55 protein-coding genes, 1 tRNA gene, 1 pseudogene and 1 other annotated feature are annotated in these 56,356 nt (G+C 45.0%); of the genes and pseudogenes, 21 read left to right on the forward strand and 36 right to left on the reverse strand.

The window, feature by feature from the left end; genetic code table 11:
* A pseudogene (locus QUB77_RS13655) lies at nucleotides 1-890 on the forward strand (CopG family transcriptional regulator); the annotation flags it as partial.
* A 48-nt stretch (nucleotides 891-938) separates the two neighbouring features.
* Here QUB77_RS13655 and QUB77_RS13660 read toward each other — a convergent pair.
* On the reverse strand, nucleotides 939-1,859 hold the full coding sequence (locus QUB77_RS13660; protein ID WP_333173619.1) for a class I SAM-dependent methyltransferase: 921 nt from the start codon (nucleotides 1,857-1,859) through the stop codon (nucleotides 939-941).
* Nucleotides 1,860-2,106: 247 nt separating this feature from the next.
* On the opposite strand from QUB77_RS13660, the gene QUB77_RS13665 reads away from it, so the two are divergent.
* Nucleotides 2,107-3,735 (forward strand): FAD-dependent oxidoreductase, encoded by a 1,629-nt coding sequence (locus QUB77_RS13665; RefSeq protein WP_333173621.1) that lies wholly within the window; start codon nucleotides 2,107-2,109, stop codon nucleotides 3,733-3,735.
* A gap of 166 nt (nucleotides 3,736-3,901) precedes the next feature.
* Here the strand turns inward: QUB77_RS13665 and rplL are convergent, their stop codons facing one another.
* From rplL to rplS, 9 genes are all read right to left on the reverse strand, one after another.
* A complete protein-coding gene (gene rplL, locus QUB77_RS13670) occupies nucleotides 3,902-4,291 on the reverse strand; it encodes a 50S ribosomal protein L7/L12 (protein ID WP_333173623.1) in 390 nt (129 codons plus the stop codon).
* A 138-nt stretch (nucleotides 4,292-4,429) separates the two neighbouring features.
* Nucleotides 4,430-5,026 carry a 50S ribosomal protein L10 gene (gene rplJ / locus QUB77_RS13675; protein ID WP_333173624.1) on the reverse strand — a complete coding sequence of 199 codons (597 nt, stop codon included), beginning with the start codon at nucleotides 5,024-5,026 and terminating at the stop codon, nucleotides 4,430-4,432.
* Between the two features lie 29 nt (nucleotides 5,027-5,055).
* Nucleotides 5,056-5,228, reverse strand: a sequence feature (ribosomal protein L10 leader region).
* Nucleotides 5,229-5,338: 110 nt separating this feature from the next.
* Nucleotides 5,339-6,052: a 50S ribosomal protein L1 gene (gene rplA / locus QUB77_RS13680; RefSeq protein ID WP_333173627.1), complete on the reverse strand. Its 714-nt coding sequence runs from the start codon at nucleotides 6,050-6,052 to the stop codon at nucleotides 5,339-5,341.
* Between the two features lie 258 nt (nucleotides 6,053-6,310).
* Complete coding sequence (rplK, locus tag QUB77_RS13685) at nucleotides 6,311-6,736, reverse strand: 50S ribosomal protein L11 (RefSeq protein WP_194061482.1); 426 nt, start codon at nucleotides 6,734-6,736, stop codon at nucleotides 6,311-6,313.
* Nucleotides 6,737-6,739: 3 nt separating this feature from the next.
* A complete protein-coding gene (gene nusG / locus QUB77_RS13690; protein WP_333173630.1) occupies nucleotides 6,740-7,378 on the reverse strand; it encodes a transcription termination/antitermination protein NusG in 639 nt (212 codons plus the stop codon).
* A complete protein-coding gene (gene secE, locus QUB77_RS13695) occupies nucleotides 7,375-7,608 on the reverse strand; it encodes a preprotein translocase subunit SecE (RefSeq protein ID WP_242721255.1) in 234 nt (77 codons plus the stop codon). Before secE ends, nusG begins: the two co-directional genes overlap by 4 nt.
* Nucleotides 7,609-7,752: 144 nt before the next feature.
* Nucleotides 7,753-7,962, reverse strand: coding sequence for a hypothetical protein (locus QUB77_RS13700; RefSeq protein WP_333173633.1), 210 nt, complete (start codon nucleotides 7,960-7,962; stop codon nucleotides 7,753-7,755).
* Nucleotides 7,933-8,005, reverse strand: a tRNA-Trp gene (locus QUB77_RS13705). Before QUB77_RS13705 ends, QUB77_RS13700 begins: the two co-directional genes overlap by 30 nt.
* A gap of 134 nt (nucleotides 8,006-8,139) precedes the next feature.
* The gene (rplS, locus tag QUB77_RS13710; protein WP_333173636.1) at nucleotides 8,140-8,523 is read right to left on the reverse strand and encodes a 50S ribosomal protein L19; all 384 of its coding nucleotides are present in this window, start codon (nucleotides 8,521-8,523) and stop codon (nucleotides 8,140-8,142) included.
* A gap of 67 nt (nucleotides 8,524-8,590) precedes the next feature.
* On the opposite strand from rplS, the gene QUB77_RS13715 reads away from it, so the two are divergent.
* A complete protein-coding gene (locus tag QUB77_RS13715) occupies nucleotides 8,591-9,943 on the forward strand; it encodes an inorganic phosphate transporter (protein ID WP_333173639.1) in 1,353 nt (450 codons plus the stop codon).
* A gap of 52 nt (nucleotides 9,944-9,995) precedes the next feature.
* Here QUB77_RS13715 and QUB77_RS13720 read toward each other — a convergent pair whose 3' ends face one another.
* From QUB77_RS13720 to QUB77_RS13730, 3 genes are all read right to left on the reverse strand, one after another.
* Entirely contained in the window at nucleotides 9,996-10,232 is a 237-nt protein-coding gene (locus QUB77_RS13720) for a hypothetical protein (protein WP_333173641.1), read from the reverse strand.
* A 276-nt stretch (nucleotides 10,233-10,508) separates the two neighbouring features.
* The gene (locus QUB77_RS13725) at nucleotides 10,509-14,615 is read right to left on the reverse strand and encodes a non-ribosomal peptide synthetase (protein ID WP_445251739.1); all 4,107 of its coding nucleotides are present in this window, start codon (nucleotides 14,613-14,615) and stop codon (nucleotides 10,509-10,511) included.
* 118 nt (nucleotides 14,616-14,733) lie between these two features.
* Entirely contained in the window at nucleotides 14,734-19,695 is a 4,962-nt protein-coding gene (locus tag QUB77_RS13730) for an amino acid adenylation domain-containing protein (protein ID WP_333173645.1), read from the reverse strand.
* A gap of 154 nt (nucleotides 19,696-19,849) precedes the next feature.
* Here QUB77_RS13730 and QUB77_RS13735 point away from each other — a divergent pair, with 154 nt between their 5' ends.
* Together QUB77_RS13735 and QUB77_RS13740 are read left to right on the forward strand one after the other, a co-directional pair.
* Nucleotides 19,850-20,959 carry an alpha/beta hydrolase gene (locus QUB77_RS13735; RefSeq protein WP_333173647.1) on the forward strand — a complete coding sequence of 370 codons (1,110 nt, stop codon included), beginning with the start codon at nucleotides 19,850-19,852 and terminating at the stop codon, nucleotides 20,957-20,959.
* A 149-nt stretch (nucleotides 20,960-21,108) separates the two neighbouring features.
* Nucleotides 21,109-21,846, forward strand: coding sequence for a 2-phosphosulfolactate phosphatase (locus tag QUB77_RS13740; protein WP_333173650.1), 738 nt, complete (start codon nucleotides 21,109-21,111; stop codon nucleotides 21,844-21,846).
* Here the strand turns inward: QUB77_RS13740 and QUB77_RS31735 are convergent.
* Nucleotides 21,830-21,916 carry an IS1/IS1595 family N-terminal zinc-binding domain-containing protein gene (locus QUB77_RS31735; RefSeq protein ID WP_445251740.1) on the reverse strand — a complete coding sequence of 29 codons (87 nt, stop codon included), beginning with the start codon at nucleotides 21,914-21,916 and terminating at the stop codon, nucleotides 21,830-21,832. The two genes, QUB77_RS13740 and QUB77_RS31735, sit on opposite strands and share 17 nt — an antisense overlap.
* A gap of 96 nt (nucleotides 21,917-22,012) precedes the next feature.
* Entirely contained in the window at nucleotides 22,013-25,348 is a 3,336-nt protein-coding gene (locus QUB77_RS13745) for a non-ribosomal peptide synthetase (RefSeq protein WP_445251741.1), read from the reverse strand.
* A 536-nt stretch (nucleotides 25,349-25,884) separates the two neighbouring features.
* Between QUB77_RS13745 and QUB77_RS13750 the strand changes: the two genes are divergently transcribed.
* Nucleotides 25,885-27,684 (forward strand): EamA family transporter, encoded by a 1,800-nt coding sequence (locus tag QUB77_RS13750; RefSeq protein WP_333173654.1) that lies wholly within the window; start codon nucleotides 25,885-25,887, stop codon nucleotides 27,682-27,684.
* 292 nt (nucleotides 27,685-27,976) lie between these two features.
* Here the strand turns inward: QUB77_RS13750 and QUB77_RS13755 are convergent, their stop codons facing one another.
* The 5 genes from QUB77_RS13755 to cpeB form a co-directional block, all read right to left on the reverse strand.
* Nucleotides 27,977-29,971, reverse strand: coding sequence for a bifunctional serine/threonine-protein kinase/formylglycine-generating enzyme family protein (locus QUB77_RS13755; protein ID WP_333173656.1), 1,995 nt, complete (start codon nucleotides 29,969-29,971; stop codon nucleotides 27,977-27,979).
* 545 nt (nucleotides 29,972-30,516) lie between these two features.
* Nucleotides 30,517-31,131, reverse strand: coding sequence for a HEAT repeat domain-containing protein (locus QUB77_RS13760; RefSeq protein WP_333173659.1), 615 nt, complete (start codon nucleotides 31,129-31,131; stop codon nucleotides 30,517-30,519).
* A gap of 112 nt (nucleotides 31,132-31,243) precedes the next feature.
* The gene (locus QUB77_RS13765; RefSeq protein ID WP_333173663.1) at nucleotides 31,244-32,536 is read right to left on the reverse strand and encodes a HEAT repeat domain-containing protein; all 1,293 of its coding nucleotides are present in this window, start codon (nucleotides 32,534-32,536) and stop codon (nucleotides 31,244-31,246) included.
* Between the two features lie 171 nt (nucleotides 32,537-32,707).
* The gene (locus QUB77_RS13770) at nucleotides 32,708-33,202 is read right to left on the reverse strand and encodes a bleomycin hydrolase (protein ID WP_333173666.1); all 495 of its coding nucleotides are present in this window, start codon (nucleotides 33,200-33,202) and stop codon (nucleotides 32,708-32,710) included.
* A gap of 79 nt (nucleotides 33,203-33,281) precedes the next feature.
* Nucleotides 33,282-33,836, reverse strand: a complete 555-nt coding sequence (gene cpeB / locus QUB77_RS13775; protein WP_015174916.1) for a C-phycoerythrin subunit beta — start codon at nucleotides 33,834-33,836, stop codon at nucleotides 33,282-33,284.
* 234 nt (nucleotides 33,837-34,070) lie between these two features.
* On the opposite strand from cpeB, the gene QUB77_RS13780 reads away from it, so the two are divergent.
* From QUB77_RS13780 to QUB77_RS13815, 8 genes are all read left to right on the forward strand, one after another.
* Nucleotides 34,071-34,607, forward strand: coding sequence for a phycobiliprotein lyase (locus QUB77_RS13780; RefSeq protein ID WP_333173671.1), 537 nt, complete (start codon nucleotides 34,071-34,073; stop codon nucleotides 34,605-34,607).
* 50 nt (nucleotides 34,608-34,657) lie between these two features.
* Nucleotides 34,658-35,260: a chromophore lyase CpcT/CpeT gene (locus QUB77_RS13785; RefSeq protein WP_333173674.1), complete on the forward strand. Its 603-nt coding sequence runs from the start codon at nucleotides 34,658-34,660 to the stop codon at nucleotides 35,258-35,260.
* Nucleotides 35,261-35,487: 227 nt separating this feature from the next.
* Nucleotides 35,488-36,372: a phycobilisome linker polypeptide gene (locus tag QUB77_RS13790; protein WP_333173676.1), complete on the forward strand. Its 885-nt coding sequence runs from the start codon at nucleotides 35,488-35,490 to the stop codon at nucleotides 36,370-36,372.
* A gap of 111 nt (nucleotides 36,373-36,483) precedes the next feature.
* A complete protein-coding gene (locus QUB77_RS13795; protein ID WP_333173677.1) occupies nucleotides 36,484-37,251 on the forward strand; it encodes a phycobilisome rod-core linker polypeptide in 768 nt (255 codons plus the stop codon).
* A 357-nt stretch (nucleotides 37,252-37,608) separates the two neighbouring features.
* Nucleotides 37,609-37,917, forward strand: a complete 309-nt coding sequence (locus QUB77_RS13800) for a phycobilisome rod-core linker polypeptide (RefSeq protein WP_333173680.1) — start codon at nucleotides 37,609-37,611, stop codon at nucleotides 37,915-37,917.
* 269 nt (nucleotides 37,918-38,186) lie between these two features.
* Nucleotides 38,187-38,255, forward strand: a complete 69-nt coding sequence (locus QUB77_RS13805; protein ID WP_333067242.1) for a phycobilisome linker polypeptide — start codon at nucleotides 38,187-38,189, stop codon at nucleotides 38,253-38,255.
* Between the two features lie 145 nt (nucleotides 38,256-38,400).
* Entirely contained in the window at nucleotides 38,401-38,706 is a 306-nt protein-coding gene (locus QUB77_RS13810; protein WP_333173684.1) for a CpeR family transcriptional regulator, read from the forward strand.
* 104 nt (nucleotides 38,707-38,810) lie between these two features.
* Entirely contained in the window at nucleotides 38,811-39,467 is a 657-nt protein-coding gene (locus tag QUB77_RS13815) for a HEAT repeat domain-containing protein (RefSeq protein ID WP_333173685.1), read from the forward strand.
* A 23-nt stretch (nucleotides 39,468-39,490) separates the two neighbouring features.
* Here the strand turns inward: QUB77_RS13815 and QUB77_RS13820 are convergent, their stop codons facing one another.
* Nucleotides 39,491-40,069 (reverse strand): phycobilisome protein, encoded by a 579-nt coding sequence (locus tag QUB77_RS13820; protein ID WP_333173688.1) that lies wholly within the window; start codon nucleotides 40,067-40,069, stop codon nucleotides 39,491-39,493.
* 245 nt (nucleotides 40,070-40,314) lie between these two features.
* Here QUB77_RS13820 and QUB77_RS13825 point away from each other — a divergent pair, with 245 nt between their 5' ends.
* Entirely contained in the window at nucleotides 40,315-41,049 is a 735-nt protein-coding gene (locus QUB77_RS13825; protein ID WP_333173690.1) for a 15,16-dihydrobiliverdin:ferredoxin oxidoreductase, read from the forward strand.
* A gap of 7 nt (nucleotides 41,050-41,056) precedes the next feature.
* On the forward strand, nucleotides 41,057-41,809 hold the full coding sequence (locus QUB77_RS13830) for a phycoerythrobilin:ferredoxin oxidoreductase (protein ID WP_333173692.1): 753 nt from the start codon (nucleotides 41,057-41,059) through the stop codon (nucleotides 41,807-41,809).
* A 2-nt stretch (nucleotides 41,810-41,811) separates the two neighbouring features.
* On the opposite strand, the gene QUB77_RS13835 is transcribed toward QUB77_RS13830, so the two are convergent.
* Nucleotides 41,812-42,642: a pentapeptide repeat-containing protein gene (locus QUB77_RS13835; RefSeq protein ID WP_333173695.1), complete on the reverse strand. Its 831-nt coding sequence runs from the start codon at nucleotides 42,640-42,642 to the stop codon at nucleotides 41,812-41,814.
* Between the two features lie 218 nt (nucleotides 42,643-42,860).
* On the opposite strand from QUB77_RS13835, the gene QUB77_RS13840 reads away from it, so the two are divergent.
* The 4 genes from QUB77_RS13840 to QUB77_RS13855 all read left to right on the forward strand — a co-directional run bounded on the left by QUB77_RS13840 (nucleotide 42,861) and on the right by QUB77_RS13855 (nucleotide 45,270).
* The gene (locus QUB77_RS13840; protein WP_333173697.1) at nucleotides 42,861-43,469 is read left to right on the forward strand and encodes a phycobiliprotein lyase; all 609 of its coding nucleotides are present in this window, start codon (nucleotides 42,861-42,863) and stop codon (nucleotides 43,467-43,469) included.
* A gap of 158 nt (nucleotides 43,470-43,627) precedes the next feature.
* Entirely contained in the window at nucleotides 43,628-43,894 is a 267-nt protein-coding gene (locus QUB77_RS13845; RefSeq protein WP_333173699.1) for a hypothetical protein, read from the forward strand.
* A gap of 9 nt (nucleotides 43,895-43,903) precedes the next feature.
* Nucleotides 43,904-44,785 carry a HEAT repeat domain-containing protein gene (locus QUB77_RS13850; protein ID WP_333173701.1) on the forward strand — a complete coding sequence of 294 codons (882 nt, stop codon included), beginning with the start codon at nucleotides 43,904-43,906 and terminating at the stop codon, nucleotides 44,783-44,785.
* 8 nt (nucleotides 44,786-44,793) lie between these two features.
* Complete coding sequence (locus QUB77_RS13855) at nucleotides 44,794-45,270, forward strand: DUF2656 domain-containing protein (protein ID WP_333173704.1); 477 nt, start codon at nucleotides 44,794-44,796, stop codon at nucleotides 45,268-45,270.
* Nucleotides 45,271-45,342: 72 nt separating this feature from the next.
* Here the strand turns inward: QUB77_RS13855 and QUB77_RS13860 are convergent, their stop codons facing one another.
* From QUB77_RS13860 to QUB77_RS13885, 6 genes are all read right to left on the reverse strand, one after another.
* Nucleotides 45,343-45,909, reverse strand: a complete 567-nt coding sequence (locus tag QUB77_RS13860; RefSeq protein ID WP_333173706.1) for a hypothetical protein — start codon at nucleotides 45,907-45,909, stop codon at nucleotides 45,343-45,345.
* Nucleotides 45,909-47,294: an ATP-binding protein gene (locus tag QUB77_RS13865; RefSeq protein ID WP_333173709.1), complete on the reverse strand. Its 1,386-nt coding sequence runs from the start codon at nucleotides 47,292-47,294 to the stop codon at nucleotides 45,909-45,911. Before QUB77_RS13865 ends, QUB77_RS13860 begins: the two co-directional genes overlap by 1 nt.
* Before the next feature lie 63 nt (nucleotides 47,295-47,357).
* Nucleotides 47,358-47,660 carry a HAMP domain-containing sensor histidine kinase gene (locus tag QUB77_RS13870; protein WP_333173761.1) on the reverse strand — a complete coding sequence of 101 codons (303 nt, stop codon included), beginning with the start codon at nucleotides 47,658-47,660 and terminating at the stop codon, nucleotides 47,358-47,360.
* A 294-nt stretch (nucleotides 47,661-47,954) separates the two neighbouring features.
* A complete protein-coding gene (locus tag QUB77_RS13875; RefSeq protein ID WP_333173711.1) occupies nucleotides 47,955-48,581 on the reverse strand; it encodes an FMN-binding negative transcriptional regulator in 627 nt (208 codons plus the stop codon).
* Between the two features lie 235 nt (nucleotides 48,582-48,816).
* The gene (locus QUB77_RS13880) at nucleotides 48,817-49,251 is read right to left on the reverse strand and encodes an MAPEG family protein (protein ID WP_333173714.1); all 435 of its coding nucleotides are present in this window, start codon (nucleotides 49,249-49,251) and stop codon (nucleotides 48,817-48,819) included.
* A gap of 9 nt (nucleotides 49,252-49,260) precedes the next feature.
* Nucleotides 49,261-49,683, reverse strand: coding sequence for a DUF6220 domain-containing protein (locus QUB77_RS13885; RefSeq protein WP_333173716.1), 423 nt, complete (start codon nucleotides 49,681-49,683; stop codon nucleotides 49,261-49,263).
* A 184-nt stretch (nucleotides 49,684-49,867) separates the two neighbouring features.
* Here QUB77_RS13885 and QUB77_RS13890 point away from each other — a divergent pair, with 184 nt between their 5' ends.
* On the forward strand, nucleotides 49,868-50,614 hold the full coding sequence (locus QUB77_RS13890) for a LuxR C-terminal-related transcriptional regulator (RefSeq protein ID WP_333173719.1): 747 nt from the start codon (nucleotides 49,868-49,870) through the stop codon (nucleotides 50,612-50,614).
* A 201-nt stretch (nucleotides 50,615-50,815) separates the two neighbouring features.
* Here the strand turns inward: QUB77_RS13890 and QUB77_RS13895 are convergent, their stop codons facing one another.
* From QUB77_RS13895 to ndhD1, 8 genes are all read right to left on the reverse strand, one after another.
* Nucleotides 50,816-51,532, reverse strand: coding sequence for a class I SAM-dependent methyltransferase (locus tag QUB77_RS13895; RefSeq protein ID WP_333173721.1), 717 nt, complete (start codon nucleotides 51,530-51,532; stop codon nucleotides 50,816-50,818).
* 158 nt (nucleotides 51,533-51,690) lie between these two features.
* The gene (locus QUB77_RS13900; protein WP_333173724.1) at nucleotides 51,691-51,900 is read right to left on the reverse strand and encodes a hypothetical protein; all 210 of its coding nucleotides are present in this window, start codon (nucleotides 51,898-51,900) and stop codon (nucleotides 51,691-51,693) included.
* Complete coding sequence (locus tag QUB77_RS13905; protein WP_333173726.1) at nucleotides 51,900-52,214, reverse strand: clan AA aspartic protease; 315 nt, start codon at nucleotides 52,212-52,214, stop codon at nucleotides 51,900-51,902. The genes QUB77_RS13900 and QUB77_RS13905 overlap by 1 nt, the downstream gene beginning before the upstream one ends.
* Before the next feature lie 39 nt (nucleotides 52,215-52,253).
* The gene (locus QUB77_RS13910; protein ID WP_333173730.1) at nucleotides 52,254-52,526 is read right to left on the reverse strand and encodes a hypothetical protein; all 273 of its coding nucleotides are present in this window, start codon (nucleotides 52,524-52,526) and stop codon (nucleotides 52,254-52,256) included.
* Nucleotides 52,527-52,586: 60 nt separating this feature from the next.
* The gene (locus tag QUB77_RS13915; protein WP_333173733.1) at nucleotides 52,587-52,970 is read right to left on the reverse strand and encodes a type II toxin-antitoxin system VapC family toxin; all 384 of its coding nucleotides are present in this window, start codon (nucleotides 52,968-52,970) and stop codon (nucleotides 52,587-52,589) included.
* On the reverse strand, nucleotides 52,967-53,203 hold the full coding sequence (locus tag QUB77_RS13920) for a type II toxin-antitoxin system Phd/YefM family antitoxin (RefSeq protein WP_333032448.1): 237 nt from the start codon (nucleotides 53,201-53,203) through the stop codon (nucleotides 52,967-52,969). The genes QUB77_RS13915 and QUB77_RS13920 overlap by 4 nt, the downstream gene beginning before the upstream one ends.
* 259 nt (nucleotides 53,204-53,462) lie before the next feature.
* Nucleotides 53,463-54,329, reverse strand: coding sequence for a hypothetical protein (locus QUB77_RS13925; RefSeq protein WP_333323048.1), 867 nt, complete (start codon nucleotides 54,327-54,329; stop codon nucleotides 53,463-53,465).
* A 229-nt stretch (nucleotides 54,330-54,558) separates the two neighbouring features.
* Nucleotides 54,559-56,145, reverse strand: coding sequence for a photosynthetic/respiratory NAD(P)H-quinone oxidoreductase subunit D1 (ndhD1, locus tag QUB77_RS13930; RefSeq protein WP_445251738.1), 1,587 nt, complete (start codon nucleotides 56,143-56,145; stop codon nucleotides 54,559-54,561).
* Nucleotides 56,146-56,356 lie beyond the last annotated feature (211 nt).

Raw genomic sequence — 56,356 nt, forward strand, 5'->3', positions numbered from 1 at the left:
TAGCGAAGTCAAGTTACGAAAGTTTACAGCAGCAGTTGAGTGAACGCGAAAGTTCGATCGCTTCTTTGCAGCAGCAAGTCGCTACTGAAAAGCAAAATCTCGAAAGCCAATTGCAGGAAACAGTAGCGAAGTCAAGTTACGAAAGTTTACAGCAGCAGTTGAGTGAACGCGAAAGTTCGATCGCTTCTTTGCAGCAGCAATTGGCCGAAAGAGAACACCGGGAACACGAGTTTCAGCAACAGCTAGGCGAAAAATCCAGTGCTCTGGAATCTTTGCAGCAGCAATTGGCCGAAAGAGAACACCGGGAACACGAGTTTCAGCAACAGCTAGGCGAAAAATCCAGTGCTCTGGAATCTTTGCAGCAGCAATTGGCCCAAAGAGAACACCGGGAACACGAGTTTCAGCAACAGCTAGGCGAAAAATCCAGTGCTCTGGAATCTTTGCAGCAGCAATTGGCCCAAAGAGAACACCGGGAACACGAGTTTCAGCAACAGCTAGGCGAAAAATCCAATGCTGTGGAATCTTTGCAGCAGCAACTAGCCGAAAAATCCAGTGCTCTGGAATCTTTGCAGCAGCAATTCGCCACCGAAAAGCAAAATCTCGAAAGCCAATTCCACGAAACCGTGTCGAAATCGAGTTACGAATCTTTGCAGCACGAGTTAGCAGAAAAGTCAAGTGCGATCGGCGAGTTCCAAGTTAAACTGACCAAGTTGCAATATCTGGAAAATGAATTGAGCCAGAGTGCCGCGATACAGCGAAATTACGACGCTTTGCAGCAACAGTCTCAAGAACAGCTAAGAACCATCAAAGCTTTACGGGAACAGCTAGCTCAAATGCAGGCTGTGGCTGGGATTGGCGAAGCTTATCTCAACAAGTGGCGGCGTCCCTGATTCTAAATCAGCAGAGAAATCGATCGTGCGATCGCGCGATCGATTTTTTCACGGTTTGTACAAATAAAAAGCAGCCTGATCGCCGTCATTATTTTTATTTAATTCCTCAGCTTTTACTTTAAATTCTTTAAGCTCAACAGCGGAAAAATTAGGAACTACTGCATCGCAGAAAAATTGTAACTCCCACGAGTCAAACACAATATCTTTTACTTGAAATCCCACCTCATTTGCTAGTAATTTCATACTTTTCTGACTGTGTAAAAACAAGTGAAGCGGAGCCGCAATTTGACTCCATTTGACACCATATTCTCGCCACGCATAAGTTGAGGTAACAGGAATTCTAATCAAAGCATACCGATCGTGTTTAAGCAACCGCCATATATTTTTTAGAACCTCTTTCGGTTGGAGCATATGCTCAAAAGAATGATGCAGCATAATCAAATCAAACTGATCTTCTAGTTCCGCTAGTTCTTTTTTTATAATCTTGACACCATTTTTATATAAAATATCACCTTCAATCAAAGGATCGAGTCCTGTAAGGTCAGAAAAAGTTTCTTCAGCTAGACGCAGCAGAAGATCTCCGGCACCGCACCCAACATCTAATATTTTCGATTCCAATGTCACATTGACCTTGCTCAGCCAGTCAAAATAATAAGGAACTCCGTATGTTTTTGATAAAACTTCTCCCAATAAGTTTTTGCTCCCCAGGCAATGTTGTGCTCTTTTACGCTTCATAAATTTTAAAAATCCCTTGTATTCTTTAACGTCAGTATTTTGGAAAGAGTAATAGTTAAATGAGTAATACTTTGACAAATCTTGAGGAACGTTAACTATTTGCAAGCAACCACATTCACTGCATTCAAGATACTCAAATTCGTTATTTAAGCCAGGAAATTCTTCTATTGCTCTGACCATATAAATGGTGTTATCTTGAGAAGTTGCGCAAATTTTACAAGTATTCAAACCCATGAGATTCCACCTTATTTGCTGAACTACACCTATAGACCTTTCAAGACTTATGGAGCCACGGTAACGCCACCTTCCCGGCTTTCGCTTTCGTGTAAAAGCGATGCGTAAGTGCCACTCTAGCTTAACCTTAATCTGGAATGTGCTTGGCAAGTCATTCTAGCTCAATCTCAAATATACTGGTTGAAGCCTGCCGCAGCTTTTTTGTGTAATATATAATAATATTAAGAAATATTACAAAAAATAAATTATGACAGGCGATCGCACCCCTTTAGGCAAATCCAATCCAGCAGACACTAAGGGCCGCGTCACAGTAATTGGAGGCGGCATCGGCGGGCTGACAGCAGCAGCCCTGCTAGCCCGCAGAGGATACAAAGTGCTAGTCTTAGACCAGGCGATCGTCCCCGGAGGATGCGCTTCCACCTTCAAACGCAAAGGCTTTACCTTCGATGTCGGCGCCACGCAGGTTGCAGGATTGGAACCCGGAGGCATTCACCACCGAATTTTCTCAGAATTAGACATAGAACTTCCCGCCGCCACACCCTGCGATCCCGCTTGTGCGGTGTTTTTGCCGGGAGAAACCGCACCGATTAGCGTGTGGCGAGATCCGCAAAAGTGGCAACAAGAAAGACAGCGGCAGTTTCCCGGAAGCGAACCTTTTTGGCAATTATTGTCTGCATTGTTCAAAGCTAGCTGGAAGTTTCAAGGGCGCGATCCAGTTTTACCGCCCAGAAACTTATGGGATTTTTGGCAATTAATTCAAGCTGTTCGCCCCGATACTTTAATTACTTTGCCTTTCACTTTTATGACAGTGGGAGATGCTTTGCGGCTTTGCGGGTTGGGAGACAATTTGCGCTTGAAAACTTTTTTGGATTTGCAGTTAAAATTATATTCTCAAGTCGATACCGAAGAAACGGCGCTACTTTACGCCGCTACGGCTTTAGGAGTTTCGCAAGAGCCACAGGGATTGTATCATCTACAAGGAAGTATGCAGGTGTTGAGCGATCGACTTGTAGAGGCGATCGAACGAGACGGCGGCAAAGTTTTGTTGCGGCACACAGTTGAAAGTATTGTCACTGCCAACGGCAAAGCCACCGGTACAGTGATTCGCAATCAAAAAACAGGCGAAGTTTGGACAGAAACTGCCGATCGCATTGTTGCCAACGTGACCGCGCAAAATCTAGTAAAATTGTTGTCAAGCGAGCCGATTCTCGGAAATTTAACAGATAATTTAACAGATAATTTATCCGTTAAATCAGAGACTGCAGAGACAACAAACAAACTCCCCAATCAAATGGCAGGCTACAAATATCGAGTCGATAAATTGCCGCCCGCATCCGGTGCTTTCGTAATATATTTGGGAGTGCATGAAAGCGCAATTCCAGAAAATTGTCCGCCGCACCTTCAGTTTCTCTACGATTACGACGGCGAGATTGGGGAGAATAATTCATTATTTGTTTCAGTCAGTCATCCGGGAGATGGCCGAGCACCGGAGGGAATGGCGACAATTATCGCTTCCTCATTTACTGATACTCGAAGGTGGTGGAATTCGGTTGATTATGAAGGATTGAAGGAAAAATATACCGCAGGGGCGATCGCGCGTTTGAGCGAATATTTCAATTTGACGCCAGAGTCGATCGTACACCAAGAAGCCGCCACACCCCGCACCTTTGCCCGCTACACAGCGAGAGATAGAGGCGTTGTCGGTGGCATTGGGCAGCGAATACCAACCTTCGGGCCCTTCGGATTTGCCAACCGCACACCAATTAAAAACTTGTGGTTAGTGGGCGACTCCACCCATCCCGGAGAAGGCACTGCCGGTGTTTCCTATTCTGCTTTAACAGTAGTGCGACAAATGGAGGCTACCTCTAAAATCTAAGAGGACACGGCAATGCCGTTTCCCTAGCACCAAAAATAATTAATCGCGCGAGAGATGTAACTATCGCGCGATTAAATTTAGGGAATAGTTAACAGTCAACAGTCAACAGTCAACAGTTAACCATCATTCCGGTGTCACCGGAATTGATATCAACTACATTCTCTGACTACTTGATAGAAATCTTTGCGCCCACAGCTTCAAGCTGTTTCTTCAATTCTTCAGCAGCTTCCTTAGCAATAGCTTCCTTAACTGGCTTCGGTGCGGCTTCTACCATGTCTTTCGCTTCCTTCAGACCCAGACCGGTAATTGCGCGGACTTCCTTCAGAATTGCGATTTTCTTGTCAGCAGGAACTTCTTCAAGAATCACGCTGAACTCAGTTTGTACTTCATCGGGTTCAGCAGCGGCAGCAGCAGGGCCGCCCATCATCATCATGCCGCCGACAGGAGCAGCAGCGCTGACGCCGAAAGCTTCTTCAATTTGCTTGACCAATTCAGAAGCTTCGAGCAAAGTCAGAGACTTAAGTTTTTCCAAGATTTCGTCAGTTGCAGTAGACATTCGTTAAACTCCTAGTTCGATTGTAGATTTGGGATTTGGGATTTGAGATTTGCTCATTCATCATTAGTTTTTCGTCTCCTGTCTTCTATCTATTGCTAAATACTAATGACTGAGGACTAATGACTAATTACTAATGACTTACACAGATGCGCTTTCTGCTTCTGCTTCTGGTTGCGCTTCTGCTTGTGCTTCTGCTGCTACTTCTGCTGAACCGCCGTCTTTTTCAGCATAAGCTTTAAGACCGCGAGCGATCGAAGTAGGAACTTGATTGATACCCACAGCCAACTTGGTTGCGACACCGTTGATAGCGCCAGCAATTTGAGCCATGAGTTGTTCTTTCGACGGCAGATCAGCTAATGCTTTAACATCAGCTTCTTTCAGTACCCGTCCTTCCATTACGCCGCCGCGAAGTTCTGTCTTCTTAGAGACTTTTTGGAATTCTTGGTAAGCTTTAATCGCGCCGCCAATATCTTCTTGCACGAACAGAAACGCCGACGTACCTGTCAGCAATTCTTGTATCGGCTGCCAGGTTTCGTTGCCTTCAACAGCAATTCGCATCAGCGTGTTTTTTGCCACTTGGCAACTGCTTCCTTTCGGACGCAAACGCCGACGCAAATCTGTAATTTCAGCAACACTTAAGCCCCTGTAGTCGATCGCGATTACCAGTTGAGATTCGCTCAAGGTTTGCTTGAGGTCTGCAATAATCTCATTTTTTACTGCTAAACTTTTGCCCATACTTATTTCACCTCCTTTTAGGATCGAAAACTGCCCACCAAAAACCCCGACCTTATAGCCGGGGCAGAGAATTAAAAATTAACAAGTCAGAATTAAAAATAGAAAATTTCTAATCTTTGAGTCTTGAGTTTTTATTTCTTCAGCCTCGGCAGGAAATTAAGCGGTCGGCACCTGCGGTCTTCAGCTTATTGATTTTTGATTAGGCTATCACCAGAAGGCAGACATTAGCAGAGGTCTGGAGTAAGTCTTGTGAGAGATTTACACAGACAGCCGAAGCTGTCTTTTACCTTCTGCGTTCTGCTTTATTCTGTACTAGGCAGCGTCAATTTTCGTATCGCGCAGGGCACTGATATCGACTTCGATCGACGGGCCCATTGTTGCGGATACGTACAAACTGCGCCAGTAGCGGCCTTTAGCACCAGAAGGACGGTTGCGGTCAACAGTTTCTTGCAAAGCATGAAGGTTGACGAGCAAATCTTCCGCTGAGAAAGCTGCCTTGCCAAACATAACATGAACGATGCCAGTTCGATCGGCACGGAATTCTAGTTTACCACCTTTAAACTCGTTGATCGCCTGAGCAATGTCAGTCGTCACCGTGCCACCTTTCGGAGAAGGCATCAAACCGCGCGGGCCCAACAACCGGCCCAATTTTGCCACCAACGGCATCACGTCTGGGGTAGCAATCAGGCAATCGAAGTCCATCATGCCCTTCTGAATTTCATCGATCAACTCTTCAGAACCCGCAATATCAGCGCCGGCATTCAAAGCTTCTTTAACTTTTTCGCCCTTAGCAATCACCGCAACTCTGACTACTTGACCAGTTCCTTTTGGCAGCGATACAGTTGTCCGCAACTGTTGGTCAGTATATTTCGGGTCAATTCCCAAACGGATGTGAGCTTCAGCAGCTTCGCCAAACTTAGCGGTTGCTGTTTCTTTCAAAAGTTGCAGAGCTTCCAGCGGTAGATAAGGTCTGTCTTCAACTTTCTTTTGAAGTTCTTGCAGTCTTCGCGATACTTTCTTTGCCATTGTTATCTCCTGGGGTCAGTCGATTTTAGATTTTGGATTTTAGATTTTAGATTGAACTGTTTAGCTCATTCGTAATCTCAAACATTTGCGATTCCTAGCGAAGCTTTGCTTCTCCCCCTGAATCGCTCGATTTTGGATTTTGGATTTGGGATTTTAGATTGAAGATTTTACATTCACAATCAGGAATTTTGGATTAGCAATTTGGAACTTGGACTAGGAAAAATCTTCCTTCTTCCTTCTTCCTTCTTCCTTCTTCCTTCAATCGGCGATCGCCACGCCCATATTTTTAGCCGTTCCTGCCACAATTTTCATAGCAGCCTCAACATCATTAGCATTGAGGTCAGGCATTTTCGTTTCAGCGATTTCTCGTAACTGAGCCTGTGTAATTTTCCCTACTTGCTTGCGGTTAGGTTCTCCCGAACCCTTAGCAATGCCAGCCGCTTTTTGAATCAAAACCGACGCCGGCGGGGTTTTGAGAATAAACGTAAAACTGCGGTCTTCAAAAACCGAAATTTCTACCGGAACCACCAGACCCGCTTGGTCTGCGGTTCTAGCATTGTACTCCTTGCAAAACATCATAATATTGACGCCGTGCTGACCCAGGGCTGGGCCGATCGGAGGAGCTGGGTTGGCTTTTCCCGCCGTAATCGCCAACTTAATTACTGCAACAACTTTCTTTGCCATTAGTTAGTTCTGTTTCTGAACCTGATTGAACTCCAATTCTACAGGCGTATCGCGCCCAAAAATCGAGAGTAAAACTTTGAGCTTATTTCGTTCCGGGCTAACTTCAATCACATCACCTTCAAAATCCTTAAATGGCCCGGAAAGTACCACAACGTGGTCTCCAGTAGACATCGATATTTTGACAACTGGTTCTGATTCCTGAGCGTTTCTAAAGATCCGTTCTACTTCCGAATGACTCAGAGGTAGCGGTTTGACGTGACCCCTGCCGCGCCCGTAGCGGCGTTTCTGCTCTGCCCCGACAAAATTAATTACATTCGGGGTATTCTTGATCACCTGCCACGTATCCTCGTCCATAAACATACGGATGAGTACGTAGCCGGGAAAGATTTTTTCATCTGACTGCCGCCTGGAACCGTCTTTGCCGACTTTGATTGCCGGAGTTTGCGGAATTTCTACTTGAACGATGCGATCGGCAACATCCAAAGTTTGAATCCGCTGCTGCAAGTTTGCCTTCACCCGCTTTTCGCAGCCAGAGGCGACTTGAACAGCATACCAGCGAGCATCAATCTCCGGCACATCTGGCGATGCTGCCTGTCCCGTCGCTTCTGTGGAATACTCAGATTCTTCTGATGCAAAAGTCATGGCCCAAACACCTTTCCCGCGCCCCAGTTAAAGAAGTTATCCACCAAATAGATCAGGCTTGCTGAGAGGATTACCATCAAAAGCACGGCCAAAGACTCGCTGATTAGCTGCTGCCTGCTAGGCCAAACCACTTTGTCGAGTTCTTCTCTAGTTTCCTTAAAAAAACCCGCAGGGTTAAACCCAGACGCCGTTATTTCTTGAGTTTCTTGAGCTTCGTCTTTTTTCGCCACGATTTAATCCCCCTTGCGATTTTAGATTTTAGATTTTAGATAGTGTGAATGGCCCGCGATTCTCAGATTTTTTGACACTAACCACTTACGCTCAAGTCCAAAATCTCAAATCCAAAGCCACGACTTTTTTACAAGCCCAACCAATCAACGGCGTAAATGCCGATCGCCGAAACCGATGATCGAGAAGCCACACCGAGCATTTGTTGATGGCATTTTTTGCGAACCGCCCACAAAAACTAATTCTACCCGAAAGTTTTGGGTTTTGACTGTTGCCAGCCAATAATCCGGGCGCTTTCGGGCAGAATTTAAAGTTTGGTGATTCAGCGCGCCCTGGAGGACTTGAACCCCCGACATCAGGTTTTGGAGACCTGCGTTCTACCAACTGAACTAAGAGCGCACAGGTGAGGTTTCCGAAATTCGCTTAACCTCTAGATTTCTATTTTAACACAGTGCGCTCCTAAATGGGAAACTTTTTTTTGATTTTTTTCAATTTCCCATAAACCATGAACCAAGGGGAAGCTGGGTGCATTCCTACAGGGAGCGATCGAACCGCTGTTTGACACGAGTAGCTTTGCCCACCCGATCGCGCAGGTAGTAAAGTTTTGCTCTGCGGACTTTCCCGCGGCGCATCACTTGGATCGAGGCGATGCGGGGCGAGTGAATCAAAAACACCCGTTCCACTCCGACGCCCTGAAACACGCGACGGACGGTGATTGTTTCATTAATCCCGCCGTTACGCATGGCAATCACAGTCCCTTCGTAGGGCTGAACCCGTTCTTTGTTACCCTCTTTAATTTTCACGCCGACTCGCACTGTGTCGCCCACGTAAATTTCGGGAACTTGTTTATTGAGTTCTTGCTTGACTCTATTTATTTCTTCCGTTTCGATAGAACGGATTATTTCTGCGCCTTTCATCGGATTTACCAAAACTCACAATCCCTTATCATATATCGAAATGCCCGTTTTATGTCAAAAAATTTCTATGTTAGATACCTCTGGGGTCGTATTTCTGCAACTAGGGGCAATGGCCGCACTCGCCTTCTACGTCGCCGCCAACTTGGGGGCCAACGATGTCGCTAACTCGATGGGGACATCCGTAGGCTCGAAAGCGCTAACGCTGCGGCAGGCAATAATTGTTGCAGGCATACTGGAGTTTTCCGGCGCAGTGCTGTTTGGCCAAGGAGTTTCCGAAACTTTGGCAACAGGAGTTGTGAATGCACAAGTGTTCGCTGACAAACCGCAAGTATTTTTAATCGGGATGGTGTCAGTGCTCATAGCTTGCGGGATATGGCTGCAAATCGCTACCAGTCGAGGTTTGCCAGTTTCTTCATCCCATGCAGTGGTGGGCGCGATCGCGGGTTTTAGCTGTGTTGCAGCCGGAATTAATGCAGTTGATTGGCGAACCATCGGCACCATCTCCCTAACTTGGCTGGCGACACCTGTTGCCAGCGGTGCTTTAGCCGCACTATTTTACAGTGTGGTGAAATATTCGATTCTCGATCGGCCAGATCCTCTATCTCAAATGCGCGAGTGGATACCTTGGCTGAGTGCAGCAATGCTGAGCGTATTTGGCATCATTGTACTGCCGTCTGTGGTGGATGTTGCTTTGGTGCAGACAGGGGCGATCGACTTCGCGCGCGATCGATTTGGCTGGAACCTGCCAATTCACGATATTGTCATTGGCATCGCGGCAATAGCTGCGATCGGCCTGACACTCAATAGCTGGAAAAAATTAGAATCAGTTGAAAACCCAGAAGGCAGAGAGGAGAAGACAGAAGGAATAAGTACAAACTCCTCCCCCACTCCGACACTCCGTCACTCTCTCATCGAGCAACAAATGGCGAGATTTCAAGTCTTGAGCGCCTGTTTTGTAGCATTTTCCCACGGTTCCAACGACGTAGGAAATGCAGTTGCTCCCCTAGCTGCGATCGCCTACATCCGGCGCACAGGTTCCTTTCCCTCAGAAGATTTCAGCGTTCCCCTGTGGATTTTAGTCGTCGGAGGCGCAGGAATAGTCATCGGTTTAACCATCTGGGGCAAAAATGTAATTGCCACAGTCGGCGAAAAGATCATCGAACTCCAACCAAGCGGCGGATTTTGCGCGGAATTAGCCACAGCCACCACAGTCTTGCTAGCATCTCGCTTCGGTTTGCCAGTTTCCACATCCCACGCTTTAGTCGGTGCAGTCGTCGGAGTCGGGCTGATCAAAGCTTGGAAAACAGTACGCTTGCAAACTTTGCTGTCAATTGGTTCGGCTTGGGTGGTGACAATTCCGATCGCAGCAGGTTTGGGTGCTATCATCTTCAGCATCGCGCAATCCATTGGGCAATTTTAGATTTTAGATTTTAGATTGAGGCATTTCAGAACAGTCAACAGTCAACTGTTAACTAATCCTTCTGATTGCCTCGGTTGGGATAAACTCTCGAAGGCAAAAGTTTCCAACCCGCAGCATCCGCACCCCAGTTGCGAAAAATCTTCACAGACGCGAAAATGTTAGCGAAACGCCAATTATAGCAACGCTTCCAGTCAGGAGGCCACTGGGCGGTTTCGTCGGCTGCTTGCAAAGCTCGGACTTCAGCTTCGAGTGCTGCGGCGTGGCGCTGCATGATAATTTCAAGTTGCAAAAAGTGTTCTTCGGGCGATCGCAATTTTTTTACATCCTAACTACAAGGGTGATAAGCTGTTCTGCATTTAAATTGTATGTTAAAGAACAATCAAACTCTTGTGGGGTGGGCGTCTCGCCCGCCCTGAATATACAATTTAAATGCGCGACAGCTTAGACATCTCCAGAAAAGCAAGCTTTGAACAGGCAAGATGCCTGTTCCACAAGAATTATTAGAGATGTCTAATAGTAATTTCCCACATCAAACCCGGTTTCGACGCACAAGCCAAACGGCCGCTCAATCACTTAATTCCTTCTCCAAGCAATGCTTTAGCTGTTGAGCCAGCACCTCGACGCAGGGTTTTCTCAGCATAGTAAGATGATTCCCAGGAACTCTAATCACCTCTACTTTTTGGGTCGTTAATTCACTCCAGCCAAGAGTCGTATCTTGATTACTCATGCTTAGCTGTTCCCTCGATCTAAACAGAGTAATTCGCTGCGGATAAATTTTCGGTACATAGCTGAGAGTTGCTTGACTGTTAGCCTGAAATACAGTAAACATTGAGGGGATTGCCAGCTCGCGCCAGCTCCGTTCTTTTGACTCCTGAGATAGGATGCTAACCATAACGGCCTGTTTCCAATTCCAGCGATGCAAAAAATTAGCTGCCAAATTAAGCATCTTATTTAATTTCGGAAATTTTGCTGCAATACCGCCACTTTGAACATTTTCTGCAGCAGCCACCAAGCGAAAATAATCTACTACAAAAGGCCAGATAGAGCGCGAAACAGTAGTCAGAATAAACTTGCAACCGTCCCAAAAAGAAGGTTTGTTAGCAGAAACCGGCGCTAAAGTATCCAGCACAGCAAGTAAAGCCACTTCATCCCCCGCTGCGAGCAACTGTTGAGCCATCTCAAAAGCAACCAAACCTCCAAAAGACCAGCCTCCTAAAAAATAAGGCCCTTTTGGTTGAACGGTACGCAAGGCTGCGATGTAATCAGCCGCCATGTCTTCAATGCTAGTTAACGGAGAACTTTCGCCGTCAATCCCCTTTGGTTGCAGCCCATAAAACGGTTGATTTTCTCCTAGCCCAAAGGCTAACTCGCAATAAGGAAAAACGACGCCAAAGATGGGATGGACGCAGAAGAACGGGGGATTTTTACCGCGAGACTTAATTGCAACTAAAGGCGACCATTCCAGAGAATTTGTTTCTGAAGATAGCGAATCTGCTAAACCTTCAATTGTCGGATTTAAAAAAAGAGCAGACAGCGGCAACTCGCGCTCAAATTGCTGGTTAATCTCATTGATGAGGCGGATTGCCAGCAGGGAATCTCCACCCAAATCGAAGAAGTTATCGCGAATGCCAACGCACTCTGCGTTGAGGATTGTGGCCCAAATTTGGGCGAGGGTTGACTCGGTTGGTGTGCGAGGTGCAATGCAGCTTTTATCTATTGGATTGCTAGCTAGAGTTCCCGGTGCAGGTAGGCGCAGGCGGTCAATTTTGCCATTGGGAGTTAGGGGCAGAAAATCCATCGCCACAAAAGCATTGGGAATCATGTAATTGGGCAGTTGTTGTTTGAGGAAATTGCGTATTTCCCCGGGATTAAGCGTCTGATTTTGGTTGGGGACGACATAAGCAACTAGGCGTTTGTTGCCCGACAAATCATCCACAGCAACCGCCGCTGTTTCTTTGACTGCTGGATGCTGAACCAGCAGCGCTTCAATTTCTCCCAATTCTATGCGATAACCGCGAATTTTTACCTGTTCGTCAGTGCGGCCTAAAAACTCAATATTGCCGTCGGGAAAATAGCGAGCTAAGTCACCAGTTTTATAAATTTGTTCTCCTGCTTTCTGGCTAAAGGGATTAGCAATAAATCGCTGGGCGGTTAATTCGGGGCGGTTCAGGTAGCCTCGCGCCAATCCGCTGCCGCCGATGTACAATTCACCGGCAATTCCAACGGGTACAGGCTGTAAATTTTTATCTAAAATATAGAGTTGAGTGTTAGCTATTGGGCGGCCGATGGGCGGTTTTTTGCGTGAAGCGAAGCTATCCCGCAGGGAATCGCCAATTTCGGCACAACTTGACCAGACTGTCGCTTCTGTTGGGCCGTAAGCGTTAAAAAATCTGCGCCTGGAAGCCCAGCGTTTAACAATATCCGGGGAACAGGATTCGCCAGCACAGATGATTGTTTGCAGTGCGGGAAGTTCGGCGTTTGGAAGGACAGCTAGCAGCGAGGGCGGGAGGGTAGCGTGGGTAATAGCATTGTCCTGCAAAAATTGGATTAATGTTTGTCCGGGCAACAAAGATTCTTTCTTGGCACAGTAAAGTGTTGCTCCGGTTCCTAATGCCATGACAATTTCAAATATTGAGGCATCAAAACTCAGGGAGGCGAATTGCAAAATGCGGTGATTTGAGTTTAAGTTAAAAGCTTCTATTTGAGCTAGGGCTAAGTTGTAGAGTCCCCGATGTTCGATTAAAACGCCTTTCGGTTTTCCGGTTGAACCAGATGTGTAAATGACGTAGGCTAGGTTTTCTGGTAGGATATTTGTAGTTGGGTTTTCTGGGCTTTGTCGGGCGATAATTTCTCTGTAGGAGTCCAAACTCACTACTGAAAAAACTCCGTAATTTTCCGGCTGCGTCAAGTTTTTTGCTAAGTGCTGCTGAGTTACCAAAATCGACACCTGAGCATCTTCTAACATGAAGTTAAGCCGCTCTTGAGGATAAGTTGGATCTAAAGGCAGGTAGGCTGCGCCTGCTTTGATAATGCCTAGCAATCCGACGATCGCCTCTAAGGAACGTTCTACACAAAGGCCGACTAAAACTTCTGGTGCTGCGCCCAATTGCTGCAAGTAACGTGCAAGTTGGTTGGCTCGGCTGTTGAGTTGGCGGTAGGTTAACTGCTGGTTTTCAAAGACGGCGGCGACAGCATCGGGCGCGAGCGCGACTCGCTCTTCAAATAGCTGATGGAAACACTGGTTTTGCGGATAATCTCTCTGAGTGTCATTCCAATCGATTAATAATTGCTGGTATTCTGGCGCTGTCAGCAAAGCCAAGTCGCTGAGGTGCTGTTTGGGATTGGCAACAATGGCTTCGAGCAGCGTTTGGAAATGTCCCGCCATGCGCGCAATTGTGCCGCTATCAAATAAGTCTGTGCTGTAGACAAATTGCCCTTGAATACTTCCTGCATTTTCCCACAAGTGGCACTCTAAATCGAGCTTGGCGGTTCCGGCGTCAAAGTCGATCGCCTCTCCAGCGATTCCCGGCAATTCTAGCGCTGCTACAGGAGTGTTTTGCAGGCTGAAACTAACTTGAAATAGGGGGTTGCGGCTCAACTCGCGATCGGGGTGCATTTCCTCAACCAACTTCTCGAAGGGCAAATCTTGGTGAGCGTAGGCTGCCATTGCGACGTTTTTTACCCGATGCAATAGTTCCCGAAAAGTTGGGTTTCCTGATAAATCTGTACGCAGCACCAAACTGTTGACAAAAAAACCGATTAATGCTTCTATTTCGCTCAGGTTGCGATTGGCGATCGGCGTTCCTACTGCTATATCTACTTGTCCTGTATAGCGGTACAGCAAAGTTTGAAAAGCGGCTAATAAAGTGATAAATAAAGTCGCGCTTTCTTGCTGGCTAAATGACTTTAGCGCCTCGCTCAAAGCAGGTGATAGCATTATAAATTGTTTGGCACCCCGGTAGGATGGAACGGCTGGTCTTTGCCTGTCTGTTGGTAGATTGAGTGCGGTAATTCCGTTTAACTGCTGCCGCCAATAAGCTAACTGCGTTTCTAATACTTCGCCCTGCAACCATTGGTGCTGCCATTCTGCAAAGTCGGCGTACTGCACGGGCAGTGCTGGTAAGTGCGAGATCCCATTTTTTACAAATGCTGTGTAGAGGGTTCCCAGCTCTCGAATTAGCACTCCAATCGACCAACCATCAGCCACAATATGATGTAAATTCAGCAACAATATATGTTCTGTTTCACTGAGTTGTAACAGCGTTACTTTAAATAACGGCCCGGCGGCTAAATCGAAAGGGCATTGCGCTGCATCGGTTGCAAGTTGCAGCGCTGCGGTTTCCTGTTGATTTGGCGAAAGATTTTGTAAGTCGATTGTGGGGATAGATACGGTTAAAATAGGAGCAATAACTTGTACGAGTTCCCCTTCCAAAAGCGTAAAAGTAGTGCGTAAAGTTTCATGCCGCTGCACAATTTCATTGAAGGTTTGCTCTAAAGAGCTTAAGTTGAGCGAACCAGTTAAGCGGAGCGCTGTTGAAACATTATAGAAAGGATTACCCGGTGCTAATTGATTGAGGAACCAAAGCCGCTGCTGAGCAAACGATGCGGGAAATACAAAAACTTCGGTTTCTTGCTGCATATTTATCGAAATTGCATCCTGTTCCACAGCCATCCTTTTCATTTACTTTCTCGATTCAACATCTTGCCCAAGCCAAAAACCCTCTTCAAATTATCAGCGTTTATCAGCGTTAATCTGCCCTTCATCTGCGGTTGCTCTATCAATCAAAAAATTATGCAATAGGTCCATTAAAAGATGATAGCTTCCGCCGCCGACTATCGCGCGAAATCGGCACCAAAGCAGGAACTTCACTTTTAGCATTCTTATCTTTTAAACTTTCCACAATCTTAGATAATTCTGCAATTGTCGGCGCTTCAAAAACGCGGCGCAAAGGCAACTCAACCCCGAAAGCATCTCGCACTCTAGAAACAAGCTGAGTCGCCAGCAGCGAATGGCCTCCCAATTCAAAAAAATTGTCCCGGATACCCACTCGCTTAATCCCCAAAACCTCAGCCCAAATTTTCACTAAAACTTCCTCAATAGAAGTCTGAGGCGCAACATAACCGCCAGCCCATTCTAACTTAATCGGCTCCGGTGCAGGCAAAGCGACGCGATCGACCTTTCCGTTAGCCGTCACAGGTAGCGACTCCAGCACCACAAAAGCCGACGGAACCATATATTCCGGCAGTTTTTCTGCTAGAAAAGCCTGCAACTGCGGCACTAATTTCCGCGCTGCTTTAGCTTGTAAAGGATTGTTAGCATAAGAGCGCCAAGGACGCAAGTTATCCCTTCGGGTTTCTCCCACAAAATCTCTAATTTCGCCCCGTGCAAACACTACATCGTAGCGCCCTTGACCGTCGGAATTAGACCAACTAATATTAACATTATACGGAACTTCCAAAGCATACCAAGCTTCGGGATCGACTCCTAAATCATCGACTTTTTCCACCGCTTTCTGCAACTGACCTGCTGTGGGAAATTTATCCACAACAGACAGCAATTCTGCCGCCTTAACTGCTGCCGTTACCCGCGCATTAGGCACATTAGCAATTCTTAAAACATCGAGTTGATTTTGCAATAATATTTGTTGCACCTTGGTAACAGTCAGATTCTGATTTTTATCCAACCAATCCAGCCGTTTCGCTCCCCCCAACTCCCCTTGTGCCGGGGATTGGGGGGGTTCTGTTTCCGACGCAATATGCAAAATAGCATTGTACCGAAAATCAGTTAACTCATTGTGATAACTACCGCGAATTAATTGAATCTCTACGCCGCCAATCTGCGGAAAGCGGTGCTTTAATGCGCTAAAAAAATCGGGATCGATAACTAACTCTGTTTCTTGAAAAATTTGCATTTGTACTCGCTGCTGCAACTGTTCGCCCGCGAGAGAAGGTTCGGATTGATACAGTTGTACCGAAGCGTGAAAAGCTGCCAGCAACGGCAAGCTGCGGACATCTCCGATGAATATAAAGCCGCCGGGGGCAGTTGCTTTCACCGCACCTTCTAACACCTGCACGAGATAGTCGATAGTCGGGAAATATTGCACGACTGAGTTGAGAATTACTGCGTCAAAAGCTGCTGTCTCTACTCCTTCAAAGTCTGTCGCCATTTTCTGAAGCAGCGTTACATTAGCTAACTGTTGATTTGCCAAGTGCTGCTGAATATAGTTGAGCGAAATAGGTGAAAAGTCGGTGCCGCAATATTGAGTGCAGCGAGGCGCAATTTGGAACAGCAACAAACCTGTGCCGCAGCCAATTTCTAACACTCGGCTAGGCTGCAAAGCTAAAATTTGGGCGGCTTGATTGTTCGCCCAGTCGCGTATCTGTTCTGCTGGGATTGGCTGATTAGTATAACTGCTATTCCAGCCGACAATATTAAATGTTGGATCTGAGTCAACAGCAGGTTGATTGTAAGTTTCATTGTAGAGCATTTGCCACTGCAAAACCTGTTCGTCCTGCAATTGCATTATTTGGTTTTTTTCGCTGGCACTGCTATATTCAGGATTCAGGGCAATATAAGCTACTAAACGTTTATCTCCCTGTCCATCTTCCGAAGCTATTGCTACAGTTTGCTGCACGGCCGGATGTTGAGTTAATACGGTCTCGATTTCTCCTAATTCGATGCGGAAACCGCGAATTTTTACTTGTTCGTCAAGGCGTCCCAAAAATTCAAGGTTGCGATCGCCTCTGTAGCGCACTAAGTCGCCGGTTTTGTAAATTCGCTCTCCTGAATTTGCTTTAAACTCAGATGTTGCACCATTATCGAGAACAGGCAAGATGCCTGTTCCACAAGAGATGAATTTTTTTGTGGAACAGGCATCTTGCCTGTTCCTAAACAAGTCATTGAGAATGGTGTCTGAATTAGGTTTAAAAGGGTTGACAATAAAGCGTTCTGCGGTTAAATCTGGGCGGTTGAGGTAGCCGCGAGCGAGTCCGTTTCCGCCGATGTACAATTCGCCAACAACCCCCATTGGTACGGGCTGCAAATATTTGTCTAATATGTAGACTTGAGTGTTAGCAATGGGGCGGCCAATTGTCGGGGCGATGTCTGTTTGCTCTGTTGCAGGAATATAACCGGAAGTTGTGACGACGGTGTTTTCGGTTGGGCCGTAATTATTTACTAGCTTAAATGGATGGGATTTTAAAGGATGTTGTTGCAGTTTTTCGCCGCCTGCGAGCAAGATTCGCAACGCTGTTGTTTGAGGCCAATCTAATAGCAAAACTTTCTCGGCTAAAGGTGTTGGCAAAAAGCTAATGGTGATGGCTTTTGATACTAACCAGTTTTGCAGTTTTTCAGGGTCTCGCCTGATGTCATCTTCTGGAAAGTAGATGCTAGATCCGGCGGCGAGATAAGGCCAAATTTCCCACCCGCAAGCATCAAAGCCGATCGCTGCTATTTGCGTTGCCCGATCGCCCGCTGACACCCCAAACTCTCTTTGATGCCAAAAAACGAGATTTAACAAGCTTCCGTGCTCAATTTCCACTCCTTTCGGCTTTCCCGTGGAACCGGAGGTGTAAATCGCGTAAACCAGATTTTCGGCTGTGGCTGCGCTGGTTGGATTGTCGGCGATTTCTTGGGAAATCATCTCCCAGTCTGTGTCTAAACAAACTATCTGTAAATTGGGCGATTCCCTGCGGGATAGCTTCGCTTCACGCAAATTCTCTACCCATTGCTGCTGAGTTAACACAACAGATAATTGAGCGTCTTTTACCATAAAGCTCGATCGCTCAGCAGGATAGCTCGGATCTAAAATTAAGTAAGCTCCTCCCGCTTTCAGGATACCCAACATCCCCACGATCAGATCGAGCGATCGCCCGCAGCAAAGCCCGACTAAAACTTCCGCCCCAACCCCCATTTTTTGCAGATAACGTGCTAGTTGGTTGCTGCGGAGATTGAGCTGCTGGTAGGTGACTTGCTCCTCTCCAAATACCAGCGCCACCGCATCCGGTGTCCGATCGGCCTGCATTTCAAATAGCTGATGGATGCACAAATCTTGCGGATAATCCGCCTGAGTATTGTTGCATTCAACTAACAAACGATCGCGCTCTTGGGCGCTCAAATATTGCAAGTTGGCAATTCGCTGTTCGGGATTTGTCACAATGCTTTCTAACAGAGTTTGAAAATGGCCGATCAGGCGCGCAATCGTAGCTTCATCAAATAAATCGGCGCTGTAAATAACCATGCCGCTGATGCCTTCCGAGCTATCAACCCACAGCTTATTGCTGGGCGATTGGTTGCTTCCCGAGCTGTTGGGCGATCGCTCCCACAAATGAAACTCCAAATCAAACCGCGCTGTACCCACATCTAACTGCTGCGGGCTGAGTGTTAATTCTGGCAATTCTAACCGATTCCCCGGCGCGTTTTGCAGCGCAAACGCCACCTGAAATAAGGGATTTTGGTTCAAGGCGCGATCGGGGTGCAGTTCTTCTACTAACTTCTCAAACGGCAAATCTTGGTGAGCGTAAGCTCCTAATGCTACCTCTTTGACTCGGTTTAAAAGTTCCCGAAAAGTTGGATTTCCCGACAAATCTGTACGCAACACCAAACTGTTGACAAAAAACCCGATTAATGCTTCAATTTCACTGCGGTTGCGATTGGCGATCGGCGAACCTACAACAATATCTTCTTGCTGCGCGTAATGGTAAAGCAACGTTTTAAAAGCTGCCAGCATTGTCATAAACAGCGTCACTCCTTCGCGCTGGCTCAACGTTTCTAAAGCCTCGCTCAGTTGTTTTGGCAGTTGCAAAAATTGCCTTTTGCCTCGGTAACTTTGAATTGCTGGCCTGGGGCGATCCGCAGGCAAATTTAGCATAGAAATGCCGTTTAACTGCTGTCGCCAGTAAGCAAGCTGCGTTTCTAAAACTTCCCCTTGCAGCCATTCGCGCTGCCATTTTGCAAAATCAGCATACTGGATCGACAAAGCCGGTAAAGGCGAAGGTTTTTCCCTAGCAAATGCCGTGTAAAGTGCGCCTAATTCCTGAATAAGCACTCCGATAGACCAACCATCGGAGACAATGTGGTGCATATTCAGCATTAGTAAATATTCGGCATCATCTAACTGCAATAATGTAACTCGCAGCAACAAGTCATTGGACAAACTGAAAGAGCGTTGAGCTTCCTGGGTCGTGAGCCTGTTTGCTTCAGTTTGTCGAGATTCCTTTGGCAAATTTCGCAAGTCCACTACATTAATCGGGAGGTGGAAAGCGGCAGCTATTCTCTGAACGGGTTGCCCCGAAACTACTGCTAAAGTCGTGCGTAAAGCTTCGTGGCGGCGCACAATTTCATTGAAGGTTTGTTGCAGCGCCGAAAAATTGAGCGAACCTGTCAAACGCAAGGCTGCGGGAACATTATAGAAGGGATTGTTCGGTACTAATTGGTCGAGAAACCACAAGCGCTGTTGTGCAAAGGAAAGCGGTAGATTTCCGTCCCGCCCCATAGGAACAATCTGTGTAGGAGTGAAACTCGAAGTACGATTAGCTGCTTTTAAAAATGAAATTATTTCGGCTTTTCTCTGAGAAATTTCAGCGCGCAGTTCTGGTGTAATAATTCCTTCGGGAGCGTTGCAGCGCAGGCGAGAGTCCTCAACAAAAATATTAATATCTAGACTGCGAAGGTAAGATAAAAACTCAACTAACTCCACCGTGACAGAATCTCTGGCATTTGGCGATGAACTCGCTATTTTTGGATCGGGCATTTTGAGTCATCCTGTCATTACTTGGGCAAATCAATCAAAGAAATTCCACCAGCGCACAAGTTAAGAGCTTAACTTATCGCTTGCTTACTGTGGCCTAACCTGAGTATGATTCTGTTTGAATCCGCAACCAAAATCCTACCCAAGGTTTCAGCTTATGCCGTTCATGCCCTTCAATTTCCTGTTTCTATGGCTGGTGGGACTGCTGTCCGTCGGCGTACTCGGCGGAGGTATATACATTATTTATGAATGGTACATCGGCGAACTTGTAGGGATTTCCTACTTAGTCAGCGGAGTCTTGATGCTTCTTTGGTCTGTTGGCGGCCGCTTTATCAGTTTGCCGCTGTTCCGCCGACCGGGTACTGACGAACCCAAGCCGACGCGGACGGGTTCGGTTCAGCGAGTAGAGAGGCCTGATGGCACTATTTTACAAGTAGAATTCTACGGCCCAGAGGACGGACAACCGATTATCCTCTCACATGGTTGGGGGCCGAACAGTATGGTTTGGTATTACGCGAAACGGCAACTAACCGATCGCTTCCGAGTGATTGTTTGGGATCTTCCAGGTTTGGGAAAATCCACTCGACCAAAAAACAGCGACTACTCCCTAGAAAAATTTGCCCGCGATCTCGAAGCCGTCATTGCCATAGCAGGAACTAAACCTGTTATCCTACTCGGACACAGCATGGGCGGCATGATTGCTCTAACATTCAGTCGGCTTTTTCCAGAACTTCTCGGTAGTCGAGTAGCTGGTTTAATTCTGGTAGATACGACTTATACTAATCCCGTCAAAACAGCTATTTTTAGCGGTTTATTACGCGCTTTGCAAAAGCCGCTGCTCCAACCTATGCTATATCTCACCATAGCTTTGGAACCCATTATGTGGGGAATGACTTGGCTGAGCTATCTCAATGGTTCACTGCACATCAGTGTAGAATTATCGGGATTTAAAGGCACTGAAACACGCGGTCAATTAGAATTCTCAGCTTTCTTATCAGCCTTGGGTTCTCCCGGCGTTCTCGCTCGGGGCACACTGGGAATGCTCAAATTTGATGAAACAAAAACTTTGCCATCAATTGACATTCCAGTGTTGGTGATCTGCGGCGATTCAGATATTGCCACTACCCCCCCAGCTAGCCTGCGAATGAAAGCAGAATTACCTCAAGCAGAGCTAGTTACTATACAGAAAGGAGGACACATGGCATTAATGGAGCATAACCAACAGTTTGCAGATGCTGTGAGGGCATTCTGCACTGAAATTTCGTGACTAAAAATGTGACTTAAAATCCTGGGTAGTGGTGCACAAGTAAGGTTTTTCGTTTTCTCAATCCTTATGCAGGCAGGGTTATATCGACTTGCATCATTGCTTTTGCAGGACTACCCTCAGATGTTGGTCAATACAAGGGAAAATCAGCAATGTTTTATGAGCAATCAGAATTCGACGTTCGTTGTGAATGGGGAATGCAAGGAGTTGAAAAGCTTTCTCCAATCAGCGACGTTGTTATTATTATAGATGTGATGTCTTTTTCAACATGTGTAGACATAGCGGTACATAATGGTGCAATAATATTTCCTTATCGTTGGAAAGATGATACTGCTGTTGAATACGCGAGGTTGAAAAATGCTCAACTAGCTAGCTTCAAGCGCCGATTCTCTGGTCAATTCTCCCTTTCTCCTTCCTCACTTGTTGGTATAGCTGCCAATACTAAGCTCGTTCTACCATCTCCCAATGGCTCAACATTAACGCTTGCAAGTATGGGCAAGCATACTCTGGCGGGGTGTCTGCGAAATTGTTTGGCTGTGGCTGAATATACTGCTCAACTCGGCGGTTCTGTTGCGGTGATTCCTGCAGGTGAAAGGTGGGAGGACGGAACTCTCCGCCCCGCTATTGAAGACTTAATAGGTGCTGGAGCAATTATAAGTTATCTAAAAGGAACTAAGTCTCCGGAAGCACGAGCTGCGCTATCAGTCTTTAAGGATGTTCAACATTGCCTTGATTCTGCGCTATTTAGCTGCTCTTCTGGTAAAGAACTTACCGAGCGTGGTTTTAGTGAGGATGTAAAACTTGTAGCTAAATTCAACTGTAGCAACGCTGTCCCGAAACTTCTAGACGGAGCTTATTTAAATCAAAGCATCATTAATCTCGACCTTTAAAATTTTGTTTTCCGGAGTGAGTGCGACCATTTTTCAATATGTATTCAGAGTTGCACTTAGGACAATTCATAAGCTCAAATTTAAGGTAGTTGAAATAGTGAAATTATAACACATTTTCCTTGCTATGCAGGACTACCAAATCCTGTAGGTTCTGGCTGTGGCGGGCTTAAAATTCCACATCTTCTCGCTCACTTTCGTCTGTTCTGGGAGTATCCAAACCTTTCGCAGCCCAGCGCATTGTTTCAATGTATTTTGCCAGACTCGCCACAGTCGGAGCCTCAAACAAATTGCTGACCGGTAACTCGACTTGCAAAGCGTCTCGGATGCGAGAAATCAACTGAGTTGCTAGCAGCGAATGCCCGCCTAGCTCAAAGAAATTATCGTAGATACTAACTTGCTGTTTTCCCAAAACTTTAGCCCAAATTTTTCCCAGCATTTCTTCGATATCAGTCCGAGGCGCTACATAATTTTCTGTTATATCCTCGCTGTCTGTATCTAGATCGGGCAAGGCGCGGCGGTCTACTTTGCCATTAGGCGTCAGTGGCATATTCTCCAACACTGCATAAGTTGCAGGAACCATATATCCTGGTAACTTTTCTTTCAAAAATTGGCGCAAGTCACTTGATTTGAGATTTTGAGTTTCTGATTTTTCATTAATGCCGTCAGGAATAACATAAGCTACCAAATGTTTATCGCCGGGGATGTCTTCCCTGACAATTACTACTGCTTCGCGCACTTGTGGATGCTGGCACAAAGCCGCTTCAATTTCTCCCAACTCGATGCGGTAGCCGCGAATTTTTACTTGGTCGTCAACGCGGCCTAAAAACTCGATGTTGCCGTCAACCCGATAGCGACCTAAATCACCTGTTTTATAAAGCCTAGAACCAGATTTATTGCTAAAAGGATTGGGAATGAATGCAGCAGCAGTTAAATCAGGCTGGTTGAGGTAGCCTTTCGCCAGTCCGTCACCGCCGACGTACAATTGACCTATAACACCGATCGCCACGGGCTGCAAATCCGCATCGAGGAGATAAATTTGCGTGTTGGCGATCGGGCGGCCGATGGGGATAGATGTTGCGGTTTCGGGTACGTCTTGCACGCAATAATAAGCCGAAAATGTGGTATTTTCTGTAGGGCCGTAAACGTGAATTAATTGAGTAGTTTGCGGCTGTTGGAGAACTTTTTTAACCCATCTCATATCGACCGCTTCTCCGCCAAATAGCAAGCAGCGCAGCGAATTAAAAGCTTGCGGTAAAACTCTAGCAATTTGTTGAAATAAGGCAGTTGTTAAAAACAAAACTGTGATTCCTTGTTGGCGCATTTCTAAGGCTAAATCGTGAGGCGAAAGGGTAATATTTGTGCTAATTCCCACGACTTGAGCGCCGTTAAGCAAGGCTCCCCAAATCTCGAATGTGGCTGCATCGAATGAAGCGTTTGATGCTTGGGCAATTTTATCGGTAGGCTCTATTTTTATGTAGTTGGTGTTGAGTACCAGCCGATTTACTGCTTTGTGGGTGACAGCAACTCCCTTGGGTTTTCCTGTGGAACCCGATGTGTAAATAACGTAAGCTAGGTTGTCTGCTGTTGCGGTGTTGGCGGGATTTTCGGCGCTTTCTTTGGCTATGTCTTCCCAATCGCGATCGCACTTAATCACTGTATTCGAGAAGTCTCGGAAATTCTCAATCAATTTATCCTGAATTAGCAAGACTTTAACTCGACCATCTTCCAGCATCAAGTTTAGCCGATCGCGCGGATAGCTCGGATCTAACGGTAGGTAAGCCCCTCCCGCTTTCAGTACAGCCAACATCCCGACAATTAGGTCGATCGATCGTTCTGCACACAGCCCCACTAAAACCTCCGCCCCCACGCCCAGTTTTTGTAGGTAGCGCGCCAGTTTGTTGCTGCGAATGTTAAGTTCTCTGTAAGTCAGGTGCTGGCCCTCGAAAGTTAGGGCGACATCCTCCAGATGCTGCTGGGCCCGCTCTTCAAATAACTGATGAATGCACTTATTTTGAGGATAATCTGTCCGAGTATCGTTCCATTCTCTGAATAATTGATTCACTTCATCCTCGCTCAATAAAGGTAAATTAGCGATTCCTTGTTCTGGATTAGCAACAATGCTTTCCAGCAGCGTTTTAAAATGCCTCAGCATTCGGGCGATCGTAACTTCATCAAATAAATCCGTATTGTACACAGCTACGCCTCTGAGGCCTTCCGAATCTTCCCACTCTTCGCCGTACCTGCTCCTAAACTTATCCGCAGCTTCCCACAAATGCAGCTCTAAATCAAAGCGCGTTGTTTGAGTCTCCAAAGGAAAAGAACTCAACTTTAATTCTGGCAATTCTAGCTCGTCCAGTGGCGCATTTTGCAACCCGAATACCACCTGAAACAGCGGGTGGCGATTCAACGATCGCTCTGGGTGCAATTCCTCGACGAGCTTCTCAAAAGGCAAATCTTGGTGAGCGTAAGCTCCCAGGGTTACTTCCCGCACCCGGCCCAAAAAATCTCGAAATGTCGGGTTTCCAGAGCAGTCTGTTCGCAGCACTAAAGTATTGACAAAAAAACCGATTAATGCTTCTATTTCGCTGCGGTTGCGATTGGCGATCGGCGAACCGACAACAATATCTTCTTGTTGCGAGTAACGGTAAAGCAAAGTTTGAAATGCAGCGAGCACTGTCATAAATAAAGTCGCTCCTTCTCGCTGGGAGAGCACTAAAAGTGCGTCCTTCAAGTTTTTTGGCAGTTCTAAATATTGAGTTTTTCCACGATAATTTTGCCTAGCTGGTGCCGGGCGATCTGTGGGCAAATTTAACACAGAAATCCCGTGCAATTGCTGCCGCCAATAAGCTAGCTGAGTTTCTAATACTTCACCTTGCAGCCATTCGCGCTGCCACTCGGCAAAGTCGGCATATTGAAGTGATAATTCTGGCAGGGGAGATGGCTGTTGATTTATCAAAGCTGTATAGATAGCCTCCAGTTCTCGAATTAGCACACCGATAGACCAATCATCGGAGGCTATGTGGTGCATATTTAGCAAGAGAATATGCTCGGTTTCTGTCAGCCGCAGGATGGTTACTCGCATCAGCGGCCCGGTGGATAAATTGAAAGGGCGAAGAGATTCGGATGCAGTGAGTTTATGTGCTTCTGTTTCCCGTAGTTCTGGTGGCAAATGTTGCAGGTTTAAAAGTTTTAAATGAGTCTTGAAAGCCGGAGAGATTATCTGCACGGGTTGCCCTGATACTGCGGCCAAAGTGGTTCGCAAAGTTTCGTGGCGCTGCACTATTTCGTTGAAGGTTTGCTCTAAGGCTGTTAAGTTGAGGGAACCAGTTAAGCGCAGTGCTGTTACTACATTGTAGAAAGGGTTTTCCGGTGCGAATTGGTCGAGAAACCACAAGCGCTGCTGGGCAAATGAGGCGGGAAAGACAAAGACTTCGCCTTCTGAGGAAATATTCAGTTTTTCTATATCCTTTGTAAAGGAATTGTCATAAATTTCGGATGCCATATCTGTTGCTCTTGGGGGATGAGATGTGTTAATTTTTGGATGGCGCGGGGGTGGCTTTTTCAGGGTGCGATCGCCTCTTAAAACTTTCGCGAGCAAAAGATCGGAACTGTTAAAATCATAAACCTGGGTGCGGGAGTGCGGGAGAAAGGCGGGCAAAAGAAACCGGATTTCTGGCCGCAGCATCAAGTTATCCATTGAGGGGCTAGGAGTGCGACCCCCCAAACATTTAGTCGCGGAACGGGCTCTTAGGCTTGTGATTCGGGTGCAATCGGGTGAGTTAGATGCGAGAATTACCGGGAGCAATCCGTGGAGAGGTCATGCTGTAGTATGATTTCTAATTGCACAAAGTGTTCTTGGGACGATTCCGTGCCGGATAGCTTTGCTTCACGCAATTTTCTCACATTTGTAGCTTAGCGACTACTATTGATTCAACAGTGTCCGCAATCTTTTAGAGCCACTCACTAGAACTTGCGACCTGATTTGGCAAAATACTTAAGAACACAGAACGTGCAGTTTAAATTAGAGGTTATAGGCTAATGGCGCAGCGGAACGTATACTCGTCAAAGGGCGAGCCAGAGGATGCACAATCAGCAGAAGAAGTCCTCCACTCAGTAATGCAAGAACTGGACGCTTTGCATCAAAATGTCAAAGGCCAGTTAAATCAAGACATTACTCGGCTGCAAACTGAAAAAAATCACCTGATTGAAGATATTGAAGACCTCCGGGAGCAATATCGCAAATTGCAGTCTCAGCAAATGGAATCTCTGTCTGGGCGATACATTCAGCAGCAGCAATTGTGGCTGAAGCAGTTGGCTCAAGTTTTGGCTCACAATTTGCAGGATTTGTTGGTGCAGCGGTTCAACGAACTCAGCGCTAATGCGGGAAATTCTCTCAGCAGCCCTATTCCCAGTGGCGAGTTCCCGATACCCCTGCCGCCGAGCAACTACGACGAACGAGCCTCGCAGTTGCTGGCGGCGCTGGATGAAAGGATCGATCGCAGTTTCCAGATGCTGGAACAAGATTTAACCAGTTACGAAAGCGAGCTTTCTGTGCGGCTCAACAACATGAAAACCCTGGAACTGCAAGGGGAAGAGCTGTTACAAAATCTCGTAAACCGCATCAGGGAAGAACTCGAATCAGAAGAAGAATATCTTGAGAATCCTTTCGATGCTCAAGATTCCTATGTCGAGGAATCAACTAATTCAGTTAATTCAGTTAATTCAGTTAATTCTGTCCGCCCACAACTTAAGCAGCCGCCAACACCTGTGGAAACGCCGCGAGAACCGGTTCGGCAGCCTTCTTCAGCGCCACCGACGGCACCCGCTAAAGTAGCTTCTCAAGTGCAGACAGGTTTGGTGCTGGCTTTGTCTTCGGCGGTGGTATTGTCGCTGTTTAATGTTTGTTTGAGAATTCTGATTAAAAGCAAAAATCCTCGGATGGTTTTTGGGTTGTTTGAATTTCCGGGGGTGGTGACTCCAGGTTTTGGAAATTCTTTGTTGATTTTGTTGATGCGGCTGATCGTGGTGATGGCTTTGATGCCGATATTGGCGACATTTCTGTATCCTTCTGTGTGGAAAGATATTAGGCGGTTGTTCCAGTCGGGCGATCGAGCTTTGTGGAGTAAGGTTTTAGGAAGCGCATTTTTTCTGTTTTTGTCTCAGGTTTTGATTTATTTGGCGATCGGCAATATTCCGGCGGGGATTGCGATTACGATTTTCTTTATTTATCCGATCGTCACCGTACTAGGTTCTTGGATCTTGTTTGGTTCTCGCCCCAGCACAGTCGGCTTTTTGGCGATAGTCGGGATTACCGCAGGTCTGATTTTAGCTGGGTGGCCGAGTTTTGCGGCCCCAGCTCCCGGCGGCGGCAATGTCGGGGTGGGAGTCACGGCTGCACTCGCTTCTGGGATTACCTTTGCAGGTTACGTATTGCTGACGCAAATGGCTGCGGGCAAGTTGCACCCAATTCCTTTTAGTTTAGTTAATTTCGCCGCGATTTTTGTATTTTCCTCCCTGAGTTTGTGGGTGCCGCTGTCGGAAAATTTTTCTCCTAAAATCGACCAAAATGTTTGGCCTGGTTTGATTATGGGAGGCGTTGTTTTAGGGGTGCTGACGCTGTTTAGCTATCTTTTGAATAATTTTGCCATCCGCTTTGCCGGGGCCGCCTTAGCGTCAGTAATTGGCACTTTGGGGCCGGCGATGACCGCACTCTTCGGTTTTCTAATTATCAATGAGAAGTTGCAGCCTGTGGCAATTCTGGGCATGGCTGTAGTGACTTTGAGCGTGGCTGCTATGAGTGTGGAACGCATAATGGCTCCTCAAAAGAAGGCTAGTTAATATCAATTCCGGTTGCACCGTCCGTGATTGTTGACTGTTGACTGTTGACGGGCGGGTCGAAAAACTGAATGATTGAGTGTTAACTGTTGACTCGATTTTATTATTCCGATGCAACCGGAAACGATATAAGGCAATAATTTGGGCCGTCGTCCATTCCCAAACCCGGTTTCTTCAAGAAACCGGGTTTCTCCATTCCGAGACAAGATCCATAGGCTTATTGCATAAATCTTTGATTGATAGGGAAACCGTAGAGGCATTTCTAGATAGGAGAAGGAATGCCTACAATTAAAGTTTAAACAACAGAAAGAACCACTCGAAAACCCACAATACTAGCCTTGCAATCCGGCTGATATCTGAGGCGGCACGCGCTGCGACAATTCGGAGGATGATCGTTCCAAGAACCCCCCCGCAACAACCTCAGCGAAGAGTCCCCGTCAGACTCCCAAACGCTACCATCAGCAGGCGCACCGTTATAATTATTGTGCCAAGAATCCGCGCACCATTCCCAAACATTTCCGTGGAAATCGTACAATCCGAAAGCATTAGGTTTAAAACTGCCCACATCTGTCGTTTGAAAGCGATAAACTCCTTTCGGCCCGTCAGCGTAATGAGAATTTCCGTTGTAATTTGCTAACTCGCTGGTAATCGTTTCCCCAAAGTGAAACGGCCCCGTAGTTTTCCCCCGGCAAGCATATTCCCATTGGGCTTCGCTAGGTAAGCGATAATTCTTACCAGTTTTGCGAGAAAGTCGATCGCAAAACTCCACAGCCTCGTACCAAGATACATTTTCTACAGGTCGATTTGCACCTTTAAAACGGGCAGCATCGGGATTGAGAAATATTTTAATTTCCGGCAGCGCTGCAACTGCTGTCCACTGGGCCTGAGTGACTGGAAATTTGCTAATATAGAAAGAGCCTAAAGTTACTGGGTGCTGCGGTTTTTCGTCGCTGTCTCCCCGATCGTTTGGAGAACCCATGAGGAAAGTACCGCCAGGAACTGATACCATTTCCAGCACTGTACTGCTACCGAGACGTTCTTCAAAAAAACGCGCTTTGCCGCTGTTTACATTAGTTTGCTTCCCGCGCTTGTCTACTGTCACCACCTGAAATTCAAAAGTGCTTTTGACAGCGGCAATTCTCTGCGATGCCTTGTTCGGAGGCGGATTGGTGTTGGATTTTTCCCTGGGATTGACAGAGATATTACTATTGATTTCCCCGCTTTGATTGAGCGGGAGATTGATAGCAAGTTGTCCTCCTTTTGTGAAAAAAGAATTTATAGCAAGTTGTCCTCCATTGACACAATGGGGTTGGGGAGGTAAAGAATAGAGATTTAAAGCTTTGATTACTTCATCAGCCGATTGATATCTATTTTTGAGATAATCTTGAATTAATTTATCTAAAATGTTTGCCAACTCGCTGCTGATTTTTGTGCCGGGAGGCAACCGTTCTCTCCACATCCAGCCGCCGTTGATCGGGTCATAAAGGTGATCGGCACCGTCAACTTTTGGCAAACATTGAGTTAGCAGTCTCAGGCAAGTTATGCCCAAACTGTACAAATCGCTTCCGGGGAAAACTTGACCGCGCATTTGTTCTATCGGCGAATATCCGGGCGTTCCTACCGTCGTGCCTACTTTGCTCATCAGCGAGCCCGTCACTTGCTTGGAAATGCCGAAATCTATCAAAACCAACTCTCCCCGCCCTCCCCTTCGGAAAGGTGAATTCCGAAAATTTCCCGATTTTGGCAGGGAGGAGCTAACAGAGGTGCGACGCCGCATGATATTCTCAAGTTTGATGTCTCGGTGAATGACATTGCGATCGTGCACAAATTTCAAAATCGGCAGTACATCTGCCAACAACTGCCAAATTTTTTCTTCGCTAAAAACACCCTGCTGAGTTAATTCTGCTAGTAAAGTTTGCCCCTCAATCAACTCTTGTACTAAATAAAGTCGCTTGTCTTGTTCAAAATAAGCAATTAATCGAGGAATTTGGGGATGTTCACCGAGTTCGTAAAGTCGTTTCGCTTCTTGCTTAAACAATTCGGCGGCTTTTTCAAGTGCTGAGGTTCCTTGAAATTGGGGTACAAACTGCTTGATTACACAGGGATCGTCCATGCGATCCGTATCTACCGCTTCATAAGTTCTGCCAAATCCCCCTTCGCCCAACAGTCGAATCACGCGGTAGCGGTTTCTAAACAGAGGCGTGAGGCCTTGCGATCCGCAACTTTGACAGAATTTAGAATTGTCGGGATTGAAAGGATGAGCACACGTGGGATTAGAACAGTAGAACATATCTGGGAAGAAATGATCCGATTAAGATTATGATATATCTTTTCTGGTTCCTCATCGAGTAATAAAAACTTGTAAGCTGTTCGGTATTTAAATTTAAGTAAGCTTTCGGACGAGTCCGATTGCCGCCCCACAAGAGTTATCAGAAATGATTTCCAGGCAAAATATCCTAGCCGGATCGCCTAATTTTCGCTAACCTAAATCAGGGCCATTTGGTCGTAAGGATAGCATATTATATGACTAAATTGGCGTTGCTGAATTATAGGTATGAATTCAAGATTTCCCAATTGTTATAAGGCAAGTATGGTGAGTTTTGTAACATCAAGCGAAAAGTTGATTCATACGCCAGAATCAGCAACGCCACTATCAAATCACTGACCGGATGATTTTTGATTTATGCGAACTCGTGTGTCAGAAGCTCGAAACTCGATTGCAAGAACAGTCACAACAGTTAAAAAAGCTCGACTGATTGCGTCAACTCTAACCGCGTTCGCTTTGCCTGCAAGTGCTGTGTGCGATCGAGAGTAGTGCTAAAAATCTCACTAAATCTAACTATCTGCACGCTTGTAATTCATCACCAAATCCAACCGCGATAAAGAACTTGTCGCTGATTCCCGCACATAAGAATCCACCGATTCATCATTGGCAAATGTGGTGAGAACTTCTACACAACGCCGATCGCCCACAGAAGCAAGAGCATTCACGATCGCCACCTGTACCGCCACATTATCCGTTGTTTTGAGCGACTCCACCAAAATCTCAAAAGCAGAGGAACCCATCTGCCCCAAGGCCATCACTGAAGCAATATTAACCACAGGATTCGGATCGTCGATCGCCTTTTTCAATCCCTGCAAGCCCGCTTCAGGAAACGGCAAATCTGGATAATTAACCGCAATTTGTGCCAATACCTTCGCCGCACTCCCTCGCACAGTCACATTATCACTGTTTAACAATGCCTCAACCACAGATGGCACAGCCTCTTCACCAATCACGCCCAAGGCTTTTACCGCCGCCCGACGATAGGTGACATCTTCTTCATCTAAAATGCCCACCAATCGAGAAATTGTATTTTCATCGCGGGAATCAGCAATTTCAAACATTGCCCGATCGCGCAGATGAGGATTCGGGTGTTTTAGTTGTTCAAACAAAGCATCTGTTGTCATGGTTTTTGGGGTTTTAGGTATTGTATTTTAAGCTTAATTAAGATATTACATTTCTCAGGTAGGGACACTGCACTGCCGTGTCCGGTAGCTGTAGTGACACGGCAGTGCCTCCCTACAGCTCTAACTCGGATGTGACAGAAGTATGAGCATCTACTTTAGCTCGAACCAACCAATCTTGATCGGCCGCAGCAATTTCATAACCGCTGACATCACCAAGTTTTTCTAGTGCCATTAATGCAGCATACTTCAAATCCCAGATTTTAGTTTCCAGACAGGCTTTCAATTCTGGAATAGCACGTTGTTCTCCCAGTTCTCCCAGGGCGATCGCCGCCGCTGCACGGGATTTCTGAAACTGGGGTTGCGGGTGATGCAAAGCTTCCAATAACAAATCGTAGGCTGGAGAATGTTTTAACCAACCGAACAATTTTACCACATGAAAATGCGCTCCATAGTCATTATTTGCTTCTTCAGCAAAGGTAGCAAACAGGGCGGCTGGTGCCTCCTCTGAGTAATTTTCAAGTATCGTTTTAGCTGCTAAATAGCAACGTCCAAAATCTGTTTCGTATAATTGGCGAATTAAAAACGGTAAGTCGGGCAATTTTTCATAACTATGCACTAGATCTAAATCTGCTGGATAATCTCTTAATGTTTGTTCCAAATGGGGTTTAATGGTAGCAAAAGTCAGGAATTTGTCAGCAATTCCTGCTTCTGCTAACATCCTAATTCCTCTGAGCCTAAAGACTAAAGATACCGGGCATCTGGCAATATTTGGAATTGCATCGTAGTAACGCGCATCTATCAAATCCTGAATAGATAATCGGCGCCCAAGGACATTTTTGTGTTGCAACATCGCGACAACTTTTCCCATTTGAGAAAAGTCTCTGGTTAAGCGACAAATTGCGGCGATCGCAGCACTAGCAGTCGGCGGGTCAATATCATCGACAAATCTGCGAATTCTGGCTACGGCTGGCTGATAATCTAACTTAGTTAAGGTGTGGATAATTACCCGGTAGGTTTGTCCCGGTTTCTCCAGCAATTGGGCAACTTCTGCTAAAATATCGGGATCTTGAGTGCCAATTTCGCCGATCGCCCAAACCGCATTTTCCACCGTGTAGCAGTCATCATCCGCCAGACAGGTGCGAATCACCGGCAATGCTTGCACCGCTTGCAGTCTTCCTAATGTTTCCACCGATTTGCGGCGCACAATCCGGTTTTCCAGCACCGGATCGGTTTGTTGTACTGCTCGCATCAGTGCTGCGATCGATCGATCACTTGAGAAATTGATCAAGTGGGAAGCAGCTATGTAGCGGGAATCCTCTTCGCCGATTTCTGCTTGGGGCGTATCTAAAAGCGCGATCGCCTGGTCTTCCGTTAAATTAAAAAAACTAAAAAAGCGTTTATCCATAAAATTAGCAGTCTGCAATAACTATAATATGATATGCCTATTAAAACACAATAACAAGCCTAGGAATTCTTTACCCTTACCTCACCAAAATCGGTAAAGCAACGAGCCAAGAGTTCCTAGACTTGTCGGGTAGAAACTACCCTGTCACGACATGACAAACCTGTCAGTTAATTAGGACAGGGAGTTGATCGCGTAGTCAAGAAGAGCATTGTACTCAGTCAAAGCTTGAGCAGACAAATCGCGAGGAGCGCAACCGCGGTTACGAGCAAAGCTCAATGCTTCAACGTAAGGAGCAGTAGGCAAGCCCAAAGCGCGATAAACTTCGCGTTGACCAGCAATACCCCATTCGTCCAGAGGGCCTGTGCCACCAACAACTAAGCAATATTGAACCAAGCGCAGGTAGTGCTTGATGTCACGATGGCATTTTGCTTTGAAAGTATCGGTGGAGTTAGCTTGACCGGATTCGTTCAAGTAAGGATACTTTTTGATGCAAGCATCATAAGCTTCTTTAGCAACTGCGTCGAGGTTGTTGCCTAGTTTTTCTGCAGCTTCTAAACGAGCAGCAGAGCGTTGGATAGAACCTTGAACTGATTCTAAATCTGAGGTGCTAGGGAAGCGGCCTGCTGCATCAGCAGAGGCAATAGCTGTGGTGAGAACTGATTTCATTTCCTAAAACTCCTAAAGTGATTTTGACGACAGTGAGCGTAGTTTCAATTTTGCTGAGCGAATTGCGATTAGCAACTGACTAGCTCAGTGCAGAAATGATGCGATCGAAGTAGCTGGAAGCTTCAGCAACGAGGCTAGCACAACGATCTTCTACTACAGGACTGCCCATTTTGCGGAGCTTAGCACCAGCAAATTTTTCGCTGGGATTGTCTTGGATGTGAGCAGCCGCTTGAGCCTTCATGATTTGAACGGCACGCACGGTGGAGGTGGTGGGCACGCCCAAAGCTGCGTAGGTTTCTTTCAAACCATTCAAGCAACGGTCATCAAGAACTGAAGCATCACCAGCCAACAAAGCATAGGTGACATAGCGCAGGATGATTTCTGCATCGCGCAAGCAAGCAGCCATGCGGCGGTTAGGATAGCAGTTACCACCAGCTTGAATCAAGCCTTGGTTTTCGCAGATCATACCGGCAACAGCATCAGAAACCATGCAGCTAGCGTTGCTGGCGATCGCGTTTACAGCGTCCAAGCGTCGGTTGCCGCTGGCAACGAAAGCTCTCAGAGCACTAATATCACCGACGGTAGAGGTGCTGGCATCGGCTGAAACTACAGCTCTTGAAAAAGCGTCAAGCATTGAGTTCTCCTTAACTTAGAAAAATTATTTCTGAACTTGAGTTGGTCAACTTGGTGACTAACTTAATGGTTTTGAATATATCTCTGGGGTGTTGCCTCTGTCTCATTCCTGAGAAACAAAGTAACAATTTGTTACTTTTGTGGCTAAAAGCACTTTTTTTCGTGGACAGCGGCCCAAAAAGTGGAGTTCTGAAGACAAGAATATTTTGGCTCTTGCCCCTGTACAATGTTTTCCATGAACAATATTAAGCAGTTTGTTGAAAATTCTCTAGGGCGGTGGCGCTCCCAGCGCAGCGCCCATCATTTGACTTTCAGACACTTTGAAGCTGTGCAGTCAGTCATTGATATCGTTGCTATCTCACCGGGCGATCGGGCAGTGATGGAACTCTGTCAATTGTATAATGTTGACTCATCCCAAGCAGTAATGCCTTTTCAAATGAGTTGGGAGGGTGAGTCAGATTGGGATGAGAATTCTGAGGTTAAGGGGAGTTGTATTCTGGTCCCAATCCCAGATCCAAATATACCTAATCGGGGTAAGTTATTACGAGATCAAGGTTATGCTGAAACTATTGCCGCCGCAGGTGACTATCACATCACAGAGGATGGAACTTTTGTGCTGTTGACTAGCTACGAACACGCCGCAGCAGAAGAAAAAATTTGGTTTGCTAATCCTAATTTACGGTTTCGTGTTTCCCTAATTAAAACCAGTGGAGGAAGTGGGGTAGTAACAGCGTCATTTTCCTCAGAAATTCGTTCGCTTTCAGGGAATTAGTGAATTGCTAATTGCTATTAATAAACTTTCTTCTACCTTCTTCTTAGCTTATGAATTCCGTTAAAAGCAATGATTTAATCACTTTAGCTCAATGGATGGCTGGGGATTTTAGTAACTCTCAACAATCCTTTAATAACCCACAAAAATTTGCCCATATTCGGATATTTTTTCGTCCCTTACCCTTTGAATTTTTCAATGCGATTGGCTTTTACTCTGAACAAGTTTACGATCACGATCTGTGGACTCCCTATCGTCAGGGAGTTCATCGCTTAATTGACCAGGAAGATCAGATTTATATTGAAAATTATAGCCTCCAAGACCCCATACAGTACGCCGGAGCCGCACGAGAGTTAAGCATTCTCAAAACTATTAAACCAGATAGTCTGCAACGACGCTATCACTGTTCCATGATTTTTAAACGAGAGGGCGAAATGTTTCGAGGCCGTGTGGAACCTGGAAACCTTTGTCTCATCGAAAAAAGAGGTTGTTCCACCTACCTAGTCAGTGATGTCGAGATTACAGAAACAACTTGGAGTAGCCTCGATCGAGGTCTGGACGTAAATACCCATCAACAGGTTTGGGGGTCGGCTTTTGGCTCTCTACAGTTTGAAAAGCGTCAAAGTTTTGCCACTGAGTTACCTCACATCTTATAACTTATCGGCTTAATAATTTCAAGTCACACTCACCATATATTACATTTTTTTATTTCGTACTACAGAATAAATATTGCAATAAAAGACTCCGAACCCAGCTTTCAACCTCTTTGTGTAGTACAACTAAGCTCCCCCGATCAAATTTTATGTTAAGTTATGTAAAGTTTTTTAATATAACGTCTAAGTATGGTAGTTTCTCATGTAATACAATCGTGGAGATTTTTTAAATGGTTTTTGGACCTGCATCTCGACTTGGAGTCAGTTTATTTGAAGAAACACCTCGTTTAGAACTAATTCCAGGACGTTCACAAGAAGAAGTAGAAACCATTATTAATGCCGTTTATCGGCAAGTTTTGGGTAATGCTTACGTCATGGAAAGTGAACGAGCGACGATTCCTGAATCCCAATTCAAAAGTGGTGAATTCAGTGTGCGCGAATTTGTCCGCGCTTTGGCAAAATCAGACGCTTACCGCTCTCGCTTTTTTGATACTTGTCCTCGCTATCGGTTTATTGAACTCAATTTCAAACATCTTCTAGGTCGGGCCCCTGATGGCTTAGAAGAAATGAGAGAACATAGCACCATTCTAGATACAGAAGGCTTCGAGGCAGAAATTGATTCTTACCTCGACAGTGATGAATACCAAAATGCCTATGGGGAAAATATCGTTCCCTATTACCGAGGCTACAAAACCCAGCCAGGACAAAATATGGTTGGGTTTACTCATATGTTTGCTCTGTTGCGGGGAGCTTCCAGTAGCGACCTCAAGGGCAGTCTTTCTGGAAAAACCCCTGTCCTGAATAAATTCGTGATTCAGCAAACCCCTCTACCCATAGTTCCCCCTTCAGGTGGTGCAGTTGGAGATGGTTGGGCATTCCAAGAGTCTGGTATCAATTCACGTACTCGTGCTGGATTAGGCGCCTCAGCAGAAGGCAAAGTTTATCGCATTACTGTGACTGGATATCGTTCTTCAGCAACGACTGTGATGAACCGAGTCTCTAAATTTCGCTCTAGCAATCAAGCCTATCTCGTACCATTTGATAGGCTCTCGCAAGAATATCAACGCATTCACAAACAAGGCGGCGTAATTTCCAGCATTACTGCTGTCAATTAACAACCGCTCAAACTTCTGCCTTAACGACTTGGGGAATTATCTCCCTGAGCGTGTCTTTCACAATGCCTAATTCCATGTTTTCAAGCGTTATTTATTCTTAGGAGAAACTCAATGAGTGTCGTTTTAGATGCGCCAGTAGAACTTTGGCCGACCAGTAGCTCCGATGATAAACAGGCAATAATTCGCGCTGTTTACAAGCAAGTATTAGGCAATCCCCATATCATGGAAAGTGAACGCCTGACGATTGCAGAATCCAAGTTGTGCGATGGCACGATAACGGTACGAGAATTTGTCCGCGCTGTGGCTAAATCTGACTTTTATCGCAGTCGGTATTTTGAATCCTGCGCTCCTTACCGCTTTGTCGAGCTAAACTTCAAACATTTGTTGGGTCGCGCTCCTTTAGCTCAAGAGGAACTTTCTGAGCATATTTGTCGGTGTACGCAAGAAGGCTACGAGGCCGAAATTGATTCTTATCTCGATAGTCCAGAATATCAGGAAAAATTTGGCGAGAATACAGTCCCTTATTATCAAGGGGCAAAAAGTCAAGTCGGACAAAAGCAAGTCGGCTACAATCGCACCCTTTCCCTGTATCAAGGTTATGCAGGAGTTGATAGTGCTTTTACCGCTTCTCGCTTAGTAGATTTTGTGGCTGGTAATAGCGGTAACAAGATTACTTTGCCAACAACAGGCGGTCGGATCAGTGCTTACAAAGATGCGACAGAAAAGACATTTAAGATTTTAGTCAAGGGGTCTAAATTTGATAGTCCTCGCCGACTAAGTAACACTGAATATCTTGTATCCGGTGGGAATATGACTCCGCAAATTCAGCGCATTCATCGTGCAGGTGGCAAAATTGTCAGCATCACAGAAGTTGCTTGAGGCATAGAGTGATTAGCGGGTAGAGAAGTAGTAAAAAATTACTTCTCTATCTCTCTCTGAAACAATCGCGATTTTTATCTTATCACCCTCGCAATTATGAAAGCGATAACGATAGAAAGAGATAGTTTTTCTATGCCTAATAACAGATGTGTTTGCCTTAGTCAAGCTATTTCAGCCAACAGTAACTTTTTTTTACACTCTCAATCAAAATTTAATTAACGTTAGGACAAAAAAATGTTCAGTTTAACAGCCGCTTTCATAAGTGACACAGTAGAACTGCTATCCAATGCAACGGAAGACGATTTACAAGTCGTTATTCGTGCTGCTTAGCGACAGGTGTTAGGAAATGCTCACCTGATGGAAAGTCAGCGTCTCACCAGGGCTGAATCTTTGCTCCGCAATGGTGAGATTACGGTGCGTGAACTGGTCAGACAAGTGGCAAAATCCGACCTGTATCCCTCTCTATTTTTTAACACCAATTCTGCCTACAGGTTCATCGAGTTAAACTGCAAGCATTTAATTGTCGAGCTTCTTCAGAACAGGCGGAAATTTCTGCTCACGTCCAAATTTGTAACGGTCAAGGCTAGGATGCCGAAATCGATTCTTATATCGATAGTGACGAGTATACCTAGAACTTGGGCGAGAATATTGTGCCTTATCCTCTGAGCATTAGTAGCCAAACTGGTATCAAGAATGTCTGGTTTAATCGGATGCTTTCTTTGCTGGGAGGATCAGCTACTAGCGATATAGCAGTAATCAAGCTCAATTAATTGCTACGGTTGCGAGCAACCTGCCTCATAAAATCCAATTTTCTAGCGTTGCTACCAGTGGAGCATCTAGCACAACTGGTAAACGTTTTCGGATTACTGCTGCTAAGTCTGGTGGTGCTAAGGTCAGAGTGAGCAAGATTCCGCTATGAAGCCAGCTATGCTCAAATGTCTAAGCAAATTAAAAATATTCATAAAATGGGAGGCAAAATTCTCAGTATTACTGAAGTTGGCTAAATTGATATAGACTTCACCTTTGTATTCATTTGAGTTTGGTATCTCCTGCTTTCTGTACAGCGAGTTTATTATTCGCTCTTTTTCTTCTATGTAACACTTGAAAATAAAAATAAATTACTCAGTTTTCAAGCTGAGGATCTGAAAGATGCTACCCCCAATAGCTTGTAAAAAAATTCAGGCTTGGATTAGAAGTCGTCACCTAATTTTTTCCGGTCAATTGCTAATTTTTGAAACTTTAGACTATCCAGCCGTTGAGCGATTTGAGGAATGTGTTAACAGTCTAGGAGGGTGCTTAATTTCTGTTGAACCAGCCAAACGACTTTGGATGGGAAACCATCGGCAAGTGATTCTTTATCAGGCTAAAGCCAGTTTGCATACACCTCATCATGAACTGCGACAGTATTGGTTCAAGTACGGCTGTTTTCAGACTCGATTCGATCAAAGAGCTTAGCTATAACAAGCGCCAAGATTGTTAATTATTAAAATATCTTTGGTTATTTGCATAATTAGGAACTTTTTGGTTAAAATGGAGAAAAATTATACTTTGTTGTGATTATGGATCTTCATGAAATCGAAACGTCTCTGAACAATCCTGATTTTCAGTATCGACTCAAGGCCGTCGCGGCTCTCAAGGATTATCAACCAGAGATTGCCGTTCCCTTGCTCAAGGGCAAACTCGATGACCCGGAATTCTTAGTACGTTCCTTTGTCAGCAGGGCCTTTGGGACACAACAAACCGCTGAATCCTTCGCCTCATTGCTCCAAATCATGAAATTTGATAATACGCCGAATGTGCGAGCTGAGGCTGCTAATTCTCTTTCGCTTTTTGGTCGATGTGCTGCATCTCATTTAGTCTTGACTTTTTTTCAGGATGACCACTGGTTAGTGCGTCGTAGTATTCTGGCAGTTTTGGTTGATATGGAGTGCGAAAGCGAACTCTTTGAGGTCTGTATGGAAGCTTTAGCTGGCGAAGATATGACCACCCAGGAAGCGGCTGTGGATGCACTTGGTACATTAGCCGGAACTAATCAGGAACAGGCTGCACTTTCTCAGTTATTAATGCTGGCTAATTCTGAGTATGAACGTATGCGTCAGCACGTCGCATCTGCTTTGCAGCATTTTGACGATTCGCAGGCTAAGGAAATTTTAGGTCAACTTCGGCAAGACTCAAATCATCGAGTTGTTGCTACTGCTTTAGAAAATCAGCTTTAGACAATAAATATTAAGGAAGTTGATTAAGCTTGACTAAAAGTTTTTAACCCACTGATTAAATGGTCAAAAGAGAGGCTCAATAAATCCCGGTCTTCGGAATTAAAATGCTGCAAGCTAACTTTTTTCAACTGTTCTAGTCCACAGAGCATCGCCGAAACAGGAACCCGCAATTCTTGATACAGTAGTTCCATGTTTTTGAGTCCTTCTGGGCTAGTAAATTGAGGGCGATTACCTGCAATTCCATAGGTGATACAGCGTAGGAACTGCCAAAAATCTCGCCAACAGGCTTCAGCACGTTCGGGAGGATAAAGGTCATTACCAGGCTCAGTGATATCGGGAAAGTCCGCTAATACCTTTTTCCTCGCCTCAGCAACAATATCAGGAGCTTGGTCTCGCAATAATCTGGCTTTTTCTAGCATTAAAGAGAGATGAGGATGAAGATTTTCAATGCGTTCTAAATCCTCATCTGTGAGATATCGACTTTGATTGTCAGCATCTTGAAAAATGGCAATTACTTCCTCTGAATATAAGTTTTTCCAAGTGGCAAAACTGACAATTCTGGCTTGGGGAATTAATTGCTTGGCTCTTTCACTTAATTGCATATTTATTAAATTACACTCACTTAATTTACTAGGATAGACTAAAATTATGAGCGACTTGGTTAAGATTTATTACAAAGGGAGCAGTTTAATGATGGTTGGCGCAGGGTTTTTCTGGGAAATCCTGAGCGCACCACAGATTTTTGTAACGAAATATTACTTTGTTTGTCAAAAACAGAGACAAGATTTAAGGTAATCCCTTATGATCTTGTTTTGAGGGAAAGATTGAAGGAGCTAGATTTTAATCTATGTTTAAGCCGTTTCAGGAATTCTTAGAAAAAGAACTGTTTGGACGTTTTGCTCTAGAGAGTCGTCCCATTCCCTCTGGGTTGGAATCGGTGGTGAGTGAAAGAGGCAAAAATCCCGCCACGATTCAAAGTTGGTGCTATCAATGTCCCGAATTGCGAAAGATTCGTTACACCTACATTGATGCTGGAGAAACGGCACAAATTTTCAATAGTGTCATTTATCCGAATTATAATTACGATCTGCCTTTGCTGGGAATTGATTTTTTAGCCTTTGGACAGAAAAAAATCTTGGTTGTCTTAGATTTTCAACCTTTATTCCGCGATCGAGCCTATATAGACAAATATATCGGGCCCATGAGCGCACTTAAGGAGAAATACAAAGATTTAACACAAGACTTAGAAATGAAGTTTTACGATGCGAACCAGTATTTTTCTAAGAACTTGCTATTTGCTAAAACTGATGCAGAAACGGTTGTAACTCGTTTATTTCCAGCCTATCAAGAATATGTCCAGTTGTATTGGCAAATGCTAGAGCAAGCTTCCCCGCTTAACAGTCCCGAAGAGATGCAGCGGATTGTGAAGGCACAAAAAGATTACGATCAGTATAGTGCAGAACGTGATCCAGCATCAGGGCTATTCGGCAGCTATTTTGGGCATGAATGGTCAGAGCGATTTCTGTACGAATTTTTGTTTGAAGATGCTGTTCCCTTAGCAGTTCCAGCGGGAGTAAGATAAGTTAAAAATGACTCTTTATCAGCCTTTTTTAGATTACGCTCTCCCAGTTCTAAAAGCACGACTTGACTTGGCGCCCTATCCCATTCCCGCAGGTTTTGAGCACAAGGAAGCTATAACTGGGAAGGGGAAAAAAGAGCAGTTGGTTGTGACGACAAGTCATGCTTTTAAGTCCTCAAAATTACGCCAAATTCGGGCGGCTCATGTTGAGGGTGGTGATGCTCTCCAGGTACTTAATTTTGTGATTTTCCCCCAGTTAAATTATGACTTGCCCTTTTTTGGGGCGGACTTAGTAACCTTGCCGGGGGGACATTTAATTGCTTTGGATATGCAGCCTCTTTTTCACGATGTTGCTTATCAGAAGAAATACTCAGAGCCAATTTTGCCGATTTTTAACAGCTATCAAAAGGAGTTGCCTTGGGGAGGAGATTTTCCTGACGAGGCAAAACCTTTCTTTTCTCCTGCTTTTCTTTGGACTCGTCCCAAGGAAACAGAGGCTGTGCAAACTACGGTCTTTGAAGCTTTTAAGGATTATCTTCAAGCTTATCTCGATTTGGTTGAGCAAGCGCAACCTGTCACAGATAGTCAGCGACTTGGAGAGATTCTTGAGGCACAGCGACGTTATATTAATTATCGTGCTGCAAAAGATCCGGCGAGGGGGATGTTTACGCGCTTCTATGGTGAGGAGTGGACTGAGGAATATATTCACGGTTTTCTGTTCGATTTAGAACGCCACCTTCTTGAAGTTCCACAATCAGTTTAAATTTATCTTACCTGAGAGCCAAGACTCTGAGCGGTATTGTTACGAGTAAAAGCATTCCAAGTTCCTAATTCTTTGCGATCGCGACTACAAAGCATGGCTTTCATCTCTTGGGTCAGTCCTTGTGCTAGGGTAAAATCTGCCCCAGCGATACTCTTTAACTGCTCTAAATTGGCCCCGGTTAAGTCAGCCCCTCGTAAATCCGCTCCTTGTAATTCGACTCCAATTAAGATAGCATTTCGCAAATAAGCACCAGTCAGAAAGGCATTCTGAAGACTCGCCCCACTTAAGGCGGCTCCCTCTAAATTTGCCCCAGTTAAATCGGCTCCGCTGAGATAAGCACCTCGCAGATTGCAGCCGCGTAAATCTGCGCCTCTGAGGTAAGCTGTATTTAGAAAAGCTCCACTGAGATTGGCTTGGGGACCAATTGCTCCTGAATTTTTGTAATTAAATCCTTCTGGCCAAAGGGTATGAGCATCATATTGAGCTAATTTTAATTTAGCCTCTTGTAGCTGGGCATCGACTAAATTACAGCCCTGTAACTCTGCACGAAAAAGATAGCTTTCTTGTAAATTCGCTCGACTCAAATTGGCATCTCTGAGATTGGCCCTTCGTAAATCAACTCCTTGGAGATTTGCCCCTTGCAAATTGGTTTGACTAAGGTTTGCCCCTATCAAGTTTGCTCCACTGAAATCAATACCAACTAAATCCATCTGGCTGAGGTTTATTCCCGCAAGGTTGCTTTGAGCTAGACTTTTCCCTTGCTGAATGGTTGCCAAGATTTCTGTTGCAGAAAGGGGTTCGGAGAGGAAAGATGAGTGTTGACGAGGTGACATTATGTTTTTCTGAAAATTTATTGATCGAGTTGCTCAAAATTGTCCCGTGTCATTTATCCTAGAATTTGAAGGATTCCAGACTGACGTTTGTTTATTTTTCTTAACCAAAATCAGCTCTGATTCCCAGTTCGGCTAAGCTCAGGTCAAAGCCTAAATTCCCGTTTTTCAATGAGATTTGTCTCAATCCCTCTGATTCCTCTCGCTAAGTTGACACAGAAATGCTGCTAACACCACCTATGACTATGATGGATTTCTTTCGCAAGAGTGAGGGCGTTTGGTTTACTCAGCGAACAGTCCATAATTTTGATACTGCTGCGGCTGATGAGTCGGGAGAATCCAATGTCATCATTGAAGTTTTGTCAATAGATGATCCCAGACTTTTAGATGTTTGTCAACAGCAGAATGTCGATCCCGCTTTAGTTAGTGGGGGATGCAGTTTTATGTGGCAGGACAATTTAGATGATACAGTTCCGAACCAAAACTATGCTGCTATTCTTTTAGATGTGCCTAATCCTACTAATCCGAGAACAGGCAAGTTTCTGCGAAATCGAGGCTATGTTGAAGGTATTCCGGTCATCGGTGTTTACCATTTTGCGGATGATGGGGTATTGACTATTGAGACGGAATATGAGACTAATCAAGGACAGGAACGCTGTTGGTTTATTAACGATCATTTTCGGGTACGGGTGATGACTGTGCAGATGGTAAATGGGGTTAAACAAATGGCATACTGTTCTGAGCGTCGTTGTATCTCTCACTCGGCTTTAGAAGAGATGATTGAACAAAATCGCTTGAGATTTTCTGGGGTGGGTGTGCTGTCACCTTAAAGCACAAATATCCAGTCTCTTGCAATCGCAGCTACACACAGTCAAAATCTACTGGTGATTGAAATTGCGGTAACATAAACAAAAAATATCCCGACGACTGCAATCGCATCTACACACAAAGTTCGCAGACGCGGACTAATTATTGAACTCTCAAAACTATGTCTGAAAACGAAGAATTGAATCCATCCGATCGTGAGGAAACTGTTGCCGCTTCACCAGAGACTAATGTTGAAGAATTGGCCGAAGTAATTGCTGAATTTGAGGCATATCGGGAACGTTTGGTTAATGAAACAATGACGGCGGCACAAAAGGCAAAATTACCTCCGAAGGCGGCGATGGCTAAAATTGAGCCGGAACTTGCTAAGATTGATGCGGGACTGGAGAGTCTTCGCGCTCAATTGGCGGCTCTAACTACTAATAATTAGGTGATAATTATGGTCAATTTTAATGCTCAAGCTGAGGCAGATCCAATTCTCTTGGCTCACGATGAAACTGATGCTTTTCTTCGGGAAGTTACTGAACAAATAGATTTAGATACTTTCGATGCTAATGATTCCAATCTGTTGAAGCGGTTGGTTGAATGTTTGGGCGATACGCGGGGGATGACTCGACTGCGTTTCGCGGAAACTTTGGCGGAAATTGGCGAAGCGGCGACTCCTTTTTTATTAGATGCTTTGGCAAATCATGTTAATCCGGTTGTGCGGCGTGCTGCTGCTAAAACTCTGACTTTGATTGCGGATCCGACTGCGGTTCCTTATTTAATTCATGCTTTGTTGAATGATGAGGATACGGTGGTTAAGGGTTCATCAATTGGGGCGTTGGCGAGGATTGGGGAGCCGTCTGTGCAGGCTTTGTTGGATATTTTAGGGTCAACTGATTTGCCTGAGAGTACGATCGGTCATGCGGCTTGGGCGTTGGCTTTTATTGGGGCGGGGGCGAAGGAGTATTTGTATCGGGCGATCGCGTCTGATTCGCCTGTGGTGCGCGGTGCGGTGGTGGGTGCGATCGCGAAAGTTGCCCAGGAAGAACCGAAGGATGAATTATTCGAGATTTTGGTTAAGTCTCTAACGGATGTTGATGTTGATGTGCGCTGTGAGGCGGCGGCGGCTTTAGGAAATCTGGCTTATAAACCGGCAATTCCTAATCTGATTGAGTTGCTGGATAATGGTGATGGGGAAACTCGTAGGGCGGCGGCTTTGTCTTTGATGAAAGTGGGCGATCGGGCTGCGATTGAACCGCTACAAGCTGCTTTGGAAAAGGAGTCTGAAGCGGCGATTCAAGGTGTGATTAAGTTGGCAATTTCTCAAATTAAGTAACTAAAAGTATGACTAAATCTGGAACGGGGCGGATGTTGCTTTCTCATAATTTTGATATGCCGGAGGGTGTTTTTCTCACTTTAAGTAGGGAAGAATTTACTCTGGTATTTGCTGAGGGTTTAAGTCAATATCCTGAGATTAAGTGCCGTCAATTAAATCATGCTCATTGGATGGTAGAAGTTTTATTTTCTACTGATGCTTTTTCTCCGCCTCAAGTGGGAGAATTTTGTACTCAAAGTTTGGTGGATAAGCGGATGAGTCAGGGGAAAACTGATGATTTTTTTCCTGATATTTTGATTTTAGCGGGATTGAAGAAGACTCCTCCTTTGAGTAGCGATGCTGATGCGTTGCAACCGGGAGAATGGGGGGTGGATGTGGTGGAAACTCAGTCGGCTGAGAGTTTTTTGATGGCGATGGGGTGGGAGGAGAAAACGGCGGGGAAAAGTATTGAGGATGTTTTTAAGGTTGAAAGGAGAAAGGGGTGAAGGGTTACAGGTTGTTGGAAAAGTAAGAGCTAAGTCCCAAAAGACTGATTGTGATGTTGGCCAGGATATTATCTATTTCCCTCCGATCAAAAAATTGAATTGAAGGTAATTTGGGGAACTGATTTTCAGCATATTTTCTGGACAGTCATGGTTATCAGTTATTGCCTCCCGTGTTGGTTTCTTAGGAATATTGATATTTCTGATAGCGACAAATCGATAGACATAACCATCAAGGAATTTTTTTGCAGACCAAAATTCTTTGCCAATTTTCTGACAATACGCGACAAAACACTGTGCACCTTTAAGTTGCTGAATAATTTTCCATTCTGGGCTTGTTGTAGTTTTGGCCTTCATCTCAATACAGAGGATAACTTTTTTCTTACCAGTATCAGCAATGATCACAAAATCTGCACGTCTGCATTCACCTTTTGAACCACAAAATATCGCTTCAGGTGATGTAAAATCATCTACTTTAATGATAATAACTTGATCGTCATTGGGCATTCCACGAATTGTCACAAAGCAGTTGGGGAGAGCGGGTTCTCTGAGTGTCACTTCCTTTTTGCCATAGCTATCTTCTACCAATGGCACTGTAGCACTTTCTTTAATCATCTCTTTGAGGATAGCAATATCAGACATTAATCCTTACCCCAGACAATCGCTTCCTGAATCCGGTTCATAGTCTCAATAGTTGTATCAAAACTGCGAGCTTCAATACCCATTTCTGGATCAATATCTGCTGGTGTCAGGGTTTGACATAGAGTTTTTCTTTTCTTTCCTTCTAAAAGGGTTGGTGCTTCTTCTGCAATATAAACTTTAATTTTTTCAGCCGATATCAGTTCCACTTCGCGATAACCTTCTTCTTCAGCAATTCGCTTCAGATGAGGTTGATCGTGGTTAAGCATAATCAAAGTATTCAGTTCTTTAATAATGTAATCGCTATGGGTAGTTATAAACACTTTAATACCTAGATTAACCAGTCTGGCTAATAGCCGTGCGACGCGGCGCTGATTTTCAGGATGTAGATTCAATTCTGGTTCATCTACCATCAATAAATCGCCAATCTGAGCCTCATGTTTCAGGTAAAAACCGATATCTAATAGAGAACGCACAGCACTAGAACTTTGAGCCATAGAAACCTTAACCCGTTTACCCTTCGGCACATAATAAAGCTGGTCACTACGGTTAACAGTGTACTCTCCACCGAGGATGTCAGCAAAATCTGTCAATACATCGGGATGGTTTTCAGCAAGGAAACTGGTTTTTTTAACAATGCTTTCAAGTTTTCTGATAAAATCTACATTTGTCTCTATCGGCAGAGCATAATTCGGATCAACCTTTAAGAAAAGGTTCATTGGATTGATATTATTGTTGGCTTGACCCATTTCGTCAAGCAAGCGATTACGGGCAAAATTCAACTCTTTGCGAAAAATAGCTGTACCAGTTCGTTCTGCACTAGCGATAAAAGGATGAGGAATAATTTCATGAAAAATAACGTCTTTTAATGCATCAGTAATGATACGCTTAATTATCTGCTTGGGAAATTTTACCTTGTCTTTTTCAACGATCAGAGCGATAACTAATTCTGTACTTTCTTCAATTTTGAGCATCGAAAATATGTCGTCATTTACCGATCCTATTGTTCTCTCAAATCGGTAGGCCAATCTAATATTTTTTATATCTATACTTACCTGAAACTCTGTGTATTTAAATTGTTCAGCCGGTGCTGCAAAAATCTCAGGCAATCGCTGTGTATAATCATGACAACCTTTAGCAACAATCTGCTTAACCTGCTTGATATATTCTTGTAGATCCAGGCGAATTACTCCGTCATTAAGAAGTTGCTCAATTTTATCGTCTTTGAGTTCGATAAAAAATCTCTGTTTCCAAGTATACAAAAAGCCAAATAGTGCATAAGTAGCGTAGGTTTTACCGGTATTATTGCCACCACAAATAATTGTTAGGTCGCCCAGGGTGAATTTGGCTTCCTTTAAAACACCAAGATTTTTGACTTTGACTTCCATAAATATTTAGCTAAAATGACAACTTACGATTTCATTTTACAGTATTAGAAGCATTAATTATACCTAAAATTTACCCATCGTCAACTCCTGCTGCTGAACAGGAATACAAATCTCAAACTCTGTCCCTTTTTCTGGCGTGGAAAAACAGCTAAGCGTCCCACCATGTTTTTCAGTAATAATCTGATAACTAATCGCCATTCCCATTCCGGTTCCCTTCCCTACAGGCTTTGTTGTAAAAAATGGATTGAATATCTGTGTTTGAATTGCTTCTGGAATTCCATTGCCATTATCGGCGATCGCAATTTTAACCCATTGCGAATCTACCACCGAGGTACAGATTGTAATACAACAGGGGTGCCTCCCGATCGACTAATTTTCGCAACCCTCTCACCGCCGATATTTCTCGTCGCCGTCCCCAATCGACTTATACAAATCTCTAGATTTCTCAAAAAAAGGGCCGGGTCGAGCGACATCCGTAGTATTTAGTATCAAGTTAAATACTCTAGAATTATCTGCCTAATGTTCGGTACTTCCCGCCTAAGACCAAGGATTGAACCCCACAGCAGGTGGGTCTAAAACATCATTAAAATTAGTCAAAGCTAAATGTTTAATTTTCCCTTCATCCTAAATTTAAGCAGCAGCAATTGTGCGATCCACAGTCTAATTCGATTCCAGGTTCTGTTTCATCTCGACACCCACGGCACGAGCGGCCGGATCTAAACTCTGTAGGAGTGTGTTTGACACAGTTTCGCGATCGACTTGGCTGCGGTTTTGACTGAGCTTGTACTTTCCTTCCAGTCGAGTTACAGTCATCTCAAATCCTACAATACCATCCATCATCCCTTCACGGAATTGATTCGATAAACCGTCCCAATGCGATTGGTAGTCAACCTCGTAGGTGTCTATCATCTGATTTATCATCTTGTTCATGGCTTTTGGTGAGTCCTTGAGCCTGATGATGTTGGGAACACCATACGCATGAACAGCAATATAGTTCCATGTTGGTACGCTCTCGTGTTTTTCATACTGTGTAGGGGAAATGTAAGCGTGCGGCCCGGTAAAGATAGCCAATGACTCAGCAGATCCGAAGGCTTGCCATTGAGGATTTTGCTTCGAGAGATGACCGCTCAATTTTACGACCTCCCCTTGCATTGTGATGACGAGAGGAATATGTGAAGCACAAGGTACAGCGTCTATGCTAGATACCAATGTTGCAAAACTATGGGTTCTCATGAAAGCCACCAGTTTATCAATATTGTCTTCTTGAAAAGCAGTTGGTCTATACATGGAAATTTAATCTAGATCTCAATTTCTCGTCCATTATACTACTCGCACAGAGTTGAAGAGCGATCGACCTATTGGTAATTTTAAAGTATTGGGTATTGCGATCGCGAGCTAACGACTCGGTTCAGTGGCATACCGCCCCGCAATACCCGAACACACACGCAGAAATAGGGCGGGCTTTCCGCTGCACGCTCATTGTTCGCCGACTGTTGATAACTTCTAGCTCATTTGAGCGAGGTTAATGAATTGTGCCAAAGTGGATAATGGCTGCGCGGATCGCGATGAACCACACCGCGAGCGTGGAAAATAGGTAGAGGTAGAACCGAAGTATGATGAGATTGAATGTGCAATGAACAGCACTATGCAATGTACGAAACACAACGAAGACCCAGGCGGCGTTCACATACACTGTATCCACCTGCTTTGTGATGAATAGGTATAGGACAAGCGCATAGAAAAGTACCGGAATCTCGAACAGGTTTTTTAGATTATCCGATGGATTGGATACGCTTGGTGGCGAGATTTGTGCCAGTGCGCCCGGTACAGCAAAATCCTTTTGACCGAGCTTTCTACTTGTGATAAAACTGATACGGCGGATGTACATATACACCCAGACTATGAGTGTTAGAAACACTGTGGCAAAGAAGGGACTGAAGATTGCATCTTGCGTCATTTCTACCTCTCAAATTTGATTATTTTGATAGTTGCTAGACGATAAAGTGGATGATATGCGATGTACAAGGCTTGAAGAAACATAGAGTAACGTAAATCCAATTAGAGGATGTAGTATCTCTAGGTGAAGAGGAGTTTGGAGATGAATGCTGGCAAATTGTAGTCCAAGCAGCACTGGCAAACTTGAGGCGAGATGTCGTATTCTGCGTGAGAATGGGGCGATCAACGACCATCCCAGTAATACTAATGACAGCCCACTGTACCCTCGCACTAGCCAAACATGAATATTCCACCATGCAGGATTATTGAAGTAGGCAACTCCAACCGTCAATAACTGAGCAATTAAGCAGACATTAAAGACTATTGAAGTCGCGTAAAAGCCGATCGGCATCCAAGGTGTTGGAGTGCGGTCGATTTCCAAATCTGTTGTCATGTCAAGTTGTTTTTGAGACTATAACGGTAATATAATTCGAGTATTGCAATGCTTCTAGACCTCGATCGGGTACTCTTTTTGACAATCAAGCAATTTGGTTACAAGCCCCCAGATTCATCCGTTGGGTCAATTCTAAAATCTAAAATCTAAAATCTAAAATCTAAAATCGGTTGACACCATGAGCATGACAAGTCCCTTGCAACTTTTATTTGAAGCGATCGACCAGGGGAAGGATGAACAAGAGCTGCGATCGCACATCGTGCCCAAAATCGGTGAGTATTTTGCAGCTAAACGATCGGGAATCTTTTTCTTTGATCGACTTCCTTTAGCAGATACCAATTTTCAGAAAACATTGAAAGTTGCGCTATCAATCGAACATAATCCTGTTGCACGTTATTTAGTGGAGCGCCATGCTCCTGTCCATGAAGCATTAGTGACATCATCACCCAAGGTTTGGACAATAATTTGTCCCCGCCCCGATCATTGGCACGTGATGGCGGGGCCGATTGTCAGTCGCGGTCAATTAATGGGTGTAGTGGGTTGTACGCGCGATCGGTCAATGCCCGCCTTTGATACACAAAATCTAGCAGATTTGAGTGCGATCTGTTTGCATTTGTCTGTTTGGACTGCAACAGTGCGCGAAGCTAAGCTATCCCGTAGGGAATCGCAACACCAACCTTTCAAGAGCTCACGCCTAACGCCTCGTGAATTGCAAATTGCCGAATTGGTTGCTTTGGGGCGAACCAACGCAGAAATCGGGAGGGCAATTTGGATTACTGAGAATTCAGTGAAGCAAGCTTTGAAGCGAATGTTCCGTAAGCTTGAGGTTTCGTCTCGTGCAGAAATGGTTGCACAGCTTTCGGCGACCAAATATAATTTGCCAAGCGTAAAAATGTCTCCATCCAACTTGATGCAGAACACTCACCAATAAACTTAACGCTAGAAACCCCAAGAGCGATCGCAATACCGAAATGAAGAGCGATCGACCTACTGGTAATTTAGAAGCATTCGGTATTGAGTATTGCGATCGCTCTTCGGCGCGACTCGGTTCTAGGGGTTCCAGAAAACTTTGCAACCTCACACTTGGTTTTAGTCAGTCCACTTCACGAGATTTTTCAGCGGCTGTTGATAACTACACTTCTAGCGAGGGTGGTGTTCGCCTAGCATACCAGGCATGAATCAGCAGGGTTTGGAAGAACAATACAGGTGTATCAAAGCCGCTCGATGCAATTATTGATTCGACTTCAAGTGGCGGTAGCACAGCAGTATTTCGACCATAAGAAGCACGAAACTTTTCAATCTCCTCAGCAGGCACTTCGGAATACCTCAGCATTCGCAGCCAAACCTCGAAAAGGCTTTGGTACGCTGAAGTAGACATATCGGAAGCTAGATCCGCACTGACCAAATATCCGTTAGGGCAAAGTCGTGAAGCAATTTGACTGAAAAAGTGGCGCCGCTCATCTTGTTGCATAAAGAAGTGAGAAACCAGAAGGCAAGTCGCCGCATCGAAAGAGTGCGATGCGGGCATTGAATCGAGATAGCCTTCGTGAAAAGTGCAACGTGACGCGATACCGCACTCTTCGGCGCGTTGGCGACAGATGTCAAGCATCGGTGCCGCAGGCTCTACCGCAGTAAACTGCCACTGTGGAAATGTTTCGGCCAGATAAATCAATTCCAAGCCGGTTCCTGCGCCGACACAGAGAATCCGTGCATCTGCAGGAAGTTCGGAAAGTACCAGGCCGATCAGTAAATGAAGTGCGTCGCGCATCGGAGCCAATTTAGCGAATCTTTTGTCGTAGGAAGAAGCGCGTTCTCGATCGAAAACAATAGGTGACTCTTGATTTTGCATTCTGGAAAGCCAATAAGCTTGCAATCTGTATTTTAATAGCTATCTGAATTGGATTTTAGCGCCTTGCTTCAAAACTTACTGGGTTCGGGCCAAACAAAAGTAATAAGAATCCTAAAAGCTCGATCGCCCAAAACAAAATAGAAAACCCCAAAACCCGTTTAATAATCGAGGTTTTGGGCTTTTCTTCTTCGCATCCGGTTCAAATTACAACTTGCGAGGGTGCGATCGCCCTTGACAAAAATCGCACTCTTGGCAGAAAAATAAGGATAGAAATTAAGAGAGCGATCGCACTTAATTGAAGGGCGATCGACCAAATGGTAATTTTGAAGTATTGGGTTTTGCGATCGCGCGTTGAAACTACAACTCATCAATCGTCACTAACCCCCCCCTCAGTGAACTGAATCACAAGTTCTTGCTCGTCCAGCAAAGCAGTTCCAATCAGAGGCCTTCGCCCTGTAGCAAATACACGAACTTCTCGTTCTTCCCCGTCCCAAAGGATGATTGCTTCGTGAACTGCTACTAGGACTTCACTGTTATCTGCTAAGTTTACAGGCATATCGTACAGGAACGGCAACCCCAGTAAGGTAACTGCCTCCGGTGGCAAACATAGGTAGTCAGTGAAGCCCGTATCTATGACAAACTCGATCGGGAAAGTAGAGCCGCTTGGGAGGAGAAACGTCAACAAGGGCGATCGCGTGCCGATCGGTCACAATACCAGAAATCACTTGTTGACACGCTCCATTACACCACCCAACGAAGCAGCCACATTGTAACCAATACAAATGCCAAAAAGTCGAGCATACGGATGCTTTGCCATCAGACTACGTGCGGCTTTTAGCCCAGTTTTATCAACTTCGTAGTCGCCTGTTTCTATATCAATTATGACCATCTTGCCAATATTCTCTTCTAATTCAATTTTTTGGCGGATGGTGCTCTCATACAAATGTTTCGCACGACGCGCGACTTCTTCACGACTCAAAAGGATTGTTTGCATACATTCCCTCTTTTTTATAATTCTTACTCTTGTTATGGATATGATAGCTCACTTACACTACTACATAACGCTGACCGAGTAGGCACGAATTGCCCCATCTACTGTCGCAATAGTCAGACCATTCTCTAAAGCTTGACAGATAAGCATTCTGTCAAATGGATCGCGATGTAATTGTGGCAGTTTAGCCAGTTGAGCTACGCTACTTTCATCAAGAGCAAGACTGACAATTTGATGAAGATCGCGCTGTTTGGGTAAATATGTTTCAGGATGCTCCGGCAGAGGTAACTTACCCAACTGGTACTTGACAATTGCTTCCCAGACTGAGACTGCACTCAAATAGACCTGATTATCTGGATCGCGAATTGCATCTCGAACATCTGTTGATAACTGGGCGTCACCACTGATGAACCATAAAAAAATGTGCGTATCTAGCAGAATCTTCATTTACCTTCAAATGCACTGAGGATATCTTCCGGCAAAGGAGCGTCGAAATCATCTGGAACGGTAAACTCGCCTGCACACAAACCGAATGGTCGTAATTGCTTGCTGCTAGAAATAGGTCTTAGTTCGGCGATCGGCTTATCTGCTTGCAGGATAACAAAAGTTGCACCTGCCTCCACTTGACGCAGATACTTTGAAGGATCGCGCTGAATTTCATCAACTGTCACGTTCAACATAAAAATGCCTCAGTATAAAGCTCACTCAATTGTATAGTCCTGGACGCATCAGGGCCTAGAAACCGGGTTTTTTTACTAAAAGACGCGTTCCAGCCCGCAGATTCGGTAAAAAACCCGGTTTCTCAACGTGATACTCAGCCATTGCGTAGGCGGGTTTACTCGTAGAGCTTAGGCTGTGGCATAACGTTCGTGTTCAGCGGCGGTGAGTAACTACTGCGTCATAACAAATATCTCCAAACAGTCCGCTGCAACATGGTTGTTATGTACTCATCTTACTGACGCTTTCCTTAATTTCATGGATTGCAGCCTTCAACACTTGGAGACAGATTTTTGCAGTGTGCTGTCGAGGGTTAAAGCCCGAGCTCATCTGCTCGAAAGGATGAATATAGTTTCTGAAGTCCCTCAGAGAATGGCTAAACTTCTGGGTATCATGTTGAATTAGATTTATATCTCTTGCAACATCAATAAAAGAACTCAGCGACCACTCATGGAACTTCTTTACTTTTCCAGAAGTGTCCTTTGGTGCAGTTTTGGAGGTATTAAATTGCTGTGGATGCTTTTTTGCCAAGCCCAAGAGAATTCCTTCAAGTGTGCTGCCAGCCAATAAGATCACTGATAAATATGCACCTGCCGAAAAGCACTGTTCAATTTCCTTGATCCTTTGCTGAAGAATATCTGACAAATCACTTTCAAGACCGATTTGCGCAATCGAAATATTAGAGAACTCTCTATTCAAGAATTCATGTTCTGTAGGAGTTGCCGTTTCATCAATTTCGATTTTCTCAAGCTTAGCAAAACCTATATTAGCGCCATCACGAACTACCTTCCATTGGTCAAAGGCGATATATTGGTTGAATTCTGCAATATGCTTGTCTAGTTCGGGAATCCGATTGATAAAATTTACTGGTGAAAGAACACTTTTTATACATTCATCAAGTTCGGGCTTGCCATTAAGCTGGCTGAGACGATCCTCAGTGAATCTCCAGCGAGACGGAAAACCTTGACCGTAAGAATCACTGAACCCTAACGCATTAAAAAATTCAACGAGTTGCGGCCCTGAGCGATACTCAGTTTCTTCATTGATTAGGTTCCTAAGCTTCTCAAGTGATTTTGGATTTAGGATCATTGACTTATTGCATATATAGCAAAGTACATAACTATCAATTATACCGAAGTTGCGGTCTAACACTCCGATCGCCCTCATTGACCGCATACCCACTTTGTTTCTAAAACCAAACTCCAGATTGCTTGAGAGCAAAAGTTTCCCTCATTTGTGGAGCAACAAAAATAGAAAACCCCCAAACCCGATTCTTCTTAAACGAGTTTGGGGGTTTTCTTCCTAAATCCAGTTTAAATCACAACTTACTCGGCTCGATCGCCGGAGCACGCAGAGACAGAGTTTTATCCGCAGCAGCCTTAGCCACAAGCGACGGCACAGAATCGCGCAACTTTGCAGTCAACTGAACAGTAGTCGCATCATAAACCTGAGTCAGAATTTTCGGATACAAACCGATACCGATAATCGGCACCAACAGCGAAGCAATGATAAACACTTCTCGCGGTTCCGCATCCACCAATTCTTCGTGATCCGCCAATTCCTTATTCTCAGGGCCGTAGAAAATTTCGCGCAGCATCGACAGCAGATAAATCGGAGTCAAAATAACCCCGACAGCAGCTAGAAATACCACGCAAACCTTAAACACAGGATTGTAAGCATCGCTCGTTGCAAAACCCACAAACACCATTAATTCTGCTACAAAACCGCTCATTCCCGGCAAAGCCAAAGAAGCCATAGAACAAGCAGTCCACATCGCGAAAACCTTACGCATTTTCTGTCCTACACCGCCCATTTCGTCCAGCATGAGCGTGTGAGTGCGATCGTAAGTGCAACCCACCATGAAGAACAAACTCGCCCCGATTAAACCGTGAGAAACCATTTGCAGCATTGCACCGCTAGTTCCCAAATCGGTAAACGAAGCTATCCCAATCAGCACAAACCCCATGTGCGAAATCGAAGAATAAGCAATTTTCCGCTTCAAATTGCGCTGAGCAAAAGAAGTTAATGCCGCGTAAACAATGTTAACCACACCCAAAATTACCAAAATGGGTGCGAAGGTAGCGTGAGCATCGGGGAGCATTCCCGCATTCATCCGCAGCAAAGCGTAACCGCCCATTTTTAGCAGAATTCCTGCTAGCAACATGTGGGCGGGTGCGGTTGCTTCCCCGTGAGCGTCAGGGAGCCAAGTGTGCAGCGGGAAAATTGGCAGTTTGACGCCGTAAGCTATCAAGAAACCTGTGTACAGGAGCAATTCTATATTGGGGGCGTAATCTTTAGCTGCGATCGCCCGCATATCGAAAGTCACCGTATCGCCGTAAAACGCCATCGTCAGCGCGCCAACCAAAATAAACAGCGAACCCCCAGCAGTGTACAGGATAAACTTAGTTGCTGCGTAAAGGCGCTTTTTGCCGCCCCAAATCGACAAAATTAGGTAAACGGGAACTAATTCCAGTTCCCAAACCAGGAAAAACAGCAGCATATCCTGCACGGCAAAAACTGCTATTTGGCCACCGTACATCGCCAGCATCAAAAAGTAAAATAGCTTCGGTTTAAAAGTGACTGGCCAAGCTGCTAAAGTAGCTAAAGTAGTAATAAAACCAGTCAGCAAAATCAGCGGCATCGACAAACCGTCAGCACCCACAGACCAATTTAAATCGAGTTGTGGCACCCAAGAGTAACTTTCTACCAGTTGCAAATCTGGATTGCTGAAGTCGTACTGAGTGTAAAAAGCGTAAACAAGTAGGGCAAAATCGATCAAACCCACAATTAGGGCATACCACCGCACCGTCTTGCCATCCTTATCGGGAATTAAAGGAATCAGCAAGGACGCAGCAATGGGAAACAGAATTGTTGTTGTTAACCAGGGAAAGTTAGCTGTATCCATTGCGTTTTAAAATGATCCATCCGTTATTAGGTTTAAACACATTTTGCCAATTTTAGCCTAAATTTTATACTTTCTTTAGACGGAACATTTTTTTTTGCTATTATTTGGACAAATTATGCGATCGCAACAGTTAAGTTTAATCAAAGATTTATTTCTATTTACTAATTGTCAATTGTGAGTTCTTGAGCTAATACCCGTTCTTAAAATATCT

Origin of the sequence: Microcoleus sp. AT9b-C3, from assembly GCF_036705485.1 — a bacterium.
Classification (GTDB): domain Bacteria; phylum Cyanobacteriota; class Cyanobacteriia; order Cyanobacteriales; family Microcoleaceae; genus Microcoleus.

Excerpts from the sequence above, each read along its gene's own strand:
- QUB77_RS13660 (WP_333173619.1), bottom strand. The coding sequence starts at position 1,859 with ATGGGTTTGAATACTTGTAAAATTTGCGCAACTTCTCAAGATAACACC.
- QUB77_RS13665 (WP_333173621.1), top strand. The coding sequence starts at position 2,107 with ATGACAGGCGATCGCACCCCTTTAGGCAAATCCAATCCAGCAGACACT.
- rplL (WP_333173623.1), bottom strand. The coding sequence starts at position 4,291 with ATGTCTACTGCAACTGACGAAATCTTGGAAAAACTTAAGTCTCTGACT.
- rplJ (WP_333173624.1), bottom strand. The coding sequence starts at position 5,026 with ATGGGCAAAAGTTTAGCAGTAAAAAATGAGATTATTGCAGACCTCAAG.
- rplA (WP_333173627.1), bottom strand. The coding sequence starts at position 6,052 with ATGGCAAAGAAAGTATCGCGAAGACTGCAAGAACTTCAAAAGAAAGTT.
- rplK (WP_194061482.1), bottom strand. The coding sequence starts at position 6,736 with ATGGCAAAGAAAGTTGTTGCAGTAATTAAGTTGGCGATTACGGCGGGA.
- nusG (WP_333173630.1), bottom strand. The coding sequence starts at position 7,378 with ATGACTTTTGCATCAGAAGAATCTGAGTATTCCACAGAAGCGACGGGA.
- QUB77_RS13700 (WP_333173633.1), bottom strand. The coding sequence starts at position 7,962 with ATGTCGGGGGTTCAAGTCCTCCAGGGCGCGCTGAATCACCAAACTTTA.
- rplS (WP_333173636.1), bottom strand. The coding sequence starts at position 8,523 with ATGAAAGGCGCAGAAATAATCCGTTCTATCGAAACGGAAGAAATAAAT.
- QUB77_RS13715 (WP_333173639.1), top strand. The coding sequence starts at position 8,591 with ATGTTAGATACCTCTGGGGTCGTATTTCTGCAACTAGGGGCAATGGCC.
- QUB77_RS13725 (WP_445251739.1), bottom strand. The coding sequence starts at position 14,615 with ATGGCTGTGGAACAGGATGCAATTTCGATAAATATGCAGCAAGAAACC.
- QUB77_RS13730 (WP_333173645.1), bottom strand. The coding sequence starts at position 19,695 with ATGCCCGATCCAAAAATAGCGAGTTCATCGCCAAATGCCAGAGATTCT.
- QUB77_RS13735 (WP_333173647.1), top strand. The coding sequence starts at position 19,850 with ATGCCGTTCATGCCCTTCAATTTCCTGTTTCTATGGCTGGTGGGACTG.
- QUB77_RS13740 (WP_333173650.1), top strand. The coding sequence starts at position 21,109 with ATGTTTTATGAGCAATCAGAATTCGACGTTCGTTGTGAATGGGGAATG.
- QUB77_RS31735 (WP_445251740.1), bottom strand. The coding sequence starts at position 21,916 with ATGAATTGTCCTAAGTGCAACTCTGAATACATATTGAAAAATGGTCGC.
- QUB77_RS13745 (WP_445251741.1), bottom strand. The coding sequence starts at position 25,348 with ATGGCATCCGAAATTTATGACAATTCCTTTACAAAGGATATAGAAAAA.
- QUB77_RS13750 (WP_333173654.1), top strand. The coding sequence starts at position 25,885 with ATGGCGCAGCGGAACGTATACTCGTCAAAGGGCGAGCCAGAGGATGCA.
- QUB77_RS13755 (WP_333173656.1), bottom strand. The coding sequence starts at position 29,971 with ATGTTCTACTGTTCTAATCCCACGTGTGCTCATCCTTTCAATCCCGAC.
- QUB77_RS13760 (WP_333173659.1), bottom strand. The coding sequence starts at position 31,131 with ATGACAACAGATGCTTTGTTTGAACAACTAAAACACCCGAATCCTCAT.
- QUB77_RS13765 (WP_333173663.1), bottom strand. The coding sequence starts at position 32,536 with ATGGATAAACGCTTTTTTAGTTTTTTTAATTTAACGGAAGACCAGGCG.
- QUB77_RS13770 (WP_333173666.1), bottom strand. The coding sequence starts at position 33,202 with ATGAAATCAGTTCTCACCACAGCTATTGCCTCTGCTGATGCAGCAGGC.
- cpeB (WP_015174916.1), bottom strand. The coding sequence starts at position 33,836 with ATGCTTGACGCTTTTTCAAGAGCTGTAGTTTCAGCCGATGCCAGCACC.
- QUB77_RS13780 (WP_333173671.1), top strand. The coding sequence starts at position 34,071 with ATGAACAATATTAAGCAGTTTGTTGAAAATTCTCTAGGGCGGTGGCGC.
- QUB77_RS13785 (WP_333173674.1), top strand. The coding sequence starts at position 34,658 with ATGAATTCCGTTAAAAGCAATGATTTAATCACTTTAGCTCAATGGATG.
- QUB77_RS13790 (WP_333173676.1), top strand. The coding sequence starts at position 35,488 with ATGGTTTTTGGACCTGCATCTCGACTTGGAGTCAGTTTATTTGAAGAA.
- QUB77_RS13795 (WP_333173677.1), top strand. The coding sequence starts at position 36,484 with ATGAGTGTCGTTTTAGATGCGCCAGTAGAACTTTGGCCGACCAGTAGC.
- QUB77_RS13800 (WP_333173680.1), top strand. The coding sequence starts at position 37,609 with ATGGAAAGTCAGCGTCTCACCAGGGCTGAATCTTTGCTCCGCAATGGT.
- QUB77_RS13810 (WP_333173684.1), top strand. The coding sequence starts at position 38,401 with ATGCTACCCCCAATAGCTTGTAAAAAAATTCAGGCTTGGATTAGAAGT.
- QUB77_RS13815 (WP_333173685.1), top strand. The coding sequence starts at position 38,811 with ATGGATCTTCATGAAATCGAAACGTCTCTGAACAATCCTGATTTTCAG.
- QUB77_RS13820 (WP_333173688.1), bottom strand. The coding sequence starts at position 40,069 with ATGCAATTAAGTGAAAGAGCCAAGCAATTAATTCCCCAAGCCAGAATT.
- QUB77_RS13825 (WP_333173690.1), top strand. The coding sequence starts at position 40,315 with ATGTTTAAGCCGTTTCAGGAATTCTTAGAAAAAGAACTGTTTGGACGT.
- QUB77_RS13830 (WP_333173692.1), top strand. The coding sequence starts at position 41,057 with ATGACTCTTTATCAGCCTTTTTTAGATTACGCTCTCCCAGTTCTAAAA.
- QUB77_RS13835 (WP_333173695.1), bottom strand. The coding sequence starts at position 42,642 with ATGTCACCTCGTCAACACTCATCTTTCCTCTCCGAACCCCTTTCTGCA.
- QUB77_RS13840 (WP_333173697.1), top strand. The coding sequence starts at position 42,861 with ATGCTGCTAACACCACCTATGACTATGATGGATTTCTTTCGCAAGAGT.
- QUB77_RS13845 (WP_333173699.1), top strand. The coding sequence starts at position 43,628 with ATGTCTGAAAACGAAGAATTGAATCCATCCGATCGTGAGGAAACTGTT.
- QUB77_RS13850 (WP_333173701.1), top strand. The coding sequence starts at position 43,904 with ATGGTCAATTTTAATGCTCAAGCTGAGGCAGATCCAATTCTCTTGGCT.
- QUB77_RS13855 (WP_333173704.1), top strand. The coding sequence starts at position 44,794 with ATGACTAAATCTGGAACGGGGCGGATGTTGCTTTCTCATAATTTTGAT.
- QUB77_RS13860 (WP_333173706.1), bottom strand. The coding sequence starts at position 45,909 with ATGTCTGATATTGCTATCCTCAAAGAGATGATTAAAGAAAGTGCTACA.
- QUB77_RS13865 (WP_333173709.1), bottom strand. The coding sequence starts at position 47,294 with ATGGAAGTCAAAGTCAAAAATCTTGGTGTTTTAAAGGAAGCCAAATTC.
- QUB77_RS13875 (WP_333173711.1), bottom strand. The coding sequence starts at position 48,581 with ATGTATAGACCAACTGCTTTTCAAGAAGACAATATTGATAAACTGGTG.
- QUB77_RS13880 (WP_333173714.1), bottom strand. The coding sequence starts at position 49,251 with ATGACGCAAGATGCAATCTTCAGTCCCTTCTTTGCCACAGTGTTTCTA.
- QUB77_RS13885 (WP_333173716.1), bottom strand. The coding sequence starts at position 49,683 with ATGACAACAGATTTGGAAATCGACCGCACTCCAACACCTTGGATGCCG.
- QUB77_RS13890 (WP_333173719.1), top strand. The coding sequence starts at position 49,868 with ATGACAAGTCCCTTGCAACTTTTATTTGAAGCGATCGACCAGGGGAAG.
- QUB77_RS13895 (WP_333173721.1), bottom strand. The coding sequence starts at position 51,532 with ATGCAAAATCAAGAGTCACCTATTGTTTTCGATCGAGAACGCGCTTCT.
- QUB77_RS13900 (WP_333173724.1), bottom strand. The coding sequence starts at position 51,900 with ATGAGTTGTAGTTTCAACGCGCGATCGCAAAACCCAATACTTCAAAAT.
- QUB77_RS13910 (WP_333173730.1), bottom strand. The coding sequence starts at position 52,526 with ATGCAAACAATCCTTTTGAGTCGTGAAGAAGTCGCGCGTCGTGCGAAA.
- QUB77_RS13915 (WP_333173733.1), bottom strand. The coding sequence starts at position 52,970 with ATGAAGATTCTGCTAGATACGCACATTTTTTTATGGTTCATCAGTGGT.
- QUB77_RS13920 (WP_333032448.1), bottom strand. The coding sequence starts at position 53,203 with ATGTTGAACGTGACAGTTGATGAAATTCAGCGCGATCCTTCAAAGTAT.
- QUB77_RS13925 (WP_333323048.1), bottom strand. The coding sequence starts at position 54,329 with ATGATCCTAAATCCAAAATCACTTGAGAAGCTTAGGAACCTAATCAAT.
- ndhD1 (WP_445251738.1), bottom strand. The coding sequence starts at position 56,145 with ATGGATACAGCTAACTTTCCCTGGTTAACAACAACAATTCTGTTTCCC.